Raw genomic sequence first — 57,671 nt, forward strand, 5'->3', positions numbered from 1 at the left:
GGGGGGGGGGGGGGGAGGGGGGGGCGAAGGAGGAGAACGCCAGGAAGAGCCAACCACAGCGCCCTCCCCCCCCCCCTTCCCCCCCCCCCCGGTACCGGCTGTGAGGATCGGCTCATGCGACCGGCCTTCCCGCGATGACCTGGCCGAACCTCTTCCAGGACGGTGTGCCCTTGTTCCAGTAGTGGTCGTGGTCGGTGTTCTGGGACGGCAGGTGCTGGGCGCCGAAGGCCGGGTTCATCGGATCGCGCCCGAAGCGCAGGTGGTAGTCGTCGCTGCGGGGGTTGTAGTTGTCGGGGGCGAAGGGGTCAGGTGTCCAGTCCGTGATCGAGTCGTCACCGCCGAGCACCGCGTACACCTTGGACGGGTCCATCTTCGTCCCCTTCGCCAGGTCGACATTGAGGCCGCCCGCCTTGTCGACGCCGACGCCGGGGCTTCCGGCGAAGACCACGGTGTCGACGGGCAGTCCCTTGTCGCGCATGGCGTAGCCGACGACGGTGCTGCCGTAGCTGTGTCTGATGATCGTGTTGTGGGACGGGGATCCCTGGTGGGTGGCCCGCAGACCGGACTGGAAGTTGTAGAGGTTCTGTTCCGCGTCCTTGGCGTACCCCTCGTAGGCCGCGTCCGGGACCGGCTGCGTGAAACTGGGCCTGGCCGACTGCGGTGCCGTGTAGTTCACGTAAGCGATCGTGGAGACCTTGCTGCCGGGGCTCGCGTCGATGGCGCTGCGGTACATCTCCTTCGCCTTGTCCATGGTGCCGCCGACGTCGGCGAGCTTGGACTCGGTGCCCGGGACGAAGGTGGCCACGTGGTCCGCGGTGTCCGGGTCGTTCAGCGCGAGGATCGCACGGCCGCCCGGTGCCGCGGCGTCGAGGCCGAGCAGGAAGGGCCGCGGGTCCTGTTCGGTGACCGACTTGTCGAGGCGGTCCTGGATGGCCTGGATGCCCTTCAGCTTGCCCTGCAGCGCGTCGCGCTCAGCCTTCCAGACGATGTGGTCCGGACTCTCGGTGGCCCCGTACGGGGTTCCCGTCACCGAGAGGGGCTCGGACTTGTCGAGGTCGCTGAGCTGCTTCCGGAGGTCCGCTTGGGACCGGGTCAGGTTCAGGCGGTTCGCCTGGTCGCGGGCGACGGCGGGGACGTCGTCGAGGTTGCCGACCTGGTCGGGGTTGTCGTGGATGAACTTCTGCTGCTCGGTGTCGGTGAGGCCGTCCCACCACTTCTTGACGCTGGCCGGGTCGGTGCCCTTGGCGGGTATCTGCTCGCGGGCGGTCTCGGCGGCCTGGTCCTTCGCCACCATGGCGGCGTCCAGGCCGAGGCCGTTGCTCGCGTTGGTCGCGAGGTGGTTCAGCCGCGCGCTGATCTCCTGGTCCGCGTGGTCGGCCTCGTTGAGCGCGGCGGTGATGCGGTTGCTGATGGCGATCGCCGTCGTCTCGGCGCCGGCGCCCGCGTAGTTCGCGGACGTAGGCTCCTTGTCCCACGTGATGCGGCCGTCAGGGGCGACGTTGAGCTTCGCGCTCTTGGCGTCGTCGAGGGCGTAGACCAAGTGGGCCTGGGCCAGCGCGAATTGTTCGGCGGCCTTGGCGAGCGCCTTGCTGACGAAGTCGAGCTCACTGTGCGCGGACTGGAGCTCGGTGCCCAGGAACCGGATCCGGGCCTGGGCGTGGTCGGACGCGGTGCCGGTCCAGTGCGCACTCCCCGGTCGGCGTCCTGCGCCACCGCCTGCAGCACAAACTGCCGCCCGCCCGGGCACCACAGCAGTCCGCCAAGCCGCGCTACGCCGAGTGCGCCACGTGCCACGACCCCGTACCCCGGCCCGGAGCCTGCGCCGCATGCGCGGGCCTCGGCGGGCGACGGGCTGAGCCGGACGGCGCAGTGGGCGCAGTGGGCGCAGCGGCCGTGGCGGCCGCCGGAGCTGCCCGCGTCCGGGCAGCCGTCCTCGCCTCCCGGTCGGCGCCGATCCCATGACAGCCCGCCGGAGCAGGCCTCACGCAGCCACTGTGTCCCGCCTGAGGGCCGGCGTAATCCGTCGTCCGGCTGCTGCTGTTGGTCACACACCGAGGCCTGGCGTCGGCGTGCAGCGTCGCGCGCGGTGTCAACCCATCAACGAGCGAAGGTTGTCAGTCCTCGTCGCGCAGGTGGGCGGCGGTGACCGCGACGAGGCCGTGAAGGTCGCGCACCGGCACGACCGGTGCGGGACTGATCCCGAACTCCCCATCGGGCAGGTAGGCGACGTTGCAGCGCAGGCAGAGATAGCAGGCTCTCCAGGCCGCGGCCAGCGACGGCTGGATCGCCGAATACTCCTCGAACTGTCGCCGCATCCGGTCCCCCCTCTCGGCGCGCCTAACGGCCATGACCACCCCCGCAACCAAGGGGGGCCCACCCAACATGCCGAACGCCAACAGGAAGCCCCGCAGCTCGTGCTTGTCGGACGTCAGCACTGGCGGTAGGAGGAACAGCAGGAACACCAGTGCCAGGAAGAACAGGGAAGCAATCTCGCACCCGGAGCCGGGCTTGGCCAGCTGAGGCTGAGGCGGCGGAGCGACCTGTCTCGCCAGCAGAGTTGTGGAGACACCCGAGGTGTGGACGGTCGAGCGGCCGTAGGCCGGCACCGCACCGACGCCGCTCGCGTACGCGACGCCGGAGGAGTAGCCGGTGCTCGTCCCGGAGTACCGGCTGGTCTGCGACTGGTAAACACTCGGCACGCTGCGCACCTGATCGATCTCGCCGCACTGCGGGCAGTTGATTCGGCTCATAAGTCCCCCCAAGGTCGGCCGACAGTACGTGAGCATGGCACAGGCGGTATGAGATCGGCATGGCGACAGTCGTCGCAGTCATGGTGCCCCTGCCAGTGCCGGGGAGAAGTCCGTCCGACGGAGTGTTGGACGGCGCCGCGGACCGGCGGGCTGACAGCCGACATCTGGCACGGATTGCTTACGTACACGACGTTGCGTCACTTGACGCTGTGCGTCGACACTCGGTGAGCCCGGATCGTCCCCGAGCCCGACTCCGCGGGGTCCCGCCACCTCATCGAGGTGTACTCGCCCACGCGTTGTACCGGCTCGTGGGCGGGGATCGCGAACACGTCCAGGCCTCGGAACCTGACTCGGTCTGTCTGAGCCGGCGGTCTTCCTAGCTCGACGGCTTCGAGCACGTCTCGCGTGCAGCTGAGCGAGGCGTCACTGTGCCGATCACGGAAGTCCGGCTGCCGCCGGACCCGGGCCTTGACAGCCCTTTCCGTGCTCATCCGTTCCCATGGCGGGTCGCCGTACCCAGTTGAGCCGGCGACTGAACCTGCTGCGCTTCACGCCCGGATCCATCGCAGGTGTGGCGGTCGGTGCCGCGGATGACGGTCGGTGTGTCCGGACCGGCGTCCCCGTCTCACCACAGCGAGGACATCAACCGGCGGGCTGCCTGGTGTCCGGTCGGCGAATCCGAGGTCTGGTCGCTGCGCCTCGTCGGGCCGTCGCCGCGTCGTCCTCGGATCAGGCGTCGAGCACCTGGCCGTGACGTCTGACGACCGGTCCTTCCCCCGACCACGGGAACTCGATCCAGTCGTCGGTCCTCTTCCACACGTACTCGCACTTCACGAGGGAGTGCGACTTCTCGTAGATGACGGCGGACCGGACCTCGGCGACGTGGCTGAGGCAGAAGTCGTGCACCAGCTTCAGCGTCTTGCCCGTGTCGGCGACATCGTCGGCGATCAGGACCTTCTTGTCGGTGAAGTCGATCGCGGCGGGCACGGGCGCCAGCATGACGGGCATGTCGAGGGTGGTGCCCACGCCCGTGTAGAACTCGACGTTCACCAGGTGGATGTTCTTGCAGTCCAGCGCATACGCCAGACCGCCCGCCACGAACACGCCGCCGCGGGCGATGCTCAGGACGAGGTCGGGCTCGTAGCCGTCGTCGGCGATCGTCTGCGCGAGTTCGCGCACCGCCCGGCCGAAGGTCTGGTAATCCAGGATCTCGCGCACATCAGTCACGGCGTTCAGTGTCCTTGGCCGTCGGCCGGGCGGCGAGCACCGGCACGCTGAGCGCACCTGGTCGGCCCCATCTCCACCGACGGCCCGGACTGCACCCCCGGGGAACCCGAGGTGGCCACCGACGTCGCCCCCTATGAGGGATCCAAAGCCACGTCGGCCGCGGCCTCTACCAGCCCTACTGCACGAACGCCTATCCACGGGCCGGCTGAACCGGCCCGCGTAAGTGCCGGCCCGGCACCGGACCGCACCGGCCCCACCGCCGGATCGTCGGGTGTCCCGGCCTCACGGACAGCCCCGAGAAAGATGGCCATCGCCACGAGTCGGGTAGCGGCAACGGCAGGACGGCAACCGACAAGTGCCGTGCCACCCTTGTGTCGTCGCCCGTGCGGGTGACGGGGCAGCCGTTCGCTGGCGGCGCGGGCCCGTGCCGTGGGGTACTGGGCGGGTGCGTAACAGGAGGACGGGTCTCGTCGGGGCCGCCGTGCTCGCCCTTCTCCCGGCGATGCCAGCCCTTCTCCCGGCGGTGCCCGCTCGCGCGGCCGAGGTGCCCACAGGGCGCGGCGCACACCGCTCGGACGGCACGGTGGAGTCCGAGGTGCTCCGGCGTCAGGCCGCGCTGGAGCAGCTCGCCGATGCCATCACCGGGGTGCCCGAGCACCGGCGTGCGACGGTGCCCGGCTACGCGGGGCACACCATCGACCCGCGGCAGGGCCGGCTGACGCTGTACTGGCACGGCGACGTGCCCGCGCGCGTCGCCGGCCTGCTGGAGCGCACCCCGCCGGGGATCACCGCGACCGTCCGTCAGGCGCCCTACACCCTGCGGCAGCTGCGCCAGGCGCGGAACCGGCTCGTCGGGGCCGCCGTGCGCGGCGACGCGGACGCGGTGTGGAACGCGGCCTGGCCCGCCGCGGACGGCACCGGGCTGCTCGTCACCTACACCCCCGACACCGCCCGCCGGTCCGCCCTCACCGGCGAGCAGGTCGCCGCGCACGCCGCCGAGCTCGCCGGTGTCCCGGTCGACGCCGCACCCGCCACCGCCCCCACCGCCGCCTCGACCCGCCACAGCGACGCCAGCCCCTGGAGCGCCGGCGCCGAACTCAGGGCACCCGGCGACGCGTTCTGCACCTCGGGGTTCGGTGCCTGGCGCGGCAAGACCGCCGTCCTGCTCACCGCCGCGCACTGCGGGACCTCCGGCACCTACAAGACCGGCACCGGCGCCGAGATCGGCAAGGCCTCCGACTCCGACACCGGGCTCGACATCACCGTGATCAACACCAACGGAACGCCGAGCGGTCGGTTCTACGACGGGGCGTGGGACAACTCTGCAGGCTATTCCAAGCGCGTGTTCGGCGCCGGTCACAACTCCGTCGGCGGCCTGGTGTGCTCGAGCGGGGCCATGTCCGGAGTGCACTGCGGGCTGAAGATCACCAAGACCGAGTACGCCGCGAGCGTCGAGGGCACCTGGCACACGGACATGGACATCGCCGAGCGCACCGACGACCGGACCATCGCGGTGGCCCAGGGTGACAGCGGCGGGCCGGTCTTCGCCAGCATCAACGGCGGCGAGGACATGCAGGCCAGAGGCATCATCGTGGCCGGCGGCGGCCAGAAGGCCGTCTGCACCCCCGTGGCGGAACGGACCACCTGCTACGACACCGTCCTCTACACCCCGATCTCGCCGGTCATCGACAAGTTCGGCCTCTCCATCGCCTGACAGCACGAAAGGAAGGCACACCCGTGGACGTCGCGCTCACCGGCCGGCTCCTGGCGACCCTCTCCGTCCTGGCCATCGCGTGCGGCGCGGCCGCCGCCCAGCCCGCCGGGCCCCGGGGGCAGGCGCTGGCCGACCTCCAACGGGCCATCTACGAGGCCGGCGTCGGCCCGGCCACCTGGCACGTGGACACCGTCGGGGCCCAGCCCGGCGATGCCGTGCAGACCGTCGAGGTGATCGGCGACCTCAACGCGGCCCGCCGCGCCCTCGACCGGCGCTTCCCCGGACAGACCCGGGTCGTGCGAGGCCACATCACCTCCGACCTCGTCTACCGGCGCGGCCACGACTACCAGCTCGAAGGCGAACTCCAAGGCCTCAACCGGCCTGACTTCCAGGTGTTCAGGACCGACGCCGCACCGGACGGCCGCACCACCGTCGGCGTCGTCGGCGACCTCACCGCCGCCCGCACCTACATCGACGCCCACTACCCCGGCCGCACCATCGTCCACGGCAACACCCCCTGACCGACCCGGGCCCCGACCCGCTACGCTCGCCCGAAGGCCGCACGCGGCCGCCGCCCCCCGGGCGCGGCGGTCGGCCGGTACGGCGTCCACACCCCACGGCGGCTGCAGCGGATCGCCCCGAACAGCGAGCTCCCGCAGGTGGCCAGTCGCAGCAGCCCGATCCGCTCCTTCGCCTGGGAGATGTCCAAGGTCTACGGGCGCACGCTGAACGCGGACTCCTTCGACCACCAGCGCATCCAGCACGACCAGGGTGACCAGCGCGACGCCCACTGTTGCTGACCCACAGGACGGCGGGTCATGGTCGACCGGGGACAAGTCGCCTCCCGCAGTTCGTGATCACGAACGCCCGGCGGCCTGTTCGCAGCGCGACCACGGTCTGCTGACAGGTTCCAGCTCGACCTCCCGTGCCGCAAAAGTACGGCTTGTCTTCCCGCTGAGAGCGGGAAGACAAGCCGTTGGCGCGCCGGCGGAGCCGACGGTTCGGCGATTGGTGATCCACCGCTCGACGAGGGCGGCTATGACCAAGGCCGGCGTGTCGGGCCGCGCCAGCTGTACGGCCAGTCAGGACGCCGGTGCGGTCCACGGTCACGATCCGGCACTGGTGGAGGTGCAACCCAGGGACGCTCTGCGACCTCGCAGTGGTAGCAACGCGCCACAGCGCCGTCGTGGTTGTACCACTCATGGGCTCCGCAATCCTGGCTGCCCTTGTCGGCGAGCCCTCGCTCGACGAGGAACCAAGGCAGGTGCCTGCGCAGACGGGTACGCCACCGATACCGACCGGTCCGAGTCATTCCGCGAGGCTAACCCGATCCAGCTGACCATGGAGATCATTTACCGGGCCAAGGATCTGGGCCGAGCCACTAGCTTGCCCCAGGATTGGCCAGGTGGTCCGGGGCCGAGCGAATTCATGCGACAGGGCGGCATGTTTCGTGCACGATGGCGGCCGACGGGGGGCAGAGCAAGGTGCTGGTGAACGGGGTGATGATGGCGGGGAATTCGCTGGAAGCGCTGGACGCCGTGGTGTGGGAGGGGCTCGAGACAGGGCACCCGATGGACCCGGTCGAGGTGATACCGCAGACGCTGCGTCAGCTCGCTCTCGCGGGTGCGGAGGCGACGGAGGAGGACTGCTACCCGCTGTACTCGTTGGTCACGAGGGAGGGGTGCGAGACGCCGTCGGCGGCGGCGGTCGCGTTGCCGTTCGTGGTCGCGCTCGCCGCCGACCCGGCCATGGGCGCGCGGGTGCCCCTCGTCGAGCTGCTGGTGGCCCTGCAGGCGCCGGCCCTGGCCGGCGAGGACTGGACGGGAGCGCGGGCGTTGCTCGCGGATCCGGAGCCGACGGTGCGGCGGGCGGCGATACCCCTGGCGGGCGGGGTCCAACGGCTGCTGGAGCGGTGGCGGGCGGAGACGGACCCGGCGGTACGCCTCCCGCTCCTGCTGGCTCTCGGCGAAGCGGTGTCCGGCGAGACCGGGGTGGGCGGGACCGGAGGCGTCGTCGATGACGCGCGGGCGGTGCTGGCACAGATGCTGGAGGTGGACGACCCGGTACTGTGGGTCGCGGCCGTGCACGCCTCGGCGGAACTCGACCGGGATCTCCCGGTCCGCCGGATGGACCGGCTGATCGCGGTGTTCTCCGATCCCGCACTGCGGCCACGGTTCGAAGAGGTCTGGTTCACTCCGGCTGTCGAAGGCCCCTGGACCCGCGAGGACCTGGTCCGCTCGACGGCATGGCAGCTCGCACACGACCCCGACGCCGAACTCCGCTTCGCCGTCCGCCTGGTCGAGACGGCGGACCGCACCGGGGACACCGCACTGTGCCGGGAGGCGCTGGACGTGGCATGGCGGCTCCTGACCGAACGGCGTTCCGTGGAAACAGCCCTGCTGCCGCTGGCGGGCGCTCTGCTGACCAGTCCGGACGCCGCCGTACGGCTTCGAGTCGCAAACATCCTCGCGGTACTGGGCCCGGCCGCGGCCCCGTACGCGGACCGGCTCGCCGAACTGCTGGACGACGACGGGGCCGACGACTACCTCGACGGAACGGTCGGCGAGATCGCCCGCTGGGCACTGACTCGGATCGGTGACCCGCGCGCCCTACCGGGCCTGATCGAACAGCTCCGCGCACAGGAGGAAGAGCAGGGCCGCGGCTACTGCCTGGCCGACCCGAGGCGGCCGGACGTCACGGACGTGCTGGTCCCGCTGCGGGCCCACGCGGACGTCCTGTTGCCCGAGATACAGGAGGCGATCCGGCAGGGTGGGGCCCGGGGCGGTGCGACCCGCGAGTTCCTCGTAGTGCTGGAGGCATGGGGCGAGGACGCGCTGCCGGCCCTGCCCGATCTCCTGCCGCTGCTCGCCGACACCTGGACCTCCGTCTACGTGCTCCGCATCCTGCAGGCCCTGGGGCCAGTCGCCGCTTCGGCCGCACCGGCCCTGCGCACCTGCGAGGTCCTGGACTACCCCGGTAACCACGAGCTGGTGGCCTCGGTCGCCACGCACATCGGTGGGGATCGTGCAGCGGTCCTGCGGCTGGTCGGCGATGCGGTCATGACGGCGGAAGAACCCCTGTACGGGCCGATCGGTGCCCTGGCCGACTTCGGTGCCCAGGCGGCCCCTTACGCGGACCGGGTCCGGTCCGTCATGGAGAACGGCACTCACTGGCAGCGCCTCAACGCCGCTGCCACGCTCTGGTCGATCACCGGCCAGGCCGAACCGACCATGCGGGTCCTGGAAGAGTTCGTGCTGCCGATCGCCGACGGCGGCGACGGCTTCGGGAACTTCCGGAAAGCGCTCAAGGCGCTGATCCGGATGGGCGAGATCAGCTCTGCGATCCGGGCCGCGCTGCTGACGGTCCAGCGGTCGGACCGCCGCCTGGGCGCGGAGGGGGGATATCCGATGATCGATCATGACAGGGAACTTCGCGCACTGGTCGAACAGGCCCTCGCCGGTCAGGGCCCTTCCTGAGCGTTGCACCGTCACCGTCCGTACTGCCTTCCCTGGGCACTCGTGTACGCCGACGGAGACATGCCTTGCTGCTGAAGCGGGTGGGTGGGGCGGGCCCAGAGCAGACGACCGCTGACACTGACCTCCCGCTGGTGCGGGGAGGAGGTGCTGGCGCAGGATTTCCTCCCGGGCGGCGGCCTGACCTCCCGCTGGTGCGGGGAGGAGCCTCCTTCTTGCCCGGTACGACGCCCCACATCTGGGCCGAGCCGTCGGGGAACAGCTGGTCCAGGCGCGTGCGGACCTCGGGCGCGAGCAGGTCCGCGTGGTCGTCGAGGACGACCGGGGAGGCGATGGTGTCCAGGTAGTGCTCGTTGACGTTCTTGTCCGACCTCGCGGCCGGCTGCAGCACGATGAGCATGTGGTGCTCAGTCCCCCAGTTCGGTGTACTTGTCGGCCCGGCCGCGGGCGAGGTGCACCGGGTACTTGGCGCGGTTGGCCGCGATCTTCTCGATGAGCGCCTGCTCGAGGTCGATGCCGAGGACGTCCGAGAACCGCAGCAGGTAGGCGAGGACGTCGGCCGCTTCCTCCCGGACGCGCTGCGCGCGCCCGGGGTCCGCCATGACGGCGGACGACTGCTCGGGCGTCAGCCACTGGAACAGCTCGAGGAGTTCGCCGACCTCCCCGCTGAGGGCCATGGCGAGGTTCTTGGGCGTGTGGAACTGCTCCCAGTCCCGTTCGGCCACGAACTCGGCCAGTTCCTGCTGCAGCGACCTGATCGTCGGGGGGACGATCTATAGCAGTGTGCTGTGATGAGATGCTAGTAAGTTTACTTATCGACTCCAGGCTTCCCTGCGAAGCGCCGCTCCCGCAAGGCCGTCAACCGCTCCGGACCTGTGGCCGGCCGCCGCTCAAGAGCGAGCGTCCAGGGACATCCCCGCCGAAGCCCGTGCCACCTCTCCAACGGCCGGGCGACACCGGCCCGGGAAGCCCGCGCGGCCGTCGACGCCCCGAGGTGAAAAACGCGTGTCTGAGGGGGCCGGCCTGGTGCGAGACTGCGCGCCCGTCGGTGCTCAGCGGATCGGCCCCGTGACGCCGAAGAACCTGCAGGTAAGAGGCTTGGGCCCGCTGCAGGGACGAGCGCCCACGCCGTCGCTCCACAGAAGTTGAGCCAGAACCCGAAAACAGACAGCACTTCGACACCGGTTCGGGAGGTGGTTGTGGTTGCAGCCGGGACGGAATGCTCACGAGCTTCGGCAGCGGGCTGACCTTGTGTGAGGCCCGGGAAGCGCCGGCCCTCCTGCCTGTTGTGACCCGCCTGAGCGAGGCGACCCTGTAAAGCAAGCTTGACACATGCGAAGGGTGACAAGCATCCTTTACAGGTGAGAAACAGGGTCAGAGAACTACGGATGGCGCGCGGGCTCTCGCAAGGGCAACTAGCAGCCGCCCTCGGAGTCTCGCGGCAGACGGTCAACGCCATCGAGACCGAGCGGTACACGCCCTCATTGCCGCTCGCCTTCGCCCTGGGCAAGTTCTTCGCGATCAGCATTGAGGAGATGTTCCATGCCAATGAGGACTCAGCAGATGATTGAACAGACGGCAAACAGGTCGATCCCGCTGTTCTTCCTCGGCGTCGGTGTCGTCTGCCTGGCGGCTGCGGTCGTCGGCGGCCGCCCTGCCCTCGGACTGGTGATGCTGGGAGTCATGGCCTTATGCTCCCTTGCCCTGGCGTTGCTGAGCCGCCGCAGCGAGACCTACCGAGGGGTCACGGCGGAATCCGACGAGCGTTTCGCCCTGATGGGCCGGTCCGCCTGGGCGGCCACGGGTGTGGTGCTGACCGTCGCGAACCTCGGCGGTCTCATCGGCGAGCTGGCGGGTGGGGACAGTGGCTCGCCGTTCTTCTGGATGGCGGCCCTCGGAGCCGTCACCTACATCGCGTGCGTGGGCCTGCTGCGCCAGCGCATGTGAGGCGCTCCGGGGTCGCCGGCCAGGTCGGCCCACCTTGCCGGCGTGCCGACGGTCGGGTGCCTCCCGTTCTCGTGAACAAAACCAACGATGTCGGTCTGCGACTCCGAGACTCCGATTTTTTGATGCCCAGTTTTGGTGCCAATCCGTCGGCCGGCCCTCCTGCCTGCCTTCGGACGAGCCCGTGTCGCACATTCGGTCCAAACGTGCGTGCCCGCAAGGGGTCGGCGGCGGACCCGACGGAGGCTGGGGCGCCAGGTGGGGGGATCGCCAACTGAGACGGAGAAGCCGTGACCGAGCCGGACTACTACCAGTTCCACTCCTCCCACGGGCACCACGCCCCGCTCCATGTCGTCTGGATGCCGCTCGGACCGGGCGGCCTGAGTTCCTTCGAGTACGCCGACTCGACGAGGTCCCACACGTTCCGGGGTAAGGACGTGAGCGTGGTCGAAAGCCCGCTCGGCCGTGTGGTGAGCGTGACGATCGAGACAACGATCGACCGCGGATCGACGTCGTTCTCCGTGCTGGTGCCGTCGGTCAACCTGAACGGGCACAGCGCGACGGTGAGTACCGTCGGCATCACCACCGTGCACCGGATCGGGATCGGCCCCATGACCGGGCAACTCGACGTGTACTCCGAGACCCCGCTCATCGGCACAGCCGAGAGCCGCATCATCCCCCTCGAAGATCGCGCCGGCGCCGGCGCCGCTCGCGCGTGACCGTGCCCACCAGGACACCGCCGCCCCCGCCGCCTTTGGGACGGCGGCGGGGGCGGGCGTAGGAGGGCCGCGTGCCATTCGGCCGTGAACGACGGCGGACCCCGCAGACGCGGGGGAGGACACTTCCTGAGCTGGGGCGATGTAGCGCCCTCGCTGTTTCTTTGCTCGACGCTCCGCCCCGTGAACATGCGGATGGCGCAAGCGAGCTGTTGATGTGTCAAAAAATCTAGGACATCGTGCCATGTGTCGGTGAGGCTGGGCTGGATGTGGTCAACTCCGCGGGCGGAGCTGGTTCATTGGGCCTGCGGTGCTGGCAGCTGATCCTGGGCGAATGCAGGGCTGCCGATGGCGCCCCGGCTCCATGACCTGGGCACTCGGCTCACCCACCCGCTCTCCGGTAGATTCTGCGGCCTGCTGATCGGCACACGAAGCGGCTGCGGGCCGCGAGTTCGACACGGGGGGCTGAGGGGTGCGGACCGGGGGCGGGCGGGATCGGCGGGTGGAGGACCTGCTGGAGTGCTGGCGAGCCATCGAGTTGTTCAGCCCGCCGAAGATCCCGGAGGTGCCGCGCAAGCGCCGCTCGGGCAGGCCGCGTGCCTCCGACACGCCCGCCGTGGACCTCACGCCGGCTGCGGGCCAGGCGCCGCCGCTGCTCCCGTGGGCGCCGGAGCATCCGGAGACGGCGGCGTGGCGGGCGCCGCGGGGGAAGGTGTGGCGGCACGAGGTGTACGGCGGGGTGTTCGACCTGGAGCGGCTGCGTCAGGCGATGATCGCGGTGCTGCCGGAGGGCACCGAGCCGGATCCGGGGGTGCCGCAGGAGGAGCTGGTGCTGCCGGGGCGGAGCGCGATGTTCGCGCTGGTCCTGGACGAGTACGGGCGGCCGGTCGAGGGCACGTCGGTGGTCTCCGCGTGCGCGTGGGCGACGGGCCGGCTCTTCGACCCGGGACCGTCGGCGCCGGGGTGGCTGGACGGCTTCGAGGAGCTGGGCGAGGCGTTCGAGGTCGCGGTGGGGCAGTTGACCGCCACGCCGATCCCGTACACCGCCGGGCACTCCGCCTTGCCGCCACTCCCGCCCGATCCGCCGGGTTTGCTGGGTCCACCGCTTCCGCGGCCCGCGAACCCGGCGCCCGTACCGGAGACGGCGGCCCCGCCGCGCAGCTGGCAGCAGTTGCTCGCCGAGATCCTGGGCGGCGCCGCGGTGGCGGCGGTCGGCGCGCTGTTCGGCGAGGTCGCCGGCGCCGCCGTCCAGGGGGCGACGGAGCCGCTGGTGCGCCGCGTCGCGGACTGGGTGGCAGCCCGCCGCCCGGCCCAGGACCGGCCCGTCGAGCACCACTCCCTCACCACGGCGGGACCCGTCGAGCCAGCCCCCGCTCCCGCCGTATCCCAGCCCCCGCCCTTCCACGAGCCCGAGCCCGAGCCCGAGACCGAAGCCGAGACAGACGCCACAACCGACTCCGGCCCACGCCCCGTCACCTTCGCCGACCTCGTCGCCCTGACCGCCCAGATCGCCGACCTCTGCGGCGTCCAGCACCACCTGGACCCCCGCGCGATCCGGGTCCGCAGCAAGCTCGTCCGCCTCCCGCGCGACCCGAAGGCCAAGCCCGCGGTCACCCCGCCGTTCCTCAACAGCTTCCTCCCGCCCGACCTCGCCCGGGTCCGCGCCGCCCTCACGGACACCAGGAACGGCAAGGACCGCCAGAACGGCACCCACGCGGGCAACGGCCTCGGCCCCGCCCTGAACGCCTACCTGACCGCACACCACGACATCGCCGCCCACACCCGCACCGACCTGCGCGAGGACCGCCAGGCCGTCCTCGACGGCGTCGCCCCCGCCCTCGTCCCCGCAGGCCGCTGGCCCGCCAAGGCGCGCTACCCGCTCGCCCTCAGCCAACAGTTCGCCGTCAACCGCATACTCGCCGAACGCGCCGGCACCGACGGCGGCCTGTTCTCCGTCAACGGCCCGCCCGGCACCGGCAAGACCACCATGCTGCGCGACCTGGTCGCCGCCCTCGTCGTCGAACGGGCCAGCGTCATGGCCTCCTACCAGCGGCCCGAGGACGCCTTCATCGGCCGCGCCTGGCGCGGCATGAACCGCCGGGGCGACCGCCCCCGCTTCGTCGCGGCCCTCGACCCCCGGCTCACCGGCTACGAGATCGTCGTCACCTCCTCCAACAACGGCGCGGTCGAGAACGTCACCGCCGAACTACCCGGCGCCGCCGCCCTCGACGAGCACTGGCACGGCGGCCCCGACCACTTCTCCGACCTCGCCTCCGCCCTGCTCGACGGCGCCCCCGCCTGGGGCCTGGTCGCCGCCGTCCTCGGCAACAAGAACAACCGCACCAAGTTCAGCGACCGCTTCTGGTGGGGCACCCTGCCCAAGGACGAGGCCGACGCCCGCACCGCCCAGGGCCTGCCCCCACTGCGCGGCATGAAGACCATCCTCGGCGACTGGATCCCACCCAAAGCCCCGAAGCCCGCCCGCACCCCCCAACCCACCCAACGCGGCCGCCGTACCGCCCCCGAGCCCGCAGCCCCCGCGACGCCCGCCGGCCCCGCCCAGCCCATCCCCTCCTGGCGTCAGGCCGTCACCGCGTTCAAAGCCGCCCAAGCCGAAGTCGAACGCCTGCGCAGCGAACGCTCCCGCCTCGCCAGCGCCCTGGCGGACACCGACTCCGGACGCGGCCGACAGCTCCTCGACGCCCTGCACGCCGCCATCACCCGCGCCGACGGCCGCGTGGAGGCCGCCGAGGCCCGCCACACCACCGCCACCACGACCGCCATCACCGCCGGAACAGCGGCCCTCGCCGCCGAAGCCGCCCACCAGGCCGCCACCCAGCGCATCCCCCAGGCCCGCGAAGCCCTCGCCGGCGCCCGCGCCGACCTCGCCGTCGCCCGCGAACGCGCCGCCCACCACCGCCAGTACGTCGACGCCCTGACCGCCCGCTACGAAGCACTCCCCACCACCGAACCCGGCCTGCGCACAGGCCTGCGCCGCCTGCTCCAGAGCCAAGCCGAACGCCGTGCCGCCGAACAGCAGCACGAACGCACTCAGGCCGAGATCCTCGCCCTCCTCGTCCAGCAGCGCACCGCCCTCAACGACGCCTACGACCACATCGCCCGCTGCGTCCGCGTCGAGGACCTCGCCGCCGCCGACCTGCACACCCGTTCCACCACCGCCCTCACCGACGCCGCCCAGGCCGCCACCCGTGCCCGCGCCCGCGAGAACGCCGCCCACACCGCGGAGTCCGCCGCCCACGAAGCCGTCCAACAGGCCCGGCGCGAAGCCGCAACCGCCCGACGCAACCTCGAGACCGCCACCGCCGACCTCGACGCCGCCCACCGCGCCCTGCGCCGGGCCGCGACCACTCTCCCCTCCCTGCCCCTCGACTGGACCCACCTCGACAACCACGACCAGGAACTCGGCTCCCCCTGGTCCGACGAGGCCTGGTGCACCGCCCGCAGCGACCTGTTCCTGCGCGCCCTCGACCTCCACCGCGCCTTCGTCGCGAACACCGCCAAAAAGGTCCGCGGCAACCTCGAGGTCCTCATCGAACTCATGTCCAACACCAGCGGCCCCGTCCCCGACGAGCAGGTCCGCCACGCCTGGCAGACCCTCTTCCTCCTCGTCCCCGTCGTCTCCACCACCTTCTCCTCCATCGGCAGCATGTTCGCCCGCCTCGGCCAGGGCTCCATCGGCTGGATCCTCGTCGACGAAGCCGGCCAAGCCACCCCCCAAGCAGCCGTCGGCGCCCTCTGGCGCGCCCGCCGCGCCGTCCTCGTCGGCGACCCACTCCAACTCGAACCCGTCGTCACCATGCCCACCGCCCTGCAGCGCCGCCTCCTGCTCGCCCACGACGTCGACGAACAATGGCTCCCCTCCGCCACCTCCGCCCAGGCCGTCGCCGACCGCGTCAACCGCCACGGCACCTACCTGCCCGACCCCACCGGCACCGACGACACCGTCTGGGTCGGCTCACCCCTGCGCGTCCACCGCCGCTGCGAAGACCCCATGTTCACCGTCAGCAACGACATCGCCTACGGCGGCCTCATGGTCTACGGCACCCACCCCCAACCCTTCCCCGTCCCCACCCACGACGGCCTCCTTCCCAGCCGCTGGCTCGACACCCCCGACCCCGACCGCCCCACCGACGCCCCCTGGGGCGAACGCGACCGCCGCGCCCTCACCTTCCTCCTCGGCCAACTCCACCGCCACGGCGTCACCCCCGAACGCCTGCGCATCATCGCCCCCTTCCGCGCCCTCGTCCGCGAAGCCACCGAAACCTGCCGTACCCGCCCCGGCTGGACCACCGAACTCCTCGACGAACGCTGCGCCACCGTCCACCGCGCCCAGGGCAAGGAGGCCGACGTCGTCATCCTCCTGCTCGGCGCCGGCCGCCGCGGCGCCCGCGAATGGGCCGCCCGCACCCCCCACCTCCTCAACGTCGCCGCCAGCCGCGCCAAACGCCGCCTCTACGTCATCGGCGACCGCGCCCTGTGGGCCCCGCTGCCCCACTTCGACGTCCTCGCCGACGAACTGCCCGTCTACGACCACATCGGCGACCGCGACACCTGGCGCCGCGACGACCCCGAACCGTCGAACGCGTCCGCGTAGGACGTCCGTCGCCGACGGTCCCGCCAACCGTCGGCGACCCTTCGGGCAGAAACGTGACGAGACGAGGCACGGCGAACCGGTCCAGACCGTCCACTCGCACAGACGTGATCGAGTAGCAGGTCGGGCCGGTCTGAGTATCCGTACTCAGGCCGGCCCGACCGTGGCTGCAAGAGCATGGGGGCATGCGCCCAGTAGCCACCCCGAGGGCAGGCATCACCGCCGTCGCTCCCGCCGTCCACCTCGTCGGCTCACCGCGCAGCAGCTCCAGGACGAGGCCAACGCGCGCATCCACCATCAGCCACGGCAGCCCGCTCCGTTAGAGTTCACGCCGTCACATTCACTTCCACGGGGATTCCTTCATGCGTACCACCTTCCTGCTGCGTGCGGCCGTGCCGACGACCGCGGCGCTCGCCCTGATGCTGACCGCCTGCGGGCCGGACCAGAGCGGCGGCGACGCCGCCGGCGCCGGGCCGTCATCGGCCCCCGCCAGCGCGGGCGCGCCCTCCAGCCCCGGCGCCGACTTCGGCGGCCGGACGGACGGGACCAGCACGAGTGCGCCGACCATCACGGCTTCCACCTCCGCCCCCACCCAGGCCGGATCGAGCCCGAGTGCCACCAGCGTCGGCTTCCCGGGCGCACTGGCTGTCGGTGGCAAGGCCCAGGGCACCTACACCGACCACGAGAAGGGCGACATCTCGGTCGGCATCGCCATGACGGGCGTGGTCAAGGGCGACAGCGCCGACCTGGCCAAGTTCCTCAAGCCGGAGGACCTGGCCGGGAAGACGCCGTACTACGTGAACGTCACCTACACCCACACCGGTGGCAACGGGATCTTCGAGCCCTACTTCAACCTGCAACTGCGGGCGATGGTCAGCGACACCGACCAGGCACGCAAGGTCGACCTGCTCAGCGCCTTCCCGAAGTGCGAGAGCGACGTCCCGCAGGGCGGCAAGGACTTCGTCAAGGGCCAGAGCGAGCACGAGTGCGCGATCTACCTGGCACCGGCCGACAAGCCGCTGACGTACCTGCTGTGGATCGACAAGAACGGCACGCCGCTCGCCTGGAAGGCCAGCTGACGGTACCGCCGGCGTGGCGCCCGATCCGGCCTCGTGCGCCACGCCCGCTCGCGAAAGCGTCCCGGAGGCGGCCCCGGCGTCGAGCGGGTGGTTGACCCACAGGCGCGGGGAGGACCTATTCGACCTGCAGCGGAGCACAGCCTTTGCCCTGTCTTGACTGGCTGGCGCCACAGGCTTCAAGGGTCCGCTGGTGCTGCTTACTGCACGGAGTGTGCTCGTGCTGATGGTGCTGTTGAGGGATCAAAGAGCACCGGACATCGTGCCATGTGTCCGCCGCGGGAGGGGAGCAGGTGAGGCCTGCGGGACTTTCAGGAGACAGAAAGCCCGGTGCCCTCCCCGCCTGGTCGGCGAGGAGGGCACCAAGGTCGCGTCAGCTGCCGGTCGTCAGCAGACGGTTGGCCAGCGCGTCCGCGAGGCGGTAGGCCTCGTCGGCCGAGAGGGTGCGGCAGATGGCGTCCGCCAGTTCCTCCACGTTGTGCCAGTCGACGCTACCGAGCTCCACCTGCGAGGTGGCCGTCGGCTGTTCGTCCGACGGGGCCACGGCCCGCTGCTCCGGCATCGGGAGGGGCTCGGAATTTTCCGCGGAAAATCGGTCGGCACTCGGAGCGGGCTCAGGACTCGGAAGCGGGCTGCGGGGAGCGGGCTCCGGCACGGTGGCGGCGGGAGCCGGTGGCTCCGTAGGCGACGGCACGGCCTCGGCAGCCGGCCGAGCCACGGGCGCAGCGGGCTGCTGCACCGCCGCCGGCTGCGGAGCCGGTGCGGCAGCAGGCGTCTTGGCCGCGGCCTTGGCCTCCACCCTCGCCGCGCGCTTGGCCGCGACGGCGTCGGCGTCGGCCTGGAGCAGCTGCTCCAGCTCCGACGTCTGCTCGGCCAGGGACATCTCCTCGATGCCCTTCACCGAACCCAGCCGACGCGCGACGTTGATGGAGACGCCGTCCTCGCCGCGCGCCTTGGCCCGCACCTGGCGCTGCAGCTCCGGGTGGAGCTTCAGCAGGTTCTTGCGGTGCGAGATCCAGCTCTGGGACCAGCCCTCCGCCTCGGCCGCCTCCTTGGCGGTCGGGTACTGCGCCACGATGAGCAGGACCGCGTTGGCCTCCTCGATCGGGTCGAAGTCCTTGCGCGCCATGTTCTCGTCGAGCGCCGCCCGCAGCAGGGTCGCCTTGGACTCCGCCACCGAGTCGTCGACGACGACCAGCAGCTGCTCGCGCCCGTACAGCTGCGCGGCGGCCCGCCGGCGGTTGCCGTTGACGATGACCACGTCCTGCGCTCCCGCGCCCAGCGCCTGCCGGTCCTCCGGCCAGAGCCGGAGATAGGCGGCCGGGGTGACGGCGAGGCAGCTCTGCAGCTGGCGGTCCTTGATGCTCGCCAGGTCCGAGAGGTCGCCCAGCTCGTCACGAGGGTTGCGCGGGTTGGGCAGGCAGTTGGCGGTGGGGACCCACCGGGCCGGGGTGTCGTTGGTGCTCTCCACACCCGGGGCGTCGACGACCGGGTCCGCGGCCATCGAGGCGAAGGAGACACGACGGCCTGCCATCAGCGACCCCCGTACCCGAGCTCGAGCGACAGGCGGAAGAAGTCCTCGCGGGCCCGGTAGGCGGTGCCGCTCTCCTTGTACTGGGTGACGACCGTCCCCTCGGCCACCGCCCGGGAGTGGATCTTGTACCGGCGCAGGACGGTCTTGGCGCGGGGCCATCCCCGTGCGGCGATGTACGCCTCGGTGTCCTCGAGGTCGGCGCGGCCGTCCCGGGGGTCCCAGTTGTTGACGACGACCCGGTAGGGGATGTCCATCGGCTCGATGACCTTCTGGATCGTGCGGGCCGTCGGGTCGAAGCACAGCGGCTCGGTGATCATCGGGACCAGGACGTCGTCCGCGATCTCCAGCGCCCGACGCAGAATTTCCTCGTCAGCAAGGGTGCCCGGCGTGTCGATGAAGATGTGTTCGTACTCGTCCTTCGCGCCGAGGACGTCGAAGGTGCACGCGGCGAGGTTGACCGTGGTGGTGGTCTTGCCGACGCCGCCCTTCTGGTTGGCGATGACGTGGATCTTCGCGCCGGTGTTCTTGAGGTGCACCAGCTGCTCGGCCTGGTCGTGCGCGGCCATGAAGTCGAAGGGCAGGTTGTCCCCCACCCGCTCGGCCCAGACGACCGCGGACCCCTGGGGGTCGGTGGACACGACAAGCACAGATGGCTTCATGATGTTCCGTTCTTTCCGTGGGCTTCCCGGGCGGTGCGCCCGGTACTGCGGATGCCCGCCGCTCAAAGCCGTGGGCGGCGGACTGGAACAGCATTCCAGATGATCGACTCGGAGCCTGACGCGACCCGCGTGTGATGGAGCACAATGGCGGGCTCGCGGGGTCCGGGTTTCCGGGAAAGCCCGACTGTCCGTCTGGCTGCCTGGCCGGCTTTCGCTTCCCGGGCGTGGTGATGTCGGGGTGGCGGAGGGGGGAATGGAATGTACGAGGGTGATTGCTGGAGATTGCGGTCTGGACGGCGAAGCGCTTGCGAAGTCGGCTGATTCGCTTGGGCGGGGAGTTTCCTGCGTGCGGAGCTTGAGGTGTCGACGCCCCGAGGCGAGGGAGCATGGCGCGATGTCTGGTGCTGCCTGACAGCTCAACAGGTCGGTCCGCCAGCTGCCGACAGCTGGGCCGCCAGGCACGGCCGAGAAGTTGCAAAGGCGTTACACCGCCGCACGTCAGGAATGTCCTCCCCGCACCCGCGGGGGTCAGCCAGCGGCCGCGACGCCCAGCCCTACGCACTGCCAGGCGCCTCGTCGCTGAGCAACAGCGCCAGCACGGCCAACAGCATGGCCCGGATGCGAACCGTCCGGGCCATGGACGCCGCGGCACGGAGTTGTAGGCGGCGCACACCGGGAAGGAGCCGGCCTTCGGCAGCACCGCCGCCGAGCTGTCGGTGCAACGGGCCACTTGCACAACAGGGCTATGCGTCCGCGAGAGGCTGAAGGGTCTTCATTTGTGGTCGTGCAGGAAGGCGGGGGTCTCGTCGCGGGTCGGGGAGTTCGGCAGGGGCGCCGGCTCGTCCTGAAGGAACGCGGTGATGACGGCTGCGGCTCGGTCGTTGTTGTCGTCGAGGCCGTTCCACATGTGGTGCCCGACTCCTGGCATGTACTGCGTGCGCTGGATGGCGGGGTCGTCGGCGAGGATGGTGGTCGCCCATTGACGGACCTGGGAGGAGCATTCGGCGATCATCGGCATCGCGGGGGTCCGGGACCGCCTCAGTTGCGGTGCGCTGGAGGGCGAGTCCTTGACCGTCTGCTGGATGCGGAGGCCGTGCGTACCGGGGTGGACTCTAAGGTCAATTAGCATTAATTATCTAAGATTTACAAAGCTCGATGGCTACTTTGTTATGCTTGGCTCATGACTCTCTATGGTGCGGATCTTGAGCGGGTCGAGAAGGAGCTCCGCGCGGCGGAGCGGGAGTGGGGCCTGCTGGGGGTGCGGATCGAGGGTCTGAAGGCGCAGCGGGAGGCCTTGCGGAAGCTCGTCGAGGCGTCGGTGGTGCCGGGGGTGGAGGTCCAGGACCTGACGAAGGCGGACGCCATGGTGAAGATCCTTCAGGCGTCGGCGAAGCCGATGACCTTGGGGGAGATCGCGGAGGCGATGACGGCGGCGGGCAAGAAGACGAACAGCAACGGCGCGTCGGTGTACATCGACGGCCTGCTGAAGGCCGGCCGGGTGGTGCGGGTCCAGCGCGGCCGGTACCGCGCGGCCTGACACCGTCCGTCCACCGTGGGAGAGAGGGGAGAAGCAGAGATGCCCGGTACCTCGCCAGGAGCCTCCGAGGCGGTCGAGGCGCTGCTCGGCGCCGGTCCGCGCCGCCAGGTGCCGCTGCCCGAGCCCGCCGAGCGGGCCTGGCTGCGCACCGAGTACGGGCTGACCAAGGCGGAGACCGCGAAGGCCCTCGGTGTCAGCGCCAGCACGTTCACCGCGTGGGAGACCGGCCAGCGTGACCCACAGGGCGAGCCCCGTGCCGCCTACGCCAAACTTCTCGACGGCATGGCCGCCAGGCTGCTCCCGGCTGCGCCCGCGCCGCAGCCAGCCGTCCCGGCCGCCGTGCCTGATCCGCCGGTGGTGTTCGGCGGCGACGCGGTTATGGAGCTGGACCGGACCGAGGGTGGGGAGCTGGTCGCCGACCGACCTGCGCCGTGTGTGCGGTGCGGGCGGCCGACGCCGTACCGCTCGCAGGGCCGTCCGGTGCACATGGGCGGCTGGTGCGCGCCCACCCCGGTCGGGCAGCCGACGGCTGCCGCCCCGGTCGCGGAGCAGCCCGCCCCACCGGCCCCGGCCGAGTCGGCAACCTCGGTCGCTTCAGTCGCTGCGCCCCGTCAGGTCGCCCGTGCGGCCGCCGCACCGGCTGCGGCCCGGCGCGGCGCGTCGTCCCGCCCTGCTGCCGGCGCGGCGTCGCGGACGCGGACGGTGGCGGCGAAGAAGTCGGCCGCCGAAGCCGGGCCAGCGGACTGGGAGGCCGCCGCGGCGGCGCGGTTCCCGGCTGGTCCGCTGGCGGTGCTGGACGTCGCCTCGTCCGGCAAAGCGTTGGTGACCCATCTCGCCGACGGCACCCTCGCGCCGACTGCCCCGGCCGGCCGCACGCTCGCCGACGTTGTGGAGTGGGCGCTGGAGACCAAGCTCGGCTCGCCCAGGTTGCACCGGCACGGCAAGGACGGTGACGCCCTGGTCGTCATCTCCGACGCCGCGCTCGCCGAGCTCGGTCTGCCGCCGATGGGCCGGGACGAGAAGAAGGAGTTCGTCCAGCGGCTGGGCCAGCTGCCGAAGACCCACAAGGCCGTGAAGGCGATCGAGCGGGCGGGGTGGCTGCTGACCCAGCGCGGCCTGGGCCCGTGGGCCCGGGTCTACCGCACGCCTGAGGACGGCAAGCGCCAGTGCGTGCAGCTGTGCATCCCCGCCTGGGGCGCCCTCGCCACCGGCGGCTGGCAGATTCCGGACGGCCTCGCGGCCCAGGACCTGGCCCGGCTGCTCGGCACCTACGCCACCCGCGTGCTCACCCCGCGCGGCTCCACCGCCGTCTGCGGCCTGGAACTGGTCACCGCGCTGCGCCCGCCGACCCGGGCGGTGCGCACCGAGGCCGGCTGGACGTCCGGGCCGGTGGAGGGCTCCCGGCCCAAGGACGCGTTCGACCCGGCGCCGCCGGAGGTCCCGGACGTGCACCCGCTCGCCCAGGATCGCGGCCCGGGGGAGGAGCTGGTGACCGAGGCGTGGGACTGGTTCCGCGAGCTCACCGACGACGAGAAGCGCACGGCGCTGTACGGGGTCGGCCTCGATGTGAACACGGCGTTCCTCGCGGCCGCCGGCCGCCTGACCCTGCCGCTGTCGGAGCCGGTGCACGAGCTCAACCCGGCCTTCGAGAAGAAGCTGCCCGGCTCCTGGCTGGTCGACCTGTCCCAGGTGGAGACGGACCCGCTGCTCCCGTCGCCGTTCACCGCGGACGGCTCGCGGCCGACGGGCCCGGCCTGGTACTCCACCGTCAAGGTCGCCTATGCGGTGGAGCTCGGCGCCGACGTCCGGCCCACCGAGGCCTACCTGCGGTACGAGCACGGCCCGTACCTGGACCCGTGGCACAAGAGGCTCCGCGCGGCGTACCTGGACACCATGGCCGCGCTCGGCGTCCCGCTCGACCTGGCCGACTGCGACCCGTTCGAGTTCCTCGACGCCATGGCCGCCGTCAAGACCACCGGCGACCCGGCCGAGCTCGCGGTGCTCACCGCGATCAAGCAGACCGCCAAGGGCACCATCGGCAAGTTCCGCGAGCGCCCCCGCGGCCACGGCTACAAGCCCGGCGAGCGCTGGCCCGCCCTGGAACGCCCCACCTGGGACCCGCTGATGCGCGCCCTCGTCATCGACACCGCCACCGTCAACCTCCACCGCAAACTCCGCAAGATGGCCGCCGACACCGGCCTGCACCCCATCGCCGTCCTCTCCGACTGCGCCGTCTTCCCCGCCCCCGGCCCCGGCGCCCTGGACATCCTCACCAAACCCGACGGCACCCTCACCACCTCGCTGCGCCTCGGGGTCTCACCGGGCCTGGTGAAGTTCGAGGGCTCCCGGCCGATGGCAGAGATCGCTGCGCTCATCGCCGACGACGCCAACCCGGCTCGGCACATGAAGACCGGCGGCCAGGTTTCCGCCGACGAATAACCCCTGGGCGCGGCCCGCCGGCGCCGACCGGCGGGCCGCCCACCACGACCACCAGTAGTGGCCGCCGCCCCGGGCGGCCGGGAAGGAGCAGCGTGAGCCGGGAGATCGACGAGGGTCTGGAACGCGCCGAGCGCACCCGCCCGATCCCGCGGTCCGTCCAGGCCCGGATGCGTTTCCTGCTCAAGGGGGCCAAGGGCTCCACCAGGAAGCTCGCCCTGGAGCTCGGCGTCTCCCAGCGCACGGTGCAGCGCTGGCTCAAGGGCCAGGCCGTCCCGAAGCCGGCCGCCGCCAAGACCATCGAGAGCAAGGTCCGCGCCACCTGGCAGCCGCGCGTGAAAAAACGGGTTCGCCGCGACGCCGAGCAGCGCGGCTTCATGCTGCACATCTCCGCGACGTTCGGCTTCAGCGCGGCCGGCGGCTCGACCGACGACCCCCGCCCCCGCGTGATCACCCAGAAGATGCCCGGCGACGTCGCCCGCCGCCTGTACGCGGCCCGCGACGCCGGAGCCCCCCAGGCCCAGCAGGAAGCGATCCTCGCCGAGGCCCTGCGCGACGAGTACTTCAAGGACGGCGGCCGCCGCGCCCGCGGCCTCGACGTCGAGCTGAACGACATCGCCTGGATGGACGTCGAGCTGTAGAACCACCCTCGGGCAGCCCTGTGTCGCCGAAAACGTGACTGAGCGCGCTGGTGGACCGGTGGCCGGTCCGAGGCCAGGGCCCGCGCCACCGTGCCCCGGGAGATCCCCAGCTGTCGGGCCACAGCCCGCGCCGAGGCATCGCCAACTTCGGGACGCTCACCGTCACCGACAGCCGGATCCGCGACAACTGCGGCAACTCCTTCGGAGGCATCGGCGCTTTCACCGGCACCACGACCACGATCGCCGACAGCATGATCACCGGCAACCACGCAGTGCACAACGGCGGCGGTGTGGCCAACGACGGCGGACACCGGCCCGTCGCAGATCGCACACCCGTGCGGCCTGCGGCGCGACACCCCGGGCCGGACAAGGCAGCGGCGAGAGGCGCCAGGGCTTCGCTCGGCCGGCCCCGCAACGCCATCGGCTCCAGTGGTAGTTGTATGACTATAATGGTTGTATGTCATTAACTAAATGGTCTTCCGTCCTCTCCCCTGCCGCCCGTGGCATCGTTGCGGCCTCGCCGGACCGCCGCGGGCGCTCGAGGGTGCTCGCCATCTGCTGCCTGAGCCTGTTCATGGTCGGCGTGGACAACACGATCGTGAACGCCGCTCTCCCGGCCATCCAGCGCGACCTGCACGCCACCGTCACCGGGCTGCAGTGGGTGGTGGCCGCCTACACCGTCGTCCTGGCAAGCCTGTTGCTGCTCGCCGGCTCCACCGGCGACCGCCTCGGGCGGCGCCGCACGTTCCAGACCGGCCTCATGCTGTTCACCCTCGGCTCGCTGCTGTGCTCGCTCGCGCCGGGCCTGGACTGGCTGGTCGCCGCCCGCGTGCTGCAGGCGGTGGGCGGTGCGATGCTCAACCCGGTCGCCATGTCGATCATCACCAACACCTTCACCGAGCCCCGCGAGCGGGCCCGCGCGATAGGCGTGTGGGGCGCGGTGGCGGGCGTCAGCATGGCGCTCGGGCCGCTGCTCGGCGGTGGCCTGGTCGACTTCGTCGGCTGGCGCGCGATCTTCTGGGCCAACATCCCGGTGGGCCTGGCCGCCCTCGTACTGTGCGCACTGTTCGTCCCCGACTCCCGTGCCGACCACCCACGCCCGCTGGACCCGGTCGGGCAGCTGCTGATCGTCGTCCTGCTCGGCAGCCTCGCCTACGGTCTCATCGAGGCACCCACCGCCGGCTGGGCCTCCGCGCAGACCCTGGGCTGCCTCGCGGTCGCCACGCTGGCGCTGGCCTGCCTGGTGCCCTACGAACTGCGCCGCACCGCGCCGCTGATCGACCCGCGGCTGTTCACCCGCGCCCCCTTCGCCGGGGCCGTCGCCATCGCGATCTTCGGCTTCGCCGCACTCGGGGGTTTCCTTCTGCTCAACACCCTCTACCTGCAGGACGTCCGCGGCTGCTCACCGCTGCACGCCGGCGTGCTGACCCTGCCGATGGCGGGCGTGACCATGCTGGTCTCGCCGATGGCCGGCCGTCTGGTCGCCACCCGGGGAGCACGCCTGCCGCTGGTCGTCTCCGGGAGTGCCATGGCCGCCGGCATGCTGATGCTGACCGGCCTGAGCGTGCACACCGCCACCTGGCAACTCGTCAGCTCCTACGCGCTGTTCGGCCTCGGCTTCGGCATGCTGAACGCGCCGGTCACCAACACCGCCGTCTCCGGCCTGCCGCCCGCCCAGGCCGGGGTCGCCGCCGCCGTCGCCACCACCAGCCGCCAGACCGGCCAGGCGCTCGGGGTCGCGGTGATCGGCTCCCTGGCCACCTCGGCCGTGCACGGCCCGCTGAGCACCGGTTTCCCGTCGGCCAGCCACGTCGGCTGGTGGATCGCGACGGCCTGCGGCGCAGCGGTGCTGATGCTCGGTATCCTCACCACCGGCCGTCGGACCGGGTAGGCCGGACCCATGGCGCCGCGGTCGGACACGGACCCGGACCGACCAGTAGAGCGGAGCGCGACAGCGGATGAACGACAGCAGGAACGACGGCGGCGGGCCGGGTGCACACACCACGGGCGGCGGTGCCGAGCCCCGCCCGGACGATGACGCGGACACCGGCGCGGTGGTCCCACCGGAGGCGGCCCGGGTCTGGGCCGCCATGTCCTTCCTGGTGCTGAAGCAGGAGAACCGCCGAGCCGAGGTGGAGGAGGCGCTGGGCCTCAGCTTCTTCCGCGTCAAAGCGCTGCGCCGGCTGCTGGCCGGCCCGTTGACCATGCGGGAGCTGACCGACCGGCTCTCCACCGACAAGCCGTACACCACGCTGGTCGTGGACGAGCTGGAGCGGCGCGGCTATGTGGAGCGCAGCGTCCACCCGGTGGACCGCCGGTCCAAGATCGTCAGTCTTACCGCCACCGGCACCGCCGCCGCCGAGCGGGCCGAATCGATCCTGACCCGCCCCCCGCGCACCCTTCTCGCGCTCGCCCCCGAGGAAATCACCGTCCTGGATCGCATCATGACCAAGCTCCAGCGGCCGCAGGGGTAGGACCTGGCTCCCCGGTGGGGCCGCCCGCAGCCCCGGTGCGCCGGGCCGTCAGCCGGATTCGTCACCGGGTGCCGCGACCGCGGCGACTGCCGGGAAGGGGCTCCGCACCCGGCCCCGGCCATCCGCTGCGGCCGGGGCTTCTCGCGGGGCGCTACTTGTCCGAACATCGAAAGCAGGGTGTCGGAGAGGGTTCTGGTTCCCGCGGCCCGGCGGATGTCGGTCGTCATGGCGCAGATCCTCCCAGGGGCGACCGGAAGGCTCGTGACCAGGGTGGTCTCGTCCTTGCGAGTCGCGCCGGACGGTGGTCGCCTCACCGGCGCTCTCGACGAACCCCAGGAACGACCAGCGACAGGCCGACCGTCGGGCCGAGGAAGACCGTCAGCGCACCGGGGCAACCACCAGCGCGCGCCGTCGGGGCCGACCGGCCTCCGGTGGCGCTGCGGGCGCCCCGTGCTCGGCGCGTATATGAGATGTAGATGGGGCGCTGCGATAGTCGGTCGCAGAACAACTCGCACGCCAGGTGGCACCCATGGGTCCCTGGACGAACAGACAGGGGTTTCCCGTGCAGCGCATCCAGAAGTCCGTCACGCGTCGTCTGGCCTTCCTCGCTCCCGCCGCCCTGGCCGCGGTCCTGGCCGTGCTGGGAACCGTGGCCGGCGCGTCGGCCCACTCCGGTGACGCGCGACTGACGTCCGCGGCCGACCACCAGGACAAGCCCGGCAAGGGGACCTCGGAGTTCAACAGCAAGGCCTGACGGCGCCCGGGCGCGGGCGGGCGGTGGTGCCGGGTCGTCACGCCCAGTGGCACCGCCCGCCGACCGAAGCCGCAATCCGGCCTCCGTCCCGCCGGAGCGCCGACGTGATCCTTGCAGGGCGCCGCCTGCCGCGGTCTGCGCTCAGGCCACCGGGTGCGGGGCAGCGGCGGCGTCCACGATCCGACGCGCCTGCGCGGCCTCGGGCAGTCCGGCCCGGGTGAAGACCTCCAGCGCCTCGCGGGAATGCGCCAGGGCGTCTTCGCGGTGGCCGGCGTCGAGCGAGACGCGGGCGTGGATCAGCAGGGCGTAGCCCTGGTCGCGGTGGCGGTCGGGCACGGTGCGCAGGTGGGCCACCGCCTTGGCCGCCGCGTCCAGCGCGGGTTCGGTGCGGCCGAGAGCGTTCAGGGTGTCCGCGTACCGGTAGCGTGCCTGTGCCTGCTGGCCCGGTATCCGTACGGTCTCGCAGAGGTCGAGGCACTCCTCGTAGCTGGCCAGCGCCTCGTGCAGGCGGCCCAGTTCGTGCAGGGCCTGGCCGCGGACGCACAGCGCGTGGGCGATGCCGTGGTGGTCCGCCAGCGCGCGCAGTGCCTCCAGCGCCTCGTCGCAGGCGGGCAGCGCTTCTTCGGCGCGGCCGCCGCGGATCCTGGCCAGTGCGGCGTTGAGCGTGATGGTCAGCGCGCCGGAGCGGTGCCCCTGCTCCCGGGCCAGGGCGAGCGCCCGGTCGAAGCACTCGGCCGCCTCGTCGTAGTGCTGCTCGAACTGGGCGATGACGCCCAGGTCGTTGTACGCCTGCTGGAGGATGGCGCGGTCGCCGGCCCGCAGGCACGCCTCCACCGCCAGGTGGGAGTTGGCGCGCGCCCGGGTCAACTGGGTGGCCTGGAGGGCCGCGTTGCCGCAGATGAAACGGGCGCGTCCGGCCGCGCGGTGGTTCCCGCCCTGCGCCGCGGCGCGGGCGAGCGCGTCGGCGGTGACGGCGATGCGCGCGTACGGGATGTCCTGGCCGAACGAGCTGAGGGCCACCAGGAGGTCGGCGGCCACCGTCAGCAGCTCCGTCTCGGCGCCGCCCTGGCGTCGGAGGGCGAGCTGGACGGCGTGGAGCGCGAAGTCGAACTCCGCGACGACCCAGGCCCGGGCCTCGGCCAGGTCCCCGATCCGTGCGTCGCCCGGCTCCGTGGTCGTGGCGGTGATCGTGCTGTGCACCGGGTCCCCGGGCACGATCCGCTGGAAGGCCTCGGCGGCCATTCCCATCAGGTGGTGGAGCAGGCGACGCGGCACCGCGGAGTCCGCCTCGTCCGGGGGGCCGGTGTGCGGGCCGGTCAGGTTCAGCGCGAAGTCCCGGCCGAGCTCGTGATGCCGGTACCGGCCCGGTTCCGGCGACTCGAGCAGCGCGGCGTCGACCAGCGCTTCCAGCAACGTCTCCGCGTCCGCCTCCGCCAGGTCCAGTGCCGCGGCGGCGGCGGCCAGGCCGATGCTCGGCCGGGCCACGGAGGCCAACCGGCGGAACACCGCCGCCTGCTGGTCCGTCAGCTGGCGGTAGCCGAGTTCGAAGACGGCGGCGACCGCCAGGTCGTCGGCCCGCAGCTCGGCCAGTCGGCGCCGTTGGTCGGCCAGGCGGACCACGAGGTGTGCCACCGTCCAGCCCGGTCGGGCCGCCAGGCGTGCGGCCACGATGCGCACCGCGAGCGGCAGGTGGGCGCACGCGCCGACGAGCGCGTCCGCGGCGGACTCCTCCCGGTCGATCCGCTCCGGGCCCACGATCTGCCTGAGCAGGGCGAGGGCCTCCACCGGGCTGAACTCCGTCAGCTGGACGTGGCTGCCCGACAGCAGGCCGGCGAGGCGGGCCCGGCTGGTCACCACCACCGCGCAGCGGGCGGACCCCGGAAGCAGGGGCTTGACCTGGGCGGTGTCGCGCGCGTCGTCGAGCAGGAGGAGCACCCGGCGTCCGTCGAGGACGGTACGGAACAGCCGGGCCCGGTCCTCCAACGAGCCGGGTATCTCCCGTCGGGGCACCCCCAGGGCGGACAGCAGACTGGCCAGCACCGTTCCCGGATCCGCCGGGTCCGTACCGGTGCCGCGCAGGTCGGCGTAGAGCTGGCCGTCGGGGAACGCCTCCTTGACCTGGTGCGCCACCCGCAGGGCCAGCGCGCTCTTGCCGATGCCGCCCATCCCGCTCACGGTGGCGACGGCCAGGGCGCTGCGGTCCCGGTCGGTGAGGGCGTCCGACAGGGCCGCGAGTTCGGCGGTCCGGCCGGTGAAGTCGGCGAGGCCGGCGGGGAGTTGGGCCGGGCGGGCGAAGGGGGCCGGCCCCGGGTCCGCGGCGTCGCCGGCCTCCGCCCGCGCCGGCACCGCCCCGGTGGCGGCGGGTGCCGGTACCGGGGCGACCAGCTCGGGGTCGCAGGCCAGGATCCGGCCGTGCAGCGCGCGGAGTTCCGGGCCCGGGTCCAGGCCGAGTTCGTCCGCCAGCACCTCGCGCGCCCTGCCGAACACGGCCAGGGCGTCGCCCTGGCGCCCGGCGGCGTACAGCGCGCGCATCAGGAGTCCGTACGCCCGCTCGCGCAGTGGTTCCTCGTGGATGAAGCCGGTCAGCTCGGGGACCACCTGGGCGTGCCGCCCCAGCAGGACGTCGAGGTCGAAGCGCTCCTCCAGCAGGTGCAGGCGCAGCTCGGACAGGCGGGAGCGCTGGTTCTGCGCGAACCGCCCCGGAACCCCCGCCAGCGGCTCGCCCCGCCACAGCGCAACGGCCTCGGCCAACGACCGGGCGGACGCGTCGTAGCGGCCCGCCTCGCGGGCGCGCGCCGCGTCGGCGGCCAGCTGTTCGGCCCGGAAGGCGTCGACCGACGCCGGCGGCACCGCGAGCCGGTAGCCGTCGTTCGCGGACGCCAGCACCTGCGGATCGCGGCCACCGGCCTCCAGGAGCTTGCGCAGCCGCCACACATACGTCCGCAGGATCATCACCGCGGAGTCCGGTGCCGCCTCGCCCCAGACGGCGGTGATCAGCTCGTGCAGGGGAACCACGTGGCCGGAACGCAGCGCCAGCGCGGCCAGGGCCGCCTGCTGCTGCGGCGGACCGCCGGACACGACGGACCCGCCGTTGCGCATGCCCACAGGTCCGAGCACGAAGAATTCCACAGTCCCCCCGGGGCGCACAGCTCTCACCGGTGACTGGCCGCCAGTGTTCTGGTGCACGCCGGTGTACGGGACGTCATCCTAGTGTGCAAGATCATGACACCCGCACGTCACCCGTTCGGCCAGGTCAGACCCAGCCGAGGCGGGCCGCGCGCAGGCCCGCCTCGAAGCGGCTGCGGGCGCCGAGCCGCTCGATGAGCGAGGCCATGATCCGCCGGGCGGTGCGGGCCGAGATGTGCAGCTGGCCCGCGGCGGACTCGTCGGTGTGGCCCTGCGCGAGCAGGGCCAGGAGGCAGCGTTCCTGTTCGCTCGGCACGAACGAGGCATCGGACGTGCCGCTGCCGAGCGGTAGGGCCGCTCCCCACTCCCGCTCGAACAGGGCGAGCAGCGGGGCGATCATGCCCGGCGCGGAGAGGTGGAGCGCGCCCTTGCGGCTGTCCGCCGGGTCGATCGGCACCAGGGCGTGGGACCGGTCGACCACGACCATGCGGGTCGGCAGCGAGGCCGCCGTACGGAACTCACCGCCGCGCGCGACCAGCGCGTGGGTGTACCGCAGGGTCGCGTCGTCGCCGCGGACGGCGTCCAGGCCGATGGTGCGGATCGCCACGCCGCGCTGCAGGACGACGGCGTCGTTGCGCAGGGCGGCCTCCAGTGAGGCGGGGGACTGGGGTCCGCCGGGCATGAAGGTCAGGATCTCGTTCCCGGCCTCCAGGGCCAGCCGCTCCAACCGTCGCTGCACCGCGTCCAGTCCGGCCAGCCGCTCGACCCCGTCCGCCTGCTGGGCGCCGCCGCCCGCGCCGGCCAGGATCCTGATCAGGGCCTGCTGGCTGCCCGCCGCCTGACGGTGGCTCCGGAGCAGTTCCTCGTGCTGCTGCTCCAGCAGCCGCTTCATGCCGAGGACCGGGTCCACGACGGTGAACCGGCTGGGCGCCTCGAAGGACGCCTGGACCAACTGCAGCGCGAACAGCCGGTCGAGGCAGTCGCGGATGCGGTCGGGCTCGACGTCCAGCCTGGCCGCGAGCTCGTCCACGCCCAGCGCCGTGTGGCTGAGCATCTCCTCGTACACCGTCCGGTCCAGCGTCTCCAGGCAGAGCGTCACGGACACCGCCTTTCCTCCTGTGGTCACCCCGTGGATCTTGCGACCAGCCTGCACGCCGGTCATCTACGAGCGATACACGCCCGGTTCTACGCAGATGAGCGGGTGTCACAAAGCGGCCTGGACGGTTTTGCCGGTCCCGGACCCGTTCCCTCGGAGCAGCCCGGCCGACGAGGATGGACACGTCGCTCCGGCAGGTGCCGGGCGCCCGCCGGGGGCTCACCCGGCCACCTCTCTCCCACTTCCGATGAGGGCACCCCCATGACTTCTCGCATCCACGTCGTCCGTGCGGCCTGCGCCGCCGCCATCGTCCTGGCGACCGCCGTCCTCGGGCAGTCCGGTGGGCAGGGGCGGCCGCAACTGCACGTCACGGGGGCGCTCCACGCGGCAGGACCGGCCGTGGCCGTCGACGGCCTCATCTGGGACTGACACGACCCGGCGTGGAGCTGACCCTCATCGCCCTCACCCCGGCCGACCCGGTCGCGGTCCGCCTGCCGGACCGCCGCCGCATCATCGACCTGCTCTGGGCCGCGGCAGGCCCCGGGGAGCGCCTGGAACACGTCAGCGCGCAGGTCGGCCCGCAGGACATCCGGCTCGGGTTGTTCACCGTGGCGACGCCCGAACTGACCGCCGGGGCCGCCGCGCTGGCCATCTGCCGACGCGCGCTCGCGATCTCCCCTCCGCTCAGCGGCTGGCGCATCGCCGGCGAACCATCCCTTCGACAAGACGTCATCCGTCACACGACGCGACAGGAGCATCCGTGACCAACCCCTTCGAGGACGAGGAAGCCACCTACCTCGTCCTGGTCAACGAGGAGAACCAGCACTCCCTGTGGCCCGCCTCGCTCGCGGTCCCCGCGGGCTGGACGACCACCCACGGCCCGGCCGGCCGCCAGGACTGCCTGGACCACATCGAGAACACCTGGACCGACCTGCGCCCGGCGAGCCTGATCGCCGCCCTCGGGGAGGCCTGATCCGATGCCGATCCAGCGCACCGCCCGTCCCCGGCACTACCTGATGTGCCGCCCCTCCCACTTCACCGTCGACTACCGCATCAACCCGTGGATGGATCCGGCCAAGCCGACCGACACGGCGCTGGCCGTGCTGCAGTGGGAGCGGCTGTACGCCCTCTACCAGGAGCTCGGGCACACCGTCGACCTGGTGGAGCCGGTCCCCGGCCTGCCCGACATGGTCTACTCCGCCAACGGCGCCACGGTCCTGGACGGCCGGGTCCTGATGGCCAGGTTCCGGCACGCCGAACGGGCCGCCGAGGCGCCCGCCTACCAGGCGTGGTTCGAGCGCAACGGCTACACCGAGGTGCACGCCGCCCGTCACGTCAACGAGGGCGAGGGCGACTACCTGGTCGCCGGCGACCGGATCCTGGCCGGCACCGGCTTCCGCACCGACCCGGCCGCGCACGCCGAGGCCGAGCAGGTGCTGGGCGCCCCGGTGGTGAGCCTGACCCTGGTGGACCCGCGCTTCTACCACCTGGACACCGCGCTCGCCGTGCTCGACGACGACGAGATCATGTACTTCCCGGGCGCCTTCTCGCCGGAGTCCCGCGCGGTCCTGCGCGAGCTGTACCCCGACGCGCTCCTCGCCACCGAGACCGACGCCGAGGCCTTCGGGCTGAACGCGATCTCCGACGGACGCCACGTGCTGCTGTCCCAGACCGCGCGCGACCTCGCGGACCGGCTGGCCGAGCGCGGGTTCGAGCCGATCGGTGTCGACCTCTCCGAGCTGTTCAAGGGCGGCGGCAGCGTCAAGTGCTGCACCCTGGAGCTGCGCCACGCCGCGCCGACCCCGGGCGGTGCCCGGTGACCGCGCCGACGAACCGCTCACCGCTGAACGACGCCCCCCGGACCGGAGCCCTCGACTGGCACACCGAGCCGGGCGCCCCCGCCACCGTCCGGGCACCCGAGCTGGCCGACGCGGCCGAAGCCCGCGCCTGGCTCGCGCACCACCGCGACGACCTGCGGGCCGGACTGCACCGTCACGGGGCGGTGTACCTGCGCGGACTGCCGGTCCGCAGCGTGGAGGACTTCGCCCTGGTCCGCGACGAGCTGATCCCGCGGGCGACCCCGTACCGGGAGAAGGCCACTCCGCGCAGCGACTTCGGCGGCGGGGTCTTCTCCTCCACGGACCTGCCCGCCGGGCAGGCGATCAGGCCGCACAACGAGAACAGCTACACCCTGACCTTCCCGGGGCTGCTGCTCTTCGGCTGCCTGACCGCGCCCGAGGAGGGCGGCGCCACCCCGGTCGCCGACTGCCGCGAGGTGCTGCGCGCCCTCCCGGCCGAGCTGGTCGAGCGGATGCGCGCGTCCGGCTGGACCCTGACCCGCAACTTCTCGGAAAGCCTCTCGGTCGCCTGGCAGGCCGCGTTCGGGACGCAGTCCCGCGACGAGGTCGAGCGTTACTGCGCCGAGAACCACATCTCCTGCGCCTGGGATGCGGACGGCCGTCTGCGCACCAGCCAGATCCGGCCCGGGATCGTCCGGCACCCGCACACCGGGGAGGAGGTGTGGTTCAACCACCTGGCGTTCTGGAACCAGTTCTCCCTGGAGGAGGAGATCCGCGAAGTCCTGGTGGACGAACTCGGTCCGGACGGGCTTCCGTTCAACACCGGCCTCGGTGACGGCACCGCGCTGACGGCGGCGGAGCTGGAGACCATCAACACCGCGTACGAGAACGCCACCGTGCGCCGCGCCTGGCAGCCGGGCGATCTCCTGCTGGTCGACAACGTCCTGACCGCGCACGCCCGCGACCCCTTCCGGGGCGAGCGCCGGATCGTGGTCGCCATGGGCGAGCCGGTCTCGGTGTACGACTGCGCACCGACCGTCGCCCCGCGCGCGGCCACCGCCACGGCGGTGTCCCATGACTGACCCGCAGACCCTGGTCGGCCGGTTCCTGCAGAGCGCTCGGTCGTTCCCGGACCGGGCCGCGGTGCACGGCGGCGACGGCACCCTCACCTTCGCCGAACTGGGCGAGCGCACGGCCCGGCTGGCCGGGGCGCTGCGCGCGCTCGGCATCGGCCCCGGCGACCGGGTGGGGGTGAGCGTGCCCAGGGGAACCGACTGGGTCGTGGCCCCCCTGGCCGTCTGGCGGGCGGGCGCCGCCTACGTGCCGCTCGACCCGGCGTACCCCGACGACCGGCTCGCCTTCGTCGCCGCCGACGCCGGACTGCGCGCGGTGGTCTCGGACACGGACCGGCCCGCGTGGGCGGACGGCCTGCCGGTGCTGAGCCCCCGTCAGCCGAGCCGGCCCGGCGCGGAGCCGGACGACGTCGTGGGCGACTCGCGGGCCCCGGCGTACGTCATCCACACCTCGGGGTCGACCGGACGCCCCAAGGGCGTGGAGGTCACGCACGCGAGCGTCGCCGCACTGGTGGCGGGCCTGGAGGAGCGCGGCGTCTACCCGGCCGGGCACCGGGTGGTCGGATGGAACGCCAGCCTGTCCTTCGACGCGTCCGTGCAGCAGTGGGTCAGGGTCTGCCGGGGCGACACCCTGGTCGTCCTGACCGACGAGGACCGCACCGACCCCGCCCGGCTGGACGCGCTGCTCGACGAGCACGCCGTGACGGACCTCGACTCCACCCCGTCCCACTGGCAGCTGATCGGTCCGCGGCTGCGGCCCGGTCGGGCCCTGCGGCTGCTGCTCGGCGGCGAGCCGGTACCCGAGCGGCTGTGGCGGTCGCTGGCACGGACGCCGTCGGTGGAGGCGTGGAACCTCTACGGTCCGACCGAATGCACCGTCGACGCCACCGCGGCCCGCATCACCGGCGACGCCCCGCACCTGGGCGAGGCCCTGGCCCACGTGCGCGCCCATGTGCTCGACGACGCGCTGCGGCCCGCCACCACCGGAGAGCTGTACCTGGCGGGTCCGGCCGTGGCCCTCGAATACGTCGGGCGGCCCGGACTGACCGCCGAGCGGTTCGTCGCGGACCCCTTCGCCGCCGACGGCACCCGGATGTACCGCACCGGGGACGAGGTCCGGCGCCGGCCGGACGGCGCACTGGAGTTCCTCGGCCGCACCGACCGCCAGATCAAGATCCGCGGGTTCCGGGTGGAGCCCGGCGAGCTGGAGGACCGGCTGCGCGCACACCCCCAGGTCACCGCCGCGGTCGCCGTGCCGTGCTCGGGCCCGGACGGGGACGCCTTCCTCGCGGCCTACTACGTCCTGGCACCGGAAGGGACGGCGGGCGACGACGACCTGCGCGCCCATTGTGCCGCCACGCTGCCCGGACACCTCGTGCCGTCCGCCCTCGTGCGCATGGACGCGCTGCCCCTGACCCCCAACGGCAAGGTGGACACCGCCGCGCTGCCCGCCGCCACGTCGGCGCCGGGTACCGCCGCCCAGCCTCCCGAGACCGAACTCGAACAGCTGATCGCCGACGTCTGGGCCGACGTGCTCGGCCGCGACACCGTCCACGCGGACGAGAACTTCTTCGCCCTCGGCGGCCACTCGCTGGTGGCGCTGCGGGTGGTCTCCCGCCTCAAGCGGGACGCCGGGATCGCGCTGCGGACCAAGGACGTCTACCGGTTCCCCCGGCTGCGGGACCTGGCCCGCCACGCGGAGTCGGTCCGGGCGGGAGCGGCCTCGTGAGCGCCCCGGACACCACCGTGGTACGGCTGAAGCACAGCCGCGACCCGGCCCGCACCCTGGTGTGCCTGGGTTTCTGCGGCGGGGGTACCGCGACCTACCACTCCTGGATCCCGGCGCTGCCGGACGACGTCGACCTGGTGGCGATCTGCTACCCGGGGCGCGAAGGGCGCTTCGCCGAGGAGTACGCGCAGACCTGGACCGAACTCGCGGCGGACGCCGCGCAGGGCGTCGCCTCGGTCGCGGCACAGGGACCGTACGTCCTGTTCGGCCACAGCATGGGCGGCTGGATGGCCTTCGACGTCACCGCCCGGCTCGCGGCGGCGGGCGCCCCCGCGCCACAGGCGCTGGTCGTCTCCGCCTGCAACGCCCCGGACCGGGGGGTGACCGACCGGGACCGGTTCCTGGCACAGGGGCAGCGCGACGACGAACTGCTCGACTGGATGCGCACCCACGGCCTGTTGCCCGATCACGTCCTCGACGAACCCGAACTCACGGAAATGGCCGTGGAGTTGATGCGGGCCGACCTGTGCGCGCGGGACACCTTCCGCTACACCCCGGGGACCCGGATCGACGTGCCGCTCCAGGTGTTCTCCGGCGACCGCGACCCGGTGATCGGGGACGACCTCGCCTCCCGCTGGGCCGGCCTGACCAGCGGCGCGTTCCGCCACGACGTCCTGCCGGGAGGCCACTTCTACACGCCCGAGACCTGGCGCGACCTCCCGACCCGGATCGCCTCGCTCACCTCTCCCGCCACCGCCGCCCCCTGACGAACGGCCCACCATGACCTTCTCTCCCGCCTTCGGCATCAGCCACGTCGAGTTCCACGTCGCCGACCTCGACTCGGCCGCGGCCGAGCTGACCGACCGCTACGGATTCCGCCCGGTGGCCCGCGCCTCCAGCGCCGAGGCGCAGTCCCTCGCGCTGTGCCAGGGCCGCATCGTCCTGGTCCTCACCCAGGCCCGCTCGCCGCACCACCCGGGCGCCGACTACGTCCTGGCCCACGGCGACGGCGTGGCCGACATCGCGCTGACCGTGGCCGACGTACCCGCCGTCTTCGACGAGGCGGTCTCCCGCGGGGCGGTGCCGCTCGCCGTGCCCCGCCGCCACCCCGACGGCCGGACCACGGCGGTGCTGGCCGGCTTCGGCGACGTGGTGCACACGCTCGTCGATCCCGGGCCCACCGCACTCCCGCCGGGCTTCACCGCGCTGCCGGACGCCGCGCCGGAGCACGGCGACGAACTCCTGGAGGACATCGACCACTTCGCCGTCTGCCTGCCGCCCGGGCAACTGCAGCGCACGGTGGACTTCTACACCCGGGTGCTCGGCTTCCGCATGATCTTCCAGGAGCTGATCGAGGTCGGCGCCCAGGCCATGGACTCCAAGGTGGTGCAGAGCGGATCCGGAGCGGTCACCCTGACCCTGATAGAGCCCGACACCAGCGCCGAGCCCGGCCAGATCGACCGCTTCCTGGCCGAACACGGCGGCCCCGGCGTCCAGCACGTGGCCTTCGCCTCCCGGGACATCGTCCGGGCCGTCGGCACACTGCGCGAGCGCGGCGTCGAGTTCCTGAGCGTCCCCGACACCTACTACGCGATGCTCGCCGAGCGCCTGGAGCTGACCCGGCACAGCACGCCCGCGCTGCACGAGATCAGCGTCCTGGTCGACGAGGACCACGACGGCCAGCTGTTCCAGATCTTCACCCGCTCCACCCACCCGAGGCGCACGCTGTTCCACGAGGTGATCGAGCGCTTCGGCGCCCGCACCTTCGGCAACGGCAACATCAAGGCGCTGTACGAGGCCGTCGAGGCGGAGCGCCAGGGCGCCGGGGCGGTGCCGCGGTGAGCGTCCACGACACGGCTCACGACCCCGTACGGCTGGGGGAGTTCGCCGACCTCGCCCGTCGGGTGCTGCCCCGGGAGGTGTGGGACTTCATCGAGGGCGGCAGCGGCGAGGAACTGACCCTGGCCGCCAACCGTGCCGCACTGGACCGGATCGGGATCGTGCCCCGGGTCCTCGCCGGCGGTACGGGTTGCGACACCGCGACCGAACTCCCCGGCGCCCGGGCGGCCCTGCCGCTCGCCGTCGCACCGATGGCCTACCAGCGGCTCTTCCACCCCGAGGGCGAGCTCGCCACCGCCCGAGCGGCCGCGGCCGCGGGCGTGCCGTTCACCGTGAGCACGCTGAGCAGCCAACCCGTCGAGGCCGTCACCGCGCTGGGCGGCACCACCTGGTTCCAGCTCTACTGCCAGCAGGACCCGGCGGCCACCGCCGACCTGGTCCGGCGGGCCGAGGAAGCCGGCTGCGCGGCGCTGATGGTCACCGTGGACGTGCCCTCGATGGGCCGCCGGCTGCGCGACCTGCGCAACGGCTTCGCGCTGCCCGCCGACGTGGCGGCCGTCCACCTCGACCCGGCCGAAACCCGCCGGGCCCGGGACCGCCGGCCCGGCGTCTCGGCCGTGGCACAACACACGGCCGAGACCTTCGCCCGCTCCCTGGGCTGGGACGACCTCGCCCGGCTGCGCGCCGAGACCCGGCTGCCCCTGATCGTCAAGGGGATCCTCGACCCGGGCGACGCCGCCACCGCCGCCTCCCTCGGCGCCGACGCCATCGTCGTCTCCAACCACGGCGGCCGCCAACTGGACGGCGCGGTGGCCAGCGTGGACATGCTGCCCGCCGTACGGGAGGCCGTCCCCACCCGCTGCCGGCTGCTGCTGGACAGCGGGATCCGCAGCGGCACCGACGTCCTCAAGGCCCTGGCCCTCGGCGCGAGCGGCGTCCTGCTGGGCCGGCCGGTGCTGTGGGGCCTGGCCGCCGACGGCGAGCAGGGGGTGAGCCGGGTCCTGCACCTGCTGCGGACCGAGCTGCGCTCCGCCCTGGAGCTGTCCGGCTGCACCGGCCCGGCCGACGCACCGTGGCTCTCGGTCCTGGGGGCCACCCGATGACCGCACCGGGCCCGACGGCCGCCCCCGTGGTACTGGACCGCGCGGACCTGCACGCCTCGCTCGCCGACCCCGCCCTGCTGTCGATGAACTTCCTCAACGAGGTGGCGGGGCGCTTTCCCGAGGCGGTCTCCTTCGCCCCGGGCCGGCCCACCGAGGACCACTTCGACCCGGCAGACCTGCACCGCTACCTCGACACCTACCGCCGCTACCTGGCCGAGCACAAGGGCTACGACGAGGCCCAGGTGCGGCGGGAGCTGTTCCAGTACGGCCGCACCAAGGGAATCGTCCACGAACTCATCGCCCGGCAGCTCGAACAGGACGAAGGCATCACCGTGGACCCGGAGGCCGTCGTGGTCACCGTCGGCGCCCAGGAGGCACTGTGGCTGGTGCTGCGCGCCCTGCGGGCGACCGAACGTGACGTCGTGCTCGCGGTGGACCCCACCTACGTCGGCCTGACCGGCGCCGCCCGGCTGCTGGACCTGCCCGTGCGGTCGGTCCGCGAAGGCCCCCACGGCGTACGCCCCGAGGACGTGCTGGAGCGGATCCGGCAGGTCCGCGCGGCGGGGGAGCGGCCCCGGGCGCTGTACCTGGTGCCCGACTTCTCCAACCCCAGCGGCCACTCCATGGACGTGCCGACCCGCCACCGGCTGCTGGAGATCGCCGCCCAGGAGGACATCCTCCTCCTGGAGGACAACCCCTACGGCTACTTCCGGGCGGCCGACAGCGACCGGCCCCCGACCCTGAAGGCACTCGACACCGGGCAGCGCGTGGTCTACCTCGGATCTCTGGCGAAGACCTGCTTCCCCGGCGCCCGGGTGGGATTCGCCGTGGCGGACCAGCGCGTCGCGGGCCCCGACCCGACCCTGCTCGCCGACGAGCTGTCACGGGCCAAGAGCATGGTCACCGTCAACACCTCACCGGTGAGCCAGGCCCTGGTGGGAGGCATGCTGCTGGAACACGGCGCCAGCCTGCTGCACGCCAACCGGCGCCAGATCGCCGTCTACCGACGCAACCTCGGCCGTCTCCTCCAGGGCCTGGACCGGCGCTTCGCGGAACTGCCCGGGGTCAGTTGGAACACCCCCACGGGGGGCTTCTTCGTGGTGCTCACCGTGCCGTTCCCCGTCACCGACACGCTGCTCGAACACGCCGCCGTACGGCACGGCGTGCTCTTCACCCCGATGCGCCACTTCAGCGAAGACGACCGCACCTGCCACCAACTGCGCCTGTCCTGCAGCTCCTTGACCCCCGACCAGATCGACACCGGACTGGACCGGCTGGCCGCCCTGATCGCCGAGCGCACCGCGACGCCGGGTGCCTGACCCCGGGACGCACCCGACCCGAGAAGAAGGGACTTCCATGCACACCGAAGCGAGCGGTTCACGGCGGTCGCTCATCCACCCCCTGCTCGACGCCGTCCGCCGCCACCACGCCTCGGTGGCGGTCGTCGACCGCGGCGTCCAGTACAGCTACGCCGAACTCGACGGGCTCTCCGCCGAGATCGCCGGCGGCCTCGCCGCCCGCGGCCTGGGACCGGGCACCGTGGTCGCCGTCCACGGCCACCGGTCCTGGACCCGCTGCGCCGCCGTGCTCGGTGCCTGGCGGGCCGGAGCCGGCGTGGTCTGCGTCGACCCCGGCATGCCCGCGCCCCGGGCCGAGAGGATCACCCGGTTCAGCGACCTCGTGCTGCGCGCCGACGACGCCGGGCCCACCGGCCGGGGCGGCACCGGCCCCACCGTCGACGAGGTGCGCGGCACCCCGCCGGCGGAACCCCGGGAAGGGCCGATCGGCTACGTCATCCCCACCTCGGGATCCACCGGCGAACCCAAGTCGGTCGCCGTCCCGCCGGGAGTCCTGGCCGCCCTCGGCGACTGGCACGTCCGGCACTGGTTCCACGACCGCCCGCCGCACACCCTGCAGGCGGCGTCCATCGGCTTCGACGTGGGCTACGAGGAACTCGTCGCCACCTGGCTCGCCGGCGCCACGCTGGTCGTGGTGGACGACGACCAGCGCCAGGACCCCTTCACGCTGATGGACGTGATCCGCGAGCACCGCGTCGCCCGGCTCTTCCTGCCCGTGGTGGGCCTGCACGCGCTGGCCACGGCCGCGGCCTTCGAACCGGACGCGATGCCCGACCTGCGGGAGATCGCCGTGGCCGGCGAGCGCCTGGTCGTCAACGCCGAGGTGCGCGGCTTCTGCGCGGCGGGCGGCATCACCCTGGTCAACGAGTACGGGCCCAGCGAGACCCACGTCGTCACCCAGTACCGGATGACGCCCGACCGGGCCGCCGACTGGCCCGACCACCCGCCGATCGGACGCGCGGTCGCCGGCGCGGAACTGCTCCGGCACGCGGACGGCGTGCTGCGGCCGTTCGCCCCGGGCGAGGAGGCCGAACTGATGGTCGCCGGCGACAGCGTCGGCCTCGGCTACCTCGGCGACCAGGAGCTCACCGACGCCAAATTCCGCACCGTGCCGCACCAGGACGGCACGGCGCGCCGCTGCTACGCCACCGGCGACCTGGTCCGCTTCGACGGCACCGACTTCCACTTCGTGGCGCGGGCCGACGACCAGGTCAAGGTGAACGGCTACCGCGTCGAACCCGGCGAGGTCGAAGCGGTCCTCAACGCGCTGCCGGGCGTGCGCCGGGCCGTGGTGGTGGCTGTGGAGGTCGCCGGCTCCCGGCGGCTCGCCGCCGCCTACACCCCGACCGCGACCGACGGCACCCAGCCCGAACTGCTCGCCGCGCACTGTGCCGCGCACCTGCCCGCGTACATGGTGCCCAAACACTTCCACCTCCTGGAGGAACTGCCGGTGACCGCGAACGGAAAGGTCGACCGGGCCGGGCTGCGCACCCTGTTCGACCCGGCCCGCACCGCCTGACCAGCCCGCGACACAACGAGAACGAGCGAGAACGAGGCAGACAACGATGGAGAACCACGTGACCACGCCGGAGCAGATCCTGTGCGGCGTGCTGGCCGGCCTGTTCGCGGTCCCGCAGGTCCGACCGCAGGACGGCTTCGTCCGGCTCGGCGGCGACAGCATCATCGCCGTCCAGGTCGTCGGCGCCGCCCGCCGGGCCGGACTGGTCCTCACCGTCCGCGACGTGCTGACCCAGCCGGACGTGGCGGCCCTGGCGGCCACCGCCCGACCGCTGACGCCCGCCGGCCGGGCCGGCCAGGACGACGGCATCGGGCCGATCCGGCCGACACCGATCATGCACTGGCTGCGTGAGCGCGGCGGACCGGCCGACAGCTACTACCAGTCCCTGGTGGTGCGCACCCCGGCGGAACTGACCGAGGAGACCGCCCACACGGTGCTGCAGGCCGTCCTCGACCGACACGACATGCTCCGGCTGCACACGGTCGACGGGGTGCCGCACACCCGGCCGGCCGGCACCGTTCGGGCCGAGGACTGCCTCGTCCGGGTCCGCACGGACGGCGCGGGAGGCACCGAGGAGGTCGACCGGGAGGTGCACGCGGCCCGGGACCGGCTGTCGACCGCGGACGGCGTGCTCGTCCAGGCCGTCTGGTTCGACGCGGGCCCGGCCCGGCCCGGCCGCCTCGCCCTCGTCGTCAACCACCTGGTCGTCGACGGAATCTCCTGGCGGGTGCTGACCGGCGACCTGGCACAGGCCTGGGACGCGGTCACCGCCGGCCGCACGCCGCGCCTCGACCCCGTGCCCACCTCCTTCCGTCGCTGGTCCGAACTGCTCGCGGCGGAAGCCGCCGCCGACCGGAGCACCGCCGAACTCCCGTACTGGAGCGAGGTGCTGGCGCCGGGAAGCGACACCGTCGGGCGCCGCCCCCTCGACCCGGCCCGCGACCACGAGGACCTGGCCGCACACCTCGCCCTGAGCCTTCCCGCCGCCACGGTCGGCCCCCTGCTGACGTCGGTGCCCGACCGGCTCGGCGCGGACACCAACGAGCTGCTGCTGACCGGCCTCGCCCTCGCCCTGTCCCGCTGGCCGGCCTGCGGGCCGAGCGTCCTGGCGGACCTGGAAGGGCACGGCCGCGAGGAGATCCCCGCCGAGGCCGACCTCTCCCGCACGGTCGGCTGGTTCACCACCCTCTTCCCCACCCGTTTCGCGCTGGACGGACTGGACGCGCCCGACGCCGCACACGGCGGCCCCACCGTCGCCCTCGCCCTGCGACGGGTGAAGGAACAGCTGCGCGCGATCCCGCGCAAGGGGCTCGGCTACGGCCTGCTGCGCCACCTCGACCCGCACGCCCGCCGGGCGCTGGCCGCCGCCGGCCCGGCCCAGCTCGGCTTCAACTACCTCGGCCGTTTCGGCGCCGCGGCCGACGCCGACTGGCAGCTGCTGCCCGAGTACGGCGCCCGGCTGGACGCCCCCGGACCGGGCATGCCCATGGCGCACCCCGTCGAGATCACCGCGTTCGTCCTCGACACGGCCGACGGGCCCGTCCTGCACGCCGACTGGGCCTGGGCGCCGGGTGTCCTCGACGAGCCGCAGGTGCGCGCACTCGCCGACACCTGGTTCCGGATGCTCACCGCCCTCGTCGCCCACGCCGACCGCCCGGACGCCGGCGCCGTGGTCGCCGCCGACCTCACGCTCTCCACGATCGACCAGGACGAGCTGGACGACCTCGCCGCCGCCCTCGACGTCCTCTGACGCACTCCAGAAAGCGAACCCACCCCATGAACACCAGCCAGCCGGCGATCGAGGACGTCCTGCCGCTTTCCCCGCTGCAGGAGGGCATGCTCTTCCACTCCGGATACGACCCGGAGTCGAAGCACCTCTACATCGCGCAGTTCACGGTCGACCTGGACGGCGCGCTCGACCCGGCCCGGCTGAAGGAGGCCGCCGACACCCTGCTGCGCCGCCACGCCAACCTCCGGGTCGCCTTCACGCACCGCCGCAACGGCGACCCCGTCCAGGTGGTGCGCCGGGACATGCCGCTGGCCTGGCGGGAACACGACCTCGGCGGCCTCGACGCGCCCACCGCCCGGGCCCGCGCCGACGAACTGACCGAGCAGGACTGGGCCCTGGGCGTGGACAGCGGCCGCCCGCCGCTGCTGCGCTTCACCCTCGTCAGCCTCGACGCCACCCGGCACCGGCTCCTGGTGACGGCCCACCACCTGCTCCTGGACGGCTGGTCGTTCGGACTGCTCTTCCGGGAACTGTTCACCCTCTACGGCAGCGGCGAGCTGCCGCCCGTACGGCCCTACCGCACCTACCTGACCCACCTGGCGCAGCGCGACCGTCCGGCGGCCGAACAGGCCTGGCGCACCGCGCTGGACGGTCTCGAGCGGCCCACCCGGCTCGCCTCCGGCGGCCAGGTCTCGCCCGGGGCCACCCCCGAGGACGTGGTCCTGCACCTGGACGAGCGGCAGACGGCGGCCCTGTCCGCCCGGGCCCGGGACCGCGGCCTGCTGCTCACCAGCGTGATCCAGGGCGCCTGGGCCGTCCTGCTCGCCCGCAGCACCGGCCACGACGACGTCGTGTTCGGTTGCACGGTCAGCGGCCGGCCCGCGGAACTGGCCGGCTCCGACCAGATGATCGGCATGCTCATCAACACCGTGCCGGTCCGCGCCCGGATCGACGGGTCCGCCCCGCTGGGCGAGGCCTGCCGGGCACTGCAGCAGCAGCGCGCCGACCTCGCCGACCACGACCACCTCGGACTGACCGAGCTCCAGCGACTGGCCGGCTCCCCGGCCGCCCTGTTCGACACCAACCTGGTCTTCGAGAACTTCCCGATGAGCGACTACGCGCTCGACCTGCCGGGCGTCGACCTGGACGCGCGGATCCGGTTCCGGGACACCACCCACTTCCCGCTCACCCTGGTGGTCGAGCCGGGCGCCCGCCTCGGGCTCAGGCTCAGCCACCACCCCGAACTGCTTGACCGGGAGCGGACGGCCCAGCTCGGCGCCCGCCTGGTGCGCCTGCTGGAGCGGTGGACGGCCGACCCCGACGCCCCGGTCGGCGCCCTCGACGCCCTCACCGCCCAGGAGCGGGGCCGCGTCCTCGTGGACTGGAACGACACCGCCGCGGACTTCCCCGCCAAAGCCCTGCCCGAGCTGATCGAGGAGCAGGTCGCCCGCACCCCCGGGGCCACCGCCGTCGTCTTCGAGGGGCAGCGGCTGAGCTACCGCGAGCTGGACGAGCGCGCCGCCCGCCTGGCGTCCGTGCTGACCTCCCGCGGCATCGGGCCCGAGAGCCTGGTCGCGGTCGCGCTGCCGCGCTCCCTCGACCTGATCGTCGCCCTGTGCGCCGTGCTCAAGGCCGGCGCCGCGTACCTGCCCGTCGACCCCGGCCAGCCCGAGGCCCGCAACCTCGGCATCATGGCGGACGCCGCCCCGGCCCTGCTGATCAGTGACGGCTGGCAGGCGCCGGGGACGCCGACCCTGCGCCCGGACGCCCCGCCGCCCGCGGCGACGCCCGCCCCCCGGCCCGTGCTCGACCCCCGCCACCCCGCCTACGCCATCTTCACCTCGGGCTCCACCGGCCGCCCCAAGGGCGCCCTCGTCTCCCACGAGGCCATCGTCAACCGGCTGGAGTGGATGCAGCGCACCTACCGGCTCGGCCCCGACGACCGCGTGCTGCAGAAGACGCCGAGCGGCTTCGACGTGTCGGTGTGGGAGTTCTTCTGGCCCCTGCTGACCGGCGCCACCCTGGTGGTGGCCCGGCCCGGCGGCCACCAGGACCCGTCCTACCTGGCCGAGCTGATCGAGCGCGAGCGCGTCACCACCGCGCACTTCGTGCCGTCCATGCTCGACGCGTTCCTGAGCGGCCCGGACGTGTCGCGGGCCCGCTCGCTGCGCCGGGTCGTCAGCAGCGGCGAAGCGCTCTCCCTGCACACCCAGGAGACGTTCTTCCGCACCCTCCCCGACACCGAGCTGCACAACCTCTACGGCCCGACCGAGGCCGCCGTCGACGTCACCCTCTGGGCCTGCCGCCCCGGCCCCGGCCCCGTCCCGATCGGACGCCCCGCCGCCAACACCCGTGCGTACGTGCTCGACGGCCGGCTCGAACCGACCGCGCCCGGAACGGCCGGCGAACTCTACCTGGCCGGCGTCCAGCTGGCCCGCGGCTACCTCGGCCGGCCCGGCCTGACCGCCGAGCGGTTCGTGGCCTGCCCCTTCGCGCCGGGCGAGCGCATGTACCGCACCGGCGACCTGGTGCGCTGGCGCCCGGACGGCGTCCTGGAATACCTGGGCCGCACCGACGACCAGGTGAAGATCCGCGGCTTCCGGATCGAGCTCGGCGAGGTCCAGAACGCCGCCGCGGGCTGCGAGGGTGTCGCCCACGCCGCCGTCGTCGTCCGCGAGGACCGGCCCGGCGATCCGCGGCTGGTCGCCTACGTGGTGCCCGCCACGGGCGCCGCCCCGACGCCCGCCGCGCTGCGCGCGGAGCTGGCCGCCGCGCTGCCCGGGCACATGGTGCCGGCGGTCGTCGTCCTCGACGCCCTGCCGGTGACGCCGAACGGAAAGCTCGACCGGCGGGCCCTGCCCGCGCCCGGCCACCGCACGGGCGGCCGCACCGGGCGCACCGCCCACGAGGAGGTCCTGGCGGGCCTGTTCGCCACGGTGCTGGGCCTGCCCCGGGTCGGCGTGGACGACGACTTCTTCGAGCTGGGCGGCCACTCCCTGCTGGCCATGCGCCTGGTGACCCAGGTGCGCGGCGCCCTCGGCGTGGAGCTGGGGGTCCGCGAGGTCTTCAACACCCCCACGGTCGCGGGCCTGGCCGCCCGCCTCGACGGCGCCGGCGGCGCCCGCCCGGCGCTGCGGCCCGCACCGCGCCCCGCCCGACTGCCGCTGTCCGCCGCCCAACGGCGGCTGTGGTTCCTCGACCGCCTCGACGGGCCGAACCCCGCCTACCACAGCGCGGTGGCCGCCCGCCTCAGCGGCCCGATCGACGTGGACGCGCTGCGCGCGGCGCTGGCCGACCTCGCCGAGCGGCACGAGGTCCTGCGCACCGTCTACCCGGAGGTGGACGGCGAGCCGTGCCAGCGGGTGCTGCCCGCGGCCCCGTTGGAGCTGGAGATCCTCGACCCGGCCCGGGCCGACGTCGCCGAGGTGACGCGCCGCGCCTTCGACCTGGCCGCGGCCGCTCCGGTGCGCGCCGCCCTGCTGGCGGCCGGGCCCGACGAGCACACCCTGGTCCTGGCGATCCACCACATCGCCACCGACGGCGAGTCCTGGGGGCCGCTGCTGGGCGACCTCGCGGCGGCGTACGCGGCCCGGCGCCAGGGCCGGGCGCCGGAGGGCGCACCGCTGCCGGTGCAGTACGCCGACTACACGCTCTGGCAGCGGGAACTGCTGGAAGGCGTGGGGCAGGAGCAGCTCGCCCACTGGCGCGAGGCGCTGTCCGCCCTGCCCGAGGAGCTGGCCCTGCCCACCGACCGGCCCCGCCCGGCGGTGGCGAGCCCGGCGGGCGACGCCGTCGCCTTCGACCTGGACGCCGCGCTCACCCGCGAACTCGAGGCGCTGGCCCGCCGGCACGGCTGCACCCTGTTCATGGTCCTCCAGGCCGGCCTGGCCGTCCTGCTGTCGCGCCTCGGCGCGGGCACCGACATCCCCGTCGGCACCGTGGTCGCGGGCCGCTCGGACGAGGCCCTGGACGACCTCGTCGGCTTCTTCGTCAACACCCTGGTCCTGCGCACCGACGTCTCCGGCGACCCCGCCTTCGGCGACCTCCTGCACCGGGTACGGGAGAGCGACCTGGCCGCGTTCGCCCACCAGGACGTGCCCTTCGAACAGGTCGTCGAGGCGGTCAACCCGCGGCGCTCGCTGGCCCGTCACCCCCTCTTCCAGGTGGCGCTGACCCTGCGACGCGCCGGGTCCACGGCCGCCGTGGAACTGGCCGGCCTCACCGCCGACACCACGGAGGTCGACGTCACCGAGGCCGAGTTCGACCTCGCGTTCCAGTTCACCGAGCAGACCGGCACGACGGGCGGACTGCGCGCCGTGGCCAAGTACCGCACCGAGCTGTTCGACCGCGACACCGTCCGCACGCTCGGCGCACGGCTGCGCACGGTCCTGGAGTCGGCGCTCTCCCGGCCACGCGCACGGGTGTCGGAGCTGGACCTGCTGCTGCCCGGGGAGCACGCCCGGCTGGTCGGGGACCGGCTGCCGGCCGCCCCGCCGCGCCCGGACACCCCCGAAGGCGTCCACCTGGCGTTCACCCGCCAGGCGCTCCGCTCCCCTGACGACGTCGCGCTCAAGGCCGGAGCGGTCGAGCTGACGTACCGCGAACTCGACGAGCGCGCGAACCGGCTCGCCCACCGGCTGACCCGGCTCGGTGTCACCACCGAGTCCCCGGTCGGCGTGCTGATGGGGCGTTCCCCCGACGTGGTCGTGGCGATGCTGGCCGTCCTCAAGGCCGGCGGCGCGTACGTACCGCTGCACACCGGCCACCCCGCCCCGCGCATCCAGCGGATCATCGACGACGCGGGCTGCCCCGTCCTGCTGGTGGACCAGGAGTTCCACCGGCTGGGGCTCGACTGCGGGCAGACCGTCCTCGTCGGCGGCGCCGAGTCCGACGGCCCGGCCGGGACCGCCGACGGCGACGCCACCGCCGCGCCGGTGCGGTGCCGCCCCGACCGGCTGGCCTACCTCATGCACACCTCGGGCTCCACCGGCCGGCCCAAGGGCGTCGCCGTCACCCACCGGGACGTCCTGGACCTGGTGGCCGACCGCGGCTGGCACACCGGCGGACCCCAGCGCGTGCTGTTCCACGCCCCGCACGCCTTCGACATCGCCGACTACGAGCTGTGGGTGGCGCTGCTCTCCGGTTGGCAGGTCGTCGTCGCCCCCGAGGGCGAACTCACCGTCGCCGCCCTCGGCGCGCTGATCCGCGACGAGCGGATCACGGCCGTCCACCTCACCGCCGGACTGTTCCGCGTCGTCGCCGAGGAGCAGCCCGACATCCTGGCCACCGTGCGCGAGGTGCTGACCGGCGGCGACGTGGTCAGCCCCGCCGCGGTACGGGCGGTGCGGGCCGCCTGCCCGGCCACGGTCATCCGCCACCTGTACGGCCCGACCGAGGCGACCCTCTGCGCGACCTCCCACCTCGTCACCGACCACACCGACGGCCCGGTGCCGATCGGCCGACCGCTGGACGGCACCCGCGTCCACGTGCTCGACGACCGGCTGCGCCCGGTGCCGCCCGGCACCCCCGGCGAGCTGTACATCGCCGGGGCCGGAGTGGCACGCGGCTACCACCGGCGCCCGGCGACGACCGCACAGCGGTTCGTCGCTGACCCCTACAGCGCGCCCGGCACCCGGATGTACCGCACCGGCGACCTGGGCCGCCTGCGCACGGACGGCCTGCTGGAGTTCCTCGGCCGGGCCGACGACCAGGTGAAGGTCCGCGGCTTCCGGGTCGAGCCGGGCGAGGTCGAGGCGGCGCTCGCCGCCTGCCCGGGCGTACGCCAGGCCGTGGTCACCGCGAAGCCGGCCGGGGACGGCGAGAAGCGGCTGGTCGGCTACGTGGTCGGCGAGCTCTCCCGATCCGACGTGCGCGCCCGCCTCGCCCGCCTGCTGCCGGACTACATGGTCCCCGCCCACCTCGTCGTCCTGGACGACCTGCCGCTGACGCCCAACGGCAAGGTCGACTACCGCGCCCTGCCCGAGCCCGCGCCCGCCACCACGGGCGGCCGAGCGCCGCGCACCCCCCGGGAAGAGATCCTGGCGGGCCTGTTCGCGGAACTCCTGGACCTCGACACCGTCGCCGCCGACGCCGGCTTCTTCGACCTGGGCGGCCACTCCCTGCTCGCGACCAGGCTGGTCAGCCGCGTCCGCACCGCCCTGGGCGTCGAACTGACGCTGCGCGACGTCTTCCGGGCGCAGACCGTCGCCGCGCTCGCCGAACTCGCGGGCCGCGCCGAGCGGGCCCGGCCGCCCCTGCGCCGCACCCGGGGCACGCAGCAGCCGCCGCTGTCCTTCGCCCAGCACCGGCTGTGGTTCGCCCAGCAGGCGCAGGAGGAGTCCGCGGACCACAACGTCCCCTTCGCCTACCGGCTGCACGGCCCGCTCGACGCGGCCGCCCTCGGCGCCGCCCTCGGCGACCTCACCGCCCGGCACGACGTGCTGCGGACCGTGTTCGACGAGATCGACGGCGAACCCCGGATCCGGCTGCTCACCCCGGCGCAGGCACCGGTGACGCTGGAGCGCGAACGCGTCACCGAGGCGGATCTGCCCCGGGCCGTCCGCGAGGCCGCGGGCCACCACTTCGACCTCGCGCAGGACCTGCCCCTGCACGCCCGGCTGTTCGAGCTGGGCGGTGACCAGTGGGTGCTGGTCCTGGTGGTGCACCACATCGCCACGGACGGCTGGTCCTGGGCGCCCCTGCTGGGAGACCTGGCGACCGCCTACGCGGCCCGGCGCGAGGGCCGCGCACCCGACTTCCAGCCGCTGCCGGCGCAGTACGGCGACTACACCCGGTGGCAGCGCGAGCTGCTCGGGGACGAGCACGACCCGGACAGCCTGATCCACCGGCAACTGACCTTCTGGAAGAAGGAACTGGCCGGCGCCCCGGCCGAGCTGGCCCTGCCCTACGACCGGCCCCGGCCGGCCGTGGCGAGCTTCGCGGGCGGCTCCGTCCCGATGGAGCTGGACGCGGACCTCCACGGCCGCCTGCTGGAGCTGGCCCGCCGGCACGGCTGCACCCTGTTCATGGTGCTCCAGGCCGGCCTGGCCGTCCTGCTGTCGCGCTTCGGCGCGGGCACCGACATCCCCGTCGGCACCGTGGTCGCGGGCCGCTCGGACGAGGCCCTGGACGACCTCGTCGGCTTCTTCGTCAACACCCTCGTGCTGCGCACCGACGTCTCCGGCGACCCTACCTTCACCGACCTCCTGCACCGGGTGCGCGAGGCCGACCTCGCCGCGTACGAGCACCAGGACGTCCCCTTCGAACGGGTCGTGGTCGACGTCAACCCCGAACGCTCCCTGGCCCGCCACCCCCTCTTCCAGGTGCTGCTCCAGGTGCAGAACGAGCCCCCGGCCCTGCCCCGCCTGGCCGGCCTCGACGCGCGGGCGTACCCCGTCCCGTGGCAGGTCTCGAAGTTCGACCTGGGCGTCGACCTCGGCGAACAGCGCGCGGCGGACGGCAGCCCGCTCGGCCTCACCGGCGAACTCACCTACGCCACCGACCTGTTCGACCACCGGAACGCCGAACGGCTGGCGCAGGACCTGGCCGCCGTCCTGCGCCACCTCGCGGCCGACCCCGAGCAACCGGTGGGCGCCATCGCCGGACTGCCGCACCCCGCCCAGCACCGGCCGTCCGAGAGCGCGAGCGAACCGGCCACCGGCGACCGGACCGAACAGCGGGTACGCGAGCTGTACGCGCAGGTGCTCGACAAGGAGTCCGTCGGCCCCGACGACAACTTCTTCGCCCTCGGCGGCCACTCGCTGCTGGTGACCCGCCTCATCAGCCGGATCCGGGCGGAGCTGGGCCGCGAGCTGAAGATCCGCGACCTGTTCCAGAACCCCACGCCGGCCGCCACCGCCGCCCGGCTGCGCGACGCGCCCCAGGCACGCCCCGCGCTCGGCCGCGCCACGTCCTGAACCCGCCCGTCGCAACCCCCGCACGACCAGGAGGTCCTGTGTTTCCCGTTTCGTTCGCCCAGCGGCGGCTGTGGTTCCTCAACCAGATGGGCGAGACCGGTTCGGCGTACAACTGCCCGCTGGCCACCCGGCTGCACGGCCCGCTCGACGTGGCCGCCCTCGGCGCGGCCCTCGGCGATCTCGCCGCCCGCCACGACACGCTGCGCACCGTGTTCCCCGAGGTGGAGGGAGAGCCGGTGCAGCAGGTCTGCGACCGCCTCCCGCACCTCGAGGTCACCCGGACGACGGAGGCCGCCCTCGCGCCGGCCCTCGCCCGCGAGGCCGGGCACGTCTTCGACCTCACCACCGAGCTCCCGCTGCGAGCAGAGCTGTTCGAGCTCGGCGGCGACCAGTGGGTGCTGCTGCTGGTGGTGCACCACATCGCCACGGACGGCTGGTCCTGGGGTCCGCTGCTGGGCGACCTGACGGCCGCCTACGCGGCCCGGTGCGAGGGCCGGGAGCCCGACTTCGAGCCGCTGCCGGTGCAGTACAGCGACTACACGCTGTGGCAGCGCCAGGTCCTGGGGGAGGAGGACGACCCCGACAGCCTGGTCACCCGGCAACTCGACTTCTGGAAGCGCGAGCTGGCCGGATCCCCCGAAGAACTCGCCCTGCCCCACGACCGCCCCCGGCCCGCCGCGGCGACCTTCGCGGGCGGCTCGGTGCCGGTGGAACTGCCCGCCGACCTCCACACCCGGCTGCTCGACCTGGCCCGGGAAAGCGGCTGCACCCTGTTCATGGTCCTCCAGGCCGGCCTGGCCGTCCTGCTGTCGCGCCTCGGCGCGGGCACCGACATCCCCGTCGGCACCGTGGTCGCGGGCCGCTCGGACGAGGCCCTGGACGACCTCGTCGGCTTCTTCGTCAACACCCTCGTGCTGCGCACCGACGTCTCCGGCGACCCCGCCTTCAGCGACCTCCTGAACCGGGTGCGCGAGGCCGACCTCGCCGCGTACGAGAACCAGGACGTCCCCTTCGAGCGGGTCGTCGGCGCCGTCAACCCCGGACGCTCCCTCGCCCGCCACCCCCTCTTCCAGGTGATGATGACCCTGGAGAGCGGACAGAGCCCGGCCTTCACCCTGCCCGGCACCCGCTGCGCCGAGCAGCCGGTCGGCTGGGACATCGCCAAGTTCGACCTGACGGTCGACTTCCACGAGCAGACGGGCACCGACGGCACCCCCGCCGGGATCACCGGAGCACTGGAGTACGCGACGGACCTCTTCGACCGCGAGACGGCCGCGGACCTGGCGGCCGGGATCGCCCGCGTCCTGGAGAGCCTGGCCGCCGACCCCGGCGCGCCGCTGTCCCAGGTCGACCCCCTCTCCGCCGAACAGCGCGAGCAGGTCCTGACCCACTGGAACGACACCGCGGCCCCCGTTGCGCCGCAGACCCTCCCCGAGCTGTTCGAGGCACAGGCCGCCCGTACCCCCGGCGCGACCGCCCTGGTCTTCCAGGACACCGCCCTGACCTTCGCCGAACTCGACGCACGCGCCAACACCCTGGCACACCGCCTCGCCGACCACGGGGTCGGCCCCGAACACCTCGTCGCCCTGGCCCTGCCCCGCTCCGCCGACTCCGTGATCGCCCTCCTCGCCGTGCTCAAGGCCGGCGCCGCGTTCGTCCCGGTCGACACCGACTACCCGCCGGAGCGCATCGCCCACCTGCTGCGCACCACGACCACCGTCGTCACCGACCGCGCCACCGCCGCGACCCTCCCCGGCACCGGCGCCGCCCACGTCCTCACCGACGCCCCCGGCCACTTCCCGGACACACCGCTGGGCCGCGAGATCCACCCCCGCAGCGCGGCGTACGTCATCCACACCTCCGGCTCCACCGGCGAACCCAAGGGCGTGGTGATCGACCACGCCGGACTGCGCAACCTGTACGCCTTCCACCGCGCCGGCGTCATCTCCCGGGCCCAGGAGATCGGCGACGGCCGCCGGATGCGCATGGCGCTCACCGCCGCCCTCTCCTTCGACACCTCCTGGGAGGGCCTGCTCTGGATGGTCGCGGGCCACGAACTCCACCTCATCGACGACGACACCCGCCGCGACGCCGCCGCCCTGGTCCGGCACATCGCCCGGTCCGGCATCGACGCCCTCGACGTCACTCCCACCTACGCCGAGCAACTGGTCGAGGAGGGCCTGCTCGACGACCCCGCACACCGCCCCACGGTGCTGCTGCTGGGCGGCGAAGCGGCCGGCGCGGCCCTGTGGACCCGGGTCCGCGCCGCCGACGGGATGCTGTGCCACAACCTCTACGGCCCCACCGAGTGCAGCGTCGACACCCTGTGGTGGGACGCGGCCCACAGCGAACAGCCGCTGGTGGGACGCCCGATCGCCAACACCCGCGCCTACGTCCTCGACGACCGGCTGCGCCCCGTCGCCCCCGGCGTCCCCGGCGAGCTGTACCTGGCCGGCCCGAGCCTGGCCCGCGGCTACCTCAACCGCCCCTCGCTCACCGCGGGGCGCTTCCTCGCCTGCCCCTTCGAGACCGGCGCCCGCATGTACCGCACCGGCGACCTGGTCCGCTGGGACCGCCAGGGCCGCCTCGAATACCTGGGACGCGCCGACGACCAGGTCAAGATCCGGGGCTTCCGGATCGAACCCGGCGAGGTGGAGGCGGCCCTGCGCGCCTGCCCCGAGGTCGCCCAGGCCGCGGTGATCGCCCGCGACGCCGGCCCCGGCGGCAAGCGCCTGGTGGCGTACGTGACCGCGGCCGCGGGCCGCACCGTGGACGCCGGCGCCCTGCGCAAGCGCCTCGCCGCCGGCCTGCCCGACCACCTGGTCCCCTCGGCCGTCGTGGCCCTGGAGGCGCTCCCGATGAACCGCAACGGGAAGCTGGACCGCGCCGCGCTGCCCGCACCGGACCTCACCGCGCAGATCTCCTCCCGGGCGCCGCGCGGCCCCCGCGAGGAGATCCTCGCGGAGCTCTTCGCGCAGGTGCTCGGCCTGCCCGCCATCGGAGCCGACGACGGCTTCTTCGACCTCGGCGGACACTCCCTGCTGGCCACCCGCCTGCTCTCCCGCATCCGGTCGACCCTCGGCGGCGACCTCGGCATCAGGGACCTCTTCCAGCACCCCACCGTGGCCGCACTCGCCGCCCGCCTCGGCGACCTCGCCGGCCCGGGGCGCGCCCGCCCGGCCCTGACCCCGGCCCCGCAGCGCCCGCACCCCCTGCCCCTGTCACCCGCCCAGCGCCGCCTGTGGTTCCTCAGCCGCGCCGGCCAGGGCACCGGCTACCACTGCCCGTTCGCCCTGCGGCTGCGCGGCCGCCTGGACACCGACGCGCTCTCCCGGGCCCTCGCCGACGTGATCGCCCGCCACGAAGGACTGCGCACGGTGTTCCCGGAACAGGACGGCGAGCCCTACCAGCAGGTGCTGCCGGCCGACACCGCGGTGCGCCTCGACGTCGTGCCGTGCGCCCCCGAGGGCACCGCCGAGGCCATCGACGCCCTGGTCACCCGCCCCTTCGACCTGGCCGCCCGCCCGCCCGTGCGCGTGCAGCTGCTGGCCGTCGGCCCGGACGAATGGGTGCTGGTGCTGGTGGTCCACCACATCGCACTCGACGGCTGGTCCTGGGGCCCGCTGTTCCGCGACGTGGCCGACGCCTACCGGGCCCGGACCGAGGGACACGGCCCCGACTGGTCGCCGCTGCCGGTGCAGTACGGCGACTACACCCTGTGGCAGCGCCAGGTCCTGGGCGAGGAGGATGACCCCGACAGCCTGATCTCACGCCAGCTGGCCTTCTGGCGCGATCAGTTGGCGGCGTCACCGGCGGAACTCGCCCTGCCCTACGACCGCCCCCGGCCCGCCGCGGCGACCTTCGCGGGCGGCTCGGTGCCGGTGGAACTGGACGCCGACCTCCACACCCGGCTGCTCGACCTGGCCCGGGAAAGCGGCTGCACCCTGTTCATGGTCCTCCAGGCCGGCCTGGCCGTCCTGCTGTCGCGCCTCGGCGCCGGCACCGACATCCCCGTCGGAACCCCGGTCGCGGGCCGCTCGGACGAGGCCCTGGACGACCTCGTCGGCTTCTTCGTCAACACCCTGGTCCTGCGCACCGACGTCTCCGGCGACCCCGCCTTCACCGACCTCCTGCACCGGGTGCGCGAGGCCGACCTCGCCGCCTACGAGAACCAGGACGTCCCCTTCGAGCGGGTCGTCGAGGCGCTCAACCCCGAACGCTCCCTCGCCCGCCACCCCCTCTTCCAGGTGCTGCTCCAGGTGCAGGACGGCGCCGACGCCGCACTCGACCTCCCCGGGCTCGACGTCCGCAGTGAACCCTTCCGCTTCGACGTCGCCCAGTTCGACCTGACCGTCGACGTCCAGGAACGCCGCGCCGCCGACGGGACGCCCGCCGGGATCGGCGGCTTCCTGGAGTACGCCGCCGAACTGTTCGACCACACCACGGCCCAGGACGTCGCCACCGCCCTGGAACGGGTGCTGCGCCTGCTCGCGACCCACCCCGACCGGCCCGTCGGCGCGGCCGACCCCCTGACCCCGGCCGACCGGCAGCGCCTGCTGACGGCATGGAACGACACCGAGCTGTCGGTGCCACCCGCCACCCTCCCCGAACTGTTCGAAGCCCAGTGCGCCCGCACCCCGCAGGCCACCGCCCTCGTCCACGGCACCACGAAGATCACCTTCGCCGACCTCGACACCCGCGCCAACCGCCTGGCCCACCGCCTCGCCCACGCCGGCGCCGGCCCCGAGCAGGTGGTCGCACTCGCCCTGCCCCGCTCGCCCGCCGCGGTGTGCGCCCTGCTGGCCGTCCTCAAGACCGGCGCGGCGTTCGTGTTCGTCGACACCGACCACCCCGTCGAGCGGATCGCCCACATCCTGACGGACTGCACTCCGGCGCTCCTGGTCACCGACAGCGACACCACCCACCGGCTCCCGCTGCACGCCGCCCCGCGCACCCCCGTCGTCCTCACCGACGACCCGAGCGCGACCGCGGCCGGGCCCCGCCAGGGCCCCGCCCGCGCACCCCGCCCCGCCGACGCCGCGTACCTGGTGTACACCTCCGGCTCCACCGGCCGCCCCAAGGGCGTCGTCGTCGACCACGCGGCCCTGCGCAACCTCCACGCCTTCCACCGCGCCCACACCATCCCCGCCGCCGAACGAGCCGTCGGCGCACGGCGGTTGCGCGTGGCGCTCACCGCCTCCCTGTCGTTCGACGCCTCCTGGGACGCCCTGATGTGGATGGTCGCCGGGCACGAGCTCCACCTCATCGGCGACGACGTGCGCCGCGACGCCGCGGCCTTCGTCCGGTACATCGCCGACGCAGCCCTCGACGTCGTCGACGTCACCCCCACCCACGCCGCCCAACTCGTCGAGGAAGGCCTGCTCGACACCCCGCCACGCATGCTGCTCATCGGCGGCGAAGCGGCCGACGAACACCTGTGGAACCGCCTGCGCGCCACACCCGGCATGCTCTGCCACAACCTCTACGGCCCCACCGAGTGCACGGTCGACGCCCTGTGGTGGGACACCGCCCGCAGCGAGCACCCCCTGGTGGGCGGCCCCGTCGCCAACACCCGCGCCTACGTCCTCGACGCGGCGCTGCGCCCGGTGGCACCGGGCGTGCGCGGCGAGCTGTACCTCGCGGGCGCCGCACTGGCACGGGGCTACCACCGCAGGCCGGGGCTGACCGCCCAGCGGTTCGTGGCCTGCCCGTTCGAGGAGGGCACGCGGATGTACCGCACCGGCGACCTGGTGCGCTGGGACCGCGACGGACGCCTGGAGTACCTCGGCCGCACCGACGACCAGGTGAAGATCCGCGGCTTCCGCGTCGAACTCGGC

At 73.2% G+C, this 57,671-nt stretch carries 38 protein-coding genes (1 of these 38 running past the window's edge); 29 read left to right on the forward strand and 9 right to left on the reverse strand.

The annotated features are described in order from the left end of the window. Window positions 1–112: 112 nt before the first annotated feature. The 3 genes from ACFQ87_RS22405 to ACFQ87_RS22415 form a co-directional block, all read right to left on the reverse strand. Window positions 113–1,747 (reverse strand): alpha/beta hydrolase, encoded by a 1,635-nt coding sequence (locus ACFQ87_RS22405; protein ID WP_380612564.1) that lies wholly within the window; start codon window positions 1,745–1,747, stop codon window positions 113–115. Between the two features lie 367 nt (window positions 1,748–2,114). Beyond that, complete coding sequence (locus ACFQ87_RS22410) at window positions 2,115–2,750, reverse strand: hypothetical protein (RefSeq protein ID WP_380612565.1); 636 nt, start codon at window positions 2,748–2,750, stop codon at window positions 2,115–2,117. Window positions 2,751–3,479: 729 nt separating this feature from the next. Further along, window positions 3,480–3,977 (reverse strand): phosphoribosyltransferase, encoded by a 498-nt coding sequence (locus ACFQ87_RS22415; RefSeq protein WP_380612566.1) that lies wholly within the window; start codon window positions 3,975–3,977, stop codon window positions 3,480–3,482. Window positions 3,978–4,479: 502 nt separating this feature from the next. Between ACFQ87_RS22415 and ACFQ87_RS22420 the strand changes: the two genes are divergently transcribed. The 4 genes from ACFQ87_RS22420 to ACFQ87_RS22435 all read left to right on the forward strand — a co-directional run bounded on the left by ACFQ87_RS22420 (window position 4,480) and on the right by ACFQ87_RS22435 (window position 9,167). Then, entirely contained in the window at window positions 4,480–5,691 is a 1,212-nt protein-coding gene (locus ACFQ87_RS22420; protein ID WP_380612567.1) for a S1 family peptidase, read from the forward strand. Window positions 5,692–5,714: 23 nt separating this feature from the next. Next, window positions 5,715–6,212: a hypothetical protein gene (locus ACFQ87_RS22425; RefSeq protein WP_380612568.1), complete on the forward strand. Its 498-nt coding sequence runs from the start codon at window positions 5,715–5,717 to the stop codon at window positions 6,210–6,212. 138 nt (window positions 6,213–6,350) lie between these two features. After that, window positions 6,351–6,491 (forward strand): hypothetical protein, encoded by a 141-nt coding sequence (locus ACFQ87_RS22430; RefSeq protein WP_380612569.1) that lies wholly within the window; start codon window positions 6,351–6,353, stop codon window positions 6,489–6,491. A 657-nt stretch (window positions 6,492–7,148) separates the two neighbouring features. Then, window positions 7,149–9,167, forward strand: a complete 2,019-nt coding sequence (locus ACFQ87_RS22435; RefSeq protein WP_380612570.1) for a hypothetical protein — start codon at window positions 7,149–7,151, stop codon at window positions 9,165–9,167. A 404-nt stretch (window positions 9,168–9,571) separates the two neighbouring features. Here ACFQ87_RS22435 and ACFQ87_RS22440 read toward each other — a convergent pair whose 3' ends face one another. After that, window positions 9,572–9,889, reverse strand: coding sequence for a nucleotide pyrophosphohydrolase (locus tag ACFQ87_RS22440; RefSeq protein ID WP_380612571.1), 318 nt, complete (start codon window positions 9,887–9,889; stop codon window positions 9,572–9,574). Window positions 9,890–10,525: 636 nt separating this feature from the next. Between ACFQ87_RS22440 and ACFQ87_RS22445 the strand changes: the two genes are divergently transcribed. The 5 genes from ACFQ87_RS22445 (at window position 10,526) to ACFQ87_RS22465 (ending at window position 17,515) form a co-directional block, all read left to right on the forward strand. Continuing rightward, window positions 10,526–10,735 (forward strand): helix-turn-helix transcriptional regulator, encoded by a 210-nt coding sequence (locus ACFQ87_RS22445; RefSeq protein WP_375943016.1) that lies wholly within the window; start codon window positions 10,526–10,528, stop codon window positions 10,733–10,735. Continuing rightward, window positions 10,728–11,111, forward strand: coding sequence for a hypothetical protein (locus ACFQ87_RS22450; protein WP_380612572.1), 384 nt, complete (start codon window positions 10,728–10,730; stop codon window positions 11,109–11,111). The genes ACFQ87_RS22445 and ACFQ87_RS22450 overlap by 8 nt, the downstream gene beginning before the upstream one ends. 287 nt (window positions 11,112–11,398) lie before the next feature. Next, entirely contained in the window at window positions 11,399–11,827 is a 429-nt protein-coding gene (locus ACFQ87_RS22455) for a hypothetical protein (RefSeq protein ID WP_380612573.1), read from the forward strand. A 499-nt stretch (window positions 11,828–12,326) separates the two neighbouring features. Beyond that, a complete protein-coding gene (locus tag ACFQ87_RS22460; RefSeq protein ID WP_380612574.1) occupies window positions 12,327–16,439 on the forward strand; it encodes an AAA domain-containing protein in 4,113 nt (1,370 codons plus the stop codon). Between the two features lie 359 nt (window positions 16,440–16,798). Beyond that, window positions 16,799–17,515, forward strand: a complete 717-nt coding sequence (locus ACFQ87_RS22465; RefSeq protein WP_380612575.1) for a hypothetical protein — start codon at window positions 16,799–16,801, stop codon at window positions 17,513–17,515. 370 nt (window positions 17,516–17,885) lie between these two features. On the opposite strand, the gene ACFQ87_RS22470 is transcribed toward ACFQ87_RS22465, so the two are convergent. The 3 genes from ACFQ87_RS22470 to ACFQ87_RS22480 form a co-directional block, all read right to left on the reverse strand. Further along, a complete protein-coding gene (locus ACFQ87_RS22470; protein ID WP_380612576.1) occupies window positions 17,886–19,046 on the reverse strand; it encodes a ParB/RepB/Spo0J family partition protein in 1,161 nt (386 codons plus the stop codon). After that, the gene (locus ACFQ87_RS22475; RefSeq protein ID WP_380612644.1) at window positions 19,046–19,612 is read right to left on the reverse strand and encodes a ParA family protein; all 567 of its coding nucleotides are present in this window, start codon (window positions 19,610–19,612) and stop codon (window positions 19,046–19,048) included. Before ACFQ87_RS22475 ends, ACFQ87_RS22470 begins: the two co-directional genes overlap by 1 nt. Before the next feature lie 865 nt (window positions 19,613–20,477). After that, window positions 20,478–20,723, reverse strand: a complete 246-nt coding sequence (locus ACFQ87_RS22480) for a hypothetical protein (protein WP_380612577.1) — start codon at window positions 20,721–20,723, stop codon at window positions 20,478–20,480. A 162-nt stretch (window positions 20,724–20,885) separates the two neighbouring features. Between ACFQ87_RS22480 and ACFQ87_RS22485 the strand changes: the two genes are divergently transcribed. The 6 genes from ACFQ87_RS22485 (at window position 20,886) to ACFQ87_RS22510 (ending at window position 27,547) form a co-directional block, all read left to right on the forward strand. Next, complete coding sequence (locus ACFQ87_RS22485) at window positions 20,886–21,242, forward strand: hypothetical protein (protein ID WP_380612578.1); 357 nt, start codon at window positions 20,886–20,888, stop codon at window positions 21,240–21,242. Between the two features lie 39 nt (window positions 21,243–21,281). Beyond that, window positions 21,282–23,681, forward strand: a complete 2,400-nt coding sequence (gene tap / locus ACFQ87_RS22490; protein ID WP_380612579.1) for a telomere-associated protein Tap — start codon at window positions 21,282–21,284, stop codon at window positions 23,679–23,681. A 92-nt stretch (window positions 23,682–23,773) separates the two neighbouring features. Further along, window positions 23,774–24,319, forward strand: coding sequence for a telomere-protecting terminal protein Tpg (gene tpg / locus ACFQ87_RS22495; protein WP_380612580.1), 546 nt, complete (start codon window positions 23,774–23,776; stop codon window positions 24,317–24,319). Window positions 24,320–24,893: 574 nt separating this feature from the next. Then, entirely contained in the window at window positions 24,894–26,210 is a 1,317-nt protein-coding gene (locus ACFQ87_RS22500) for a DHA2 family efflux MFS transporter permease subunit (RefSeq protein ID WP_380612645.1), read from the forward strand. A gap of 67 nt (window positions 26,211–26,277) precedes the next feature. Then, window positions 26,278–26,793, forward strand: coding sequence for a MarR family winged helix-turn-helix transcriptional regulator (locus ACFQ87_RS22505; RefSeq protein ID WP_380612581.1), 516 nt, complete (start codon window positions 26,278–26,280; stop codon window positions 26,791–26,793). A 562-nt stretch (window positions 26,794–27,355) separates the two neighbouring features. Next, window positions 27,356–27,547: a hypothetical protein gene (locus ACFQ87_RS22510; protein WP_380612582.1), complete on the forward strand. Its 192-nt coding sequence runs from the start codon at window positions 27,356–27,358 to the stop codon at window positions 27,545–27,547. A 141-nt stretch (window positions 27,548–27,688) separates the two neighbouring features. Here ACFQ87_RS22510 and ACFQ87_RS22515 read toward each other — a convergent pair whose 3' ends face one another. Next, window positions 27,689–30,664, reverse strand: coding sequence for a BTAD domain-containing putative transcriptional regulator (locus ACFQ87_RS22515; RefSeq protein WP_380612583.1), 2,976 nt, complete (start codon window positions 30,662–30,664; stop codon window positions 27,689–27,691). Between the two features lie 136 nt (window positions 30,665–30,800). After that, window positions 30,801–31,799, reverse strand: a complete 999-nt coding sequence (locus ACFQ87_RS22520; RefSeq protein WP_380612584.1) for a LuxR C-terminal-related transcriptional regulator — start codon at window positions 31,797–31,799, stop codon at window positions 30,801–30,803. Between the two features lie 231 nt (window positions 31,800–32,030). Between ACFQ87_RS22520 and ACFQ87_RS22525 the strand changes: the two genes are divergently transcribed. The 14 genes in view from ACFQ87_RS22525 to ACFQ87_RS22590 are tightly spaced (at most 46 nt apart) and all read left to right on the forward strand, a layout consistent with a single transcriptional unit that may run on beyond the window. Continuing rightward, complete coding sequence (locus tag ACFQ87_RS22525) at window positions 32,031–32,198, forward strand: hypothetical protein (protein WP_380612585.1); 168 nt, start codon at window positions 32,031–32,033, stop codon at window positions 32,196–32,198. Window positions 32,199–32,209: 11 nt separating this feature from the next. Next, window positions 32,210–32,533 (forward strand): hypothetical protein, encoded by a 324-nt coding sequence (locus ACFQ87_RS22530; RefSeq protein ID WP_380612586.1) that lies wholly within the window; start codon window positions 32,210–32,212, stop codon window positions 32,531–32,533. After that, entirely contained in the window at window positions 32,530–32,742 is a 213-nt protein-coding gene (locus ACFQ87_RS22535; protein ID WP_380612587.1) for an MbtH family protein, read from the forward strand. Before ACFQ87_RS22530 ends, ACFQ87_RS22535 begins: the two co-directional genes overlap by 4 nt. A 4-nt stretch (window positions 32,743–32,746) precedes the next feature. After that, window positions 32,747–33,589, forward strand: coding sequence for a dimethylargininase (gene ddaH / locus ACFQ87_RS22540; RefSeq protein ID WP_380612588.1), 843 nt, complete (start codon window positions 32,747–32,749; stop codon window positions 33,587–33,589). Then, window positions 33,586–34,650, forward strand: coding sequence for a TauD/TfdA family dioxygenase (locus ACFQ87_RS22545; RefSeq protein WP_380612589.1), 1,065 nt, complete (start codon window positions 33,586–33,588; stop codon window positions 34,648–34,650). The genes ddaH and ACFQ87_RS22545 overlap by 4 nt, the downstream gene beginning before the upstream one ends. Continuing rightward, complete coding sequence (locus tag ACFQ87_RS22550; RefSeq protein ID WP_380612590.1) at window positions 34,643–36,370, forward strand: amino acid adenylation domain-containing protein; 1,728 nt, start codon at window positions 34,643–34,645, stop codon at window positions 36,368–36,370. Before ACFQ87_RS22545 ends, ACFQ87_RS22550 begins: the two co-directional genes overlap by 8 nt. After that, the gene (locus tag ACFQ87_RS22555; RefSeq protein ID WP_380612591.1) at window positions 36,367–37,137 is read left to right on the forward strand and encodes a thioesterase II family protein; all 771 of its coding nucleotides are present in this window, start codon (window positions 36,367–36,369) and stop codon (window positions 37,135–37,137) included. The genes ACFQ87_RS22550 and ACFQ87_RS22555 overlap by 4 nt, the downstream gene beginning before the upstream one ends. Window positions 37,138–37,150: 13 nt before the next feature. Next, a complete protein-coding gene (hppD, locus tag ACFQ87_RS22560) occupies window positions 37,151–38,212 on the forward strand; it encodes a 4-hydroxyphenylpyruvate dioxygenase (RefSeq protein ID WP_380612592.1) in 1,062 nt (353 codons plus the stop codon). Next, window positions 38,209–39,312 (forward strand): alpha-hydroxy acid oxidase, encoded by a 1,104-nt coding sequence (locus ACFQ87_RS22565; protein ID WP_380612593.1) that lies wholly within the window; start codon window positions 38,209–38,211, stop codon window positions 39,310–39,312. The genes hppD and ACFQ87_RS22565 overlap by 4 nt, the downstream gene beginning before the upstream one ends. Then, window positions 39,309–40,631: a PLP-dependent aminotransferase family protein gene (locus ACFQ87_RS22570; RefSeq protein ID WP_380612594.1), complete on the forward strand. Its 1,323-nt coding sequence runs from the start codon at window positions 39,309–39,311 to the stop codon at window positions 40,629–40,631. Before ACFQ87_RS22565 ends, ACFQ87_RS22570 begins: the two co-directional genes overlap by 4 nt. A gap of 37 nt (window positions 40,632–40,668) precedes the next feature. Next, entirely contained in the window at window positions 40,669–42,189 is a 1,521-nt protein-coding gene (locus tag ACFQ87_RS22575) for an AMP-binding protein (RefSeq protein ID WP_380612595.1), read from the forward strand. A gap of 46 nt (window positions 42,190–42,235) precedes the next feature. Then, window positions 42,236–43,939 carry a condensation domain-containing protein gene (locus tag ACFQ87_RS22580; protein ID WP_380612596.1) on the forward strand — a complete coding sequence of 568 codons (1,704 nt, stop codon included), beginning with the start codon at window positions 42,236–42,238 and terminating at the stop codon, window positions 43,937–43,939. 26 nt (window positions 43,940–43,965) lie between these two features. Beyond that, window positions 43,966–51,834, forward strand: a complete 7,869-nt coding sequence (locus tag ACFQ87_RS22585; protein WP_380612597.1) for an amino acid adenylation domain-containing protein — start codon at window positions 43,966–43,968, stop codon at window positions 51,832–51,834. 38 nt (window positions 51,835–51,872) lie between these two features. Continuing rightward, a protein-coding gene (locus ACFQ87_RS22590; protein ID WP_380612598.1) for an amino acid adenylation domain-containing protein crosses the window boundary here: on the forward strand, window positions 51,873–57,671 show its 5' portion. It continues 1,350 nt past the right edge of the window; only the first 5,799 of its 7,149 coding nucleotides appear in the window; it begins with the start codon at window positions 51,873–51,875; its stop codon lies off the right edge, out of view.

Origin of the sequence: Kitasatospora sp. NPDC056531, assembly GCF_042794375.1 — a bacterium.
In the GTDB taxonomy this organism is placed as follows: Bacteria; Actinomycetota; Actinomycetes; order Streptomycetales; family Streptomycetaceae; genus Kitasatospora.

Bases quoted from the DNA above. Each gene is read 5' to 3' on its own strand.
- ACFQ87_RS22485 (WP_380612578.1), top strand. From the start codon at position 20,886: ATGACTCTCTATGGTGCGGATCTTGAGCGGGTCGAGAAGGAGCTCCGC.
- ACFQ87_RS22550 (WP_380612590.1), top strand. From the start codon at position 34,643: ATGACTGACCCGCAGACCCTGGTCGGCCGGTTCCTGCAGAGCGCTCGG.
- ACFQ87_RS22580 (WP_380612596.1), top strand. From the start codon at position 42,236: ATGGAGAACCACGTGACCACGCCGGAGCAGATCCTGTGCGGCGTGCTG.
- ACFQ87_RS22435 (WP_380612570.1), top strand. From the start codon at position 7,149: ATGGCGGCCGACGGGGGGCAGAGCAAGGTGCTGGTGAACGGGGTGATG.
- ACFQ87_RS22410 (WP_380612565.1), bottom strand. From the start codon at position 2,750: ATGAGCCGAATCAACTGCCCGCAGTGCGGCGAGATCGATCAGGTGCGC.
- tap (WP_380612579.1), top strand. From the start codon at position 21,282: ATGCCCGGTACCTCGCCAGGAGCCTCCGAGGCGGTCGAGGCGCTGCTC.
- ACFQ87_RS22525 (WP_380612585.1), top strand. From the start codon at position 32,031: ATGACTTCTCGCATCCACGTCGTCCGTGCGGCCTGCGCCGCCGCCATC.
- ACFQ87_RS22470 (WP_380612576.1), bottom strand. From the start codon at position 19,046: ATGGCAGGCCGTCGTGTCTCCTTCGCCTCGATGGCCGCGGACCCGGTC.
- hppD (WP_380612592.1), top strand. From the start codon at position 37,151: ATGACCTTCTCTCCCGCCTTCGGCATCAGCCACGTCGAGTTCCACGTC.
- ddaH (WP_380612588.1), top strand. From the start codon at position 32,747: ATGCCGATCCAGCGCACCGCCCGTCCCCGGCACTACCTGATGTGCCGC.
- ACFQ87_RS22480 (WP_380612577.1), bottom strand. From the start codon at position 20,723: ATGCCGATGATCGCCGAATGCTCCTCCCAGGTCCGTCAATGGGCGACC.
- ACFQ87_RS22570 (WP_380612594.1), top strand. From the start codon at position 39,309: ATGACCGCACCGGGCCCGACGGCCGCCCCCGTGGTACTGGACCGCGCG.
- ACFQ87_RS22475 (WP_380612644.1), bottom strand. From the start codon at position 19,612: ATGGCCGCGCACGACCAGGCCGAGCAGCTGGTGCACCTCAAGAACACC.
- ACFQ87_RS22450 (WP_380612572.1), top strand. From the start codon at position 10,728: ATGATTGAACAGACGGCAAACAGGTCGATCCCGCTGTTCTTCCTCGGC.
- ACFQ87_RS22575 (WP_380612595.1), top strand. From the start codon at position 40,669: ATGCACACCGAAGCGAGCGGTTCACGGCGGTCGCTCATCCACCCCCTG.
- ACFQ87_RS22465 (WP_380612575.1), top strand. From the start codon at position 16,799: ATGCGTACCACCTTCCTGCTGCGTGCGGCCGTGCCGACGACCGCGGCG.
- ACFQ87_RS22585 (WP_380612597.1), top strand. From the start codon at position 43,966: ATGAACACCAGCCAGCCGGCGATCGAGGACGTCCTGCCGCTTTCCCCG.
- ACFQ87_RS22420 (WP_380612567.1), top strand. From the start codon at position 4,480: ATGCCAGCCCTTCTCCCGGCGGTGCCCGCTCGCGCGGCCGAGGTGCCC.
- ACFQ87_RS22500 (WP_380612645.1), top strand. From the start codon at position 24,894: ATGGTCGGCGTGGACAACACGATCGTGAACGCCGCTCTCCCGGCCATC.
- ACFQ87_RS22505 (WP_380612581.1), top strand. From the start codon at position 26,278: ATGAACGACAGCAGGAACGACGGCGGCGGGCCGGGTGCACACACCACG.